Below are 54,618 nucleotides of genomic sequence, written 5' to 3'. Positions count from 1 at the left end.
CGACCGTTGATGCGCAGCGTGGTGCCGGAACCCGGCACCAGGAACAGCAGCCCGACACGCGGATCCCTGATGATGTTCTTCAGCGAATCGGCGCGGTTGTTGCCACGCCGATCCGGCATCATCACCGTTCGCGGATCGACGATCCTGACGAAGCCGGCGAGATCGCCGCGTGGCGAGCAGTCGAGCCCCTCCGGCCCGCTGGTCGCCAGGGCGACGAAGGGCGAGGCCTCGATGAAGGCGGTATATTCAGGGATGAGATGATCGAGTTCCTTGACCAGCGAGGCCTCGCCCGGAATTCCATAGAGCGCCTCGAGCTGCTCGACCGTGGTGATGATGGACATCGTTTTCGCCTCCGAACCTTTGCCGGCGCTACTCCAGATATGTGACGTCCTGACGACGCCAGCATGCGGGGAATCAGCGATCCCGGCTCAAGCCCTTCTCCGCCAATTCCGCGACATAGGCATTCCAGCGCTCGTCCTTCTCGTGTCCGAGCGTGTGCAGGTAGTTCCAGGTGAATATGCCGGTGTCGTGGAAATCGTCGAAGGTGATGCGCACGGCATAATTGCCAATCGGCTCGATCTTCAGGATCGCCACATTCCGCTTGCCGGGAACCGTCACGCGCTGTTCGGGCGAATGGCCCTGCACCTCCGCCGAAGGCGACGCCACGCGCAAGAGCTCCGCCGGCAGCTCGAAAGGCTGGTGACCGGGAAACGTCACGGTGAGCTGCTTGCGGTCCTTCGAGACCCTGAGTTCTTTTGGCGCGGTCATTCTGTTCGATCCGGTGTCATCCACCCTTCCCTACGCTGCTTCGCCAGGGCGGAAAAGGCCGTTTGAGATGAGCCGACATGCAATGTCGGCCTCGAGATGTTACCAGGGATCAACACCTTCTATCTTGAATGGCTAGCCGCTTCGTATCACATAGCGGTATATAACGATGCCACTCACGGCTACCGGAAGCGCTTGAAGCATGGACATGATCGACCCCTTCGGTCGCACGATCAGCTATCTCAGAGTGTCGGTCACCGACCGCTGCGATTTCCGTTGCACCTATTGCATGGCCGAGGACATGGCCTTCCTGCCCAAGAAGGATCTGCTGTCGCTGGAAGAACTCGACCGGCTCTGCACCGTCTTCATCGAAAAGGGTGTCAGAAAGCTGCGCCTCACCGGCGGTGAACCGCTGGTGCGCAAGAACATCATGCATCTGGTGCGCCAGTTGTCGCGGCACCTCGAAAGCGGCGCCCTGGAAGAATTGACGCTGACGACCAACGGCTCGCAGCTTGCGCGCTTCGCCGCCGAACTCGCCGATTGCGGCGTGAAGCGCATCAATGTTTCGCTCGATACGCTCGACGCCGACAAGTTCCACAAGATCACCCGCTGGGGCCATCTCGACAAGGTCATGGCCGGCATCGACGCCGCTCAGGCGGCCGGGCTGAAGGTCAAGCTCAACGCGGTGGCGCTGAAGGATTTCAACGACGCCGAACTGCCCGAGATGATGCGCTGGGCGCATGGCCGCGGCATGGATCTGACGGTCATCGAAACCATGCCGATGGGCGAGATCGACGCCGACCGCACAGACCAGTACCTGCCGCTGTCGCTGCTGCGTGCCTCGCTGGAGCGCCAGTTCACGCTGACCGACATCCCCTTCAAGACCGGCGGCCCGGCGCGCTACGTTCATGTCGCCGAAACGGGCGGAAAACTTGGGTTCATCACGCCGATGACGCACAATTTCTGCGAGAGCTGCAACCGCGTCCGGCTGACCTGCACCGGCACGCTCTATATGTGCCTCGGCCAGGAAGATGCCGCCGATCTGCGTGCGCCCTTGCGTGCGTCAGAAGGCAATGAGTTGCTCGCCGACGCTATCGACGAAGCCATCGGCCGAAAGCCCAAAGGTCATGATTTCATCATCGACCGCCGAACCAGCCGCCCCTCGGTGTCCCGGCATATGAGCGTCACCGGCGGCTGACCTTCCCGCGGATTTGTGCAAGGATTGCCTCGTGGCCTTCGGACTACGGGGTAACGCATGAGGCGGTTCTTTTCGATCGTGACGTCTTTCGCGACGATTTCGGCAAGCGCCGCGATTGCCGCGCCTTTCACCTATGTGAACGAGCGTTTCGGCACGGTCTGCACCTTCCCGGATGAGATATTCAACGATCGCCAGCCTGAGCCGGACAATGGCGACGGACAGGTATGGCTGAGCGCGGACGGCGCCAGCCTGACCTGCTCCGGCATCGCCAACATCGACGACGAAACCCCGAAAGGCTTCGTCGCCGAAGAGAAGGTGAGCAAGGAGCCAGGCTACAAGATCACCTACAGCAAGACCGGCAAGGACTGGGCGGTGTTGTCGGGGGTCAAGACCGACAAGATCTTCTACGAGCGGCGTTTGTTCGGAAAGGACGGCGTCATCCGCACGGTGTGGATCGATTACCCGCCGGCTGTGAGATCGAAATACGACCCGCTGGTCGGTGCGATCGCCGGCAGTCTCAAAGGGCCATGAGCATTCTCGGGCACATCCCAGAAAAAGTCTGATCCGCAAACGGTTGTCGGATTTACCGCCAGCACGTTCCGGCCTAGCTTTCGCTCGGCGGAATCGTCGCTCACAGGGGGTTACATCATGCGCAAACTCATTCTTTCTCTCGCATTGCTCGGCCTTGCGGCCGTGCCCGCGGCAGCCCAGTCGATCGGCGGCACCTACACCGTTGCCGGCACCAATTTCGACGGATCGCCCTATGGCGGCGAAGCCACCATCACGCTGACCAGCGGAACCACCTGCACGATCCATTGGGAAACGGGCGGCTCTTCTTCCGACGGTATCTGCATGCGCAACGACAATGCCTTTTCGGCCGGCTATGTCATGGACAAAGACATCGGCCTCGTCGTCTACAAGGTTCAGGATGATGGCTCGCTGCATGGCCTGTGGACGATCGCCGGCAAGGAAGGCAACGGCACCGAGATCCTGACGCCAAAGAAATAGCCATCGCGGCGGCACGGCTTGTCGGGATGCGAATTCGCTTTCCGGCAGATACGCGACGAATCCGGACATGATTTCCCACCAGGACGATGGACGACCGGGCCCTGGTACAGCCCTTTGCCGTTGCTGTTTCGCGGCGGGCTGTTACAGGCTTGCTTGCCAAAGCAACCGGTAGATGTCTTGCCTCTTTCTCCAAATCTTCGCGGCGCGTTGTTCATGATGGTGGCGATGGTTGGCTTCACGCTCAACGACGCCATCACCAAATACTCGTCGCAATCGATGAACATGGCGCAGGTCATGCTGATCAGGGGAGCGTTTGCCTCGCTCTTCGTCGGCCTGCTGGCCTGGCAGCGTGGCGCGCTTTTCCAGCCGCGCCTGATGCTGCAGCCTTTGGTGGCAATCCGCGTCCTGGCCGAAGCCGGCGCCACGGTGTCATTCCTCGTGGCGCTGGCCCATCTGCCGATCGGCAGTGTCTCGGCCGTTCTGCAGGCGCTGCCGTTGGCGGTGACGATGGGTGCGGCGCTGTTTTTCGGCGAAGCGGTCGGCTGGCGTCGCTGGCTGGCGATCGCCGCTGGTTTCGCCGGCGTTATGATCATCGTGCGGCCGGGCTTTGACGGTTTCAGCCTGTATTCCCTTTGGGCGCTGGCCAGCGTTGCCTGCTGCACCGTGCGCGATCTCGCCACCAGGCGCATCCCTCAGGCCATCCCGACCATGCTCGTCTCGACCGCCACCGCCCTTGCGATGACCGTCGTCGGCGCGGCGTTGCTGGCGCCGATGGGCGGCTGGACGCCGATGAGCGGCAAAAGCACGGCGCTGCTGGCGCTGGCGGCGGTGCTGGTGCTCGTCGGCTATCAGTTCATCATCATGGCGATGCGCTCGGGCGAAATCTCCTTCGTCGCGCCATTCCGCTACACCGCACTCCTTTGGTCCATACTGCTCGGCTTGATCGTCTTCGGCGATTTTCCGGACGCGCCGATGATCGTCGGCGCAACAATAGTCGTCGGCTCCGGTCTCTATACGCTTTATCGCGAACGGGTGGTCGGCCGGCGAAGGATCGTCGCCGAAAGCACCGGGCCGGCCATGGCGCCAGATGGTATCTAGATGGGATCTAGCCGGATGGGATCTGGAAAGACGGGATCCAGGAAGTCGCTTGCGATTTTCCGCGGCAGGCCTACAGGCTGAGTGTCATGAAGCGAGACGTAGCCGGGATCATCCTGGCAGGTGGCCAGTCGAGACGAATGGGCGGTGGCGACAAGAGCCTGTTGCCGCTCGGCGGCGGCTGTGTCCTCGACCAGGTGCTGTCGCGCCTTGGCCCGCAGATCGAGACCCTGGCGCTGAGCGCCAATGGCGATCCGGAACGCTTTTCCCGCTTCGGATTGCCCGTGCTTGCCGACACGGTCCCGGGCTTTGCCGGACCGTTGGCCGGCATCCTGACCGGTCTTGAATGGGCCGTTGCCGGCACGCCTTGCGAGGCGATTGTCACCGCCGCCGGCGATACGCCTTTCCTGCCGCTCGACCTCGTCGACCGCCTGGCAGCGGCGGCAAGCGAGAATCCTGGGTCAATTGCCGTGGCCTCTTCGGCCGGCCGGCGGCATCCGACCTTCGCGCTGTGGCCGGTCGAATGCCGTGATGCGCTGCGGCAGTTCCTGGTCGATGAGGACAACCGGCGGGTTTCGGCCTTCATCGAGCGCCATGGTCATGTCGAGGTGGAATTCCCGGTCCCGCAATCCGCCGGGCTCGACCCGTTCTTCAACATCAACGTGCCCGACGACCTTGCCCAGGCCGCGCGCCTGTTGCAGAGCATGACGCCATGAACAGACGCGTCTTCGGCATCACCGGCTGGAAAAACTCCGGCAAGACCACACTGACCGAAAAGCTGGTCGCCGAGCTCGTGCGGCGCGGCTGGAAGGTCTCGACGGTCAAACATGCCCATCATGATTTCGACATCGACAAGCCGGGCGCCGACAGCTTCCGCCATCGGCAGGCCGGCGCCACCGAGGTTGCGATCGTGTCCGGCAACCGCTGGGCGCTGATGCACGAGTTGCGTGGCGAGGATGAACCGCCGCTGGATGGCATCCTCTCGCGGCTCGCCCCGTGCGACATCGTGCTGGTCGAGGGCTACAAGAGCGAATCCCACCGCAAGATCGAAACCAGGCGGCTGGACGCAAAGGACCGGACGCCGCTTTCGGCAAGTGATCCCAATATTGTCGCTGTCGCCGCGGATTTCGCCATCGCGGACAAGAACCTGCCGGTATTCGCCCTCGACGACGTAAAATCGATAGCCGACTTCATCGAGCGCACGACCGGCCTCGTTGCCTGAGAACTAACGTAACGGCAGAACGCGATTGCCGATCTTGGTGGTTTTGCAGTTGCTTTTTTCTTGGAAAGAGTGGGAGTATCGCCCTCAGCGGGCGGTCAAAAGCACCGCCCCACAGAGCCGTTTCGGAACGACGGCCGGGACCATAAAGAGAGGACTATCATGCGTATTGCACTGCGTATCGCGCTCGCCGCTTCGGCCGCGCTGCTGACGCTCGGCGTAGCCCAGGCCCAGGAGAAAACCCTGAGGATCGGCACCGAGGGCGCCTACCCCCCGTTCAACAACCTGACCTCTGACGGCAAGCTCGTCGGCTTCGACATCGACATCGCCCAGGCGCTTTGCGACCAGATGAAGGTCAAGTGCACCTTCGTCGCCCAGGATTGGGACGGCATCATCCCGGCGCTCCAGGCTGGCAAGTTCGACGCCATCGTCGCTTCGATGTCGATCACGCCGGAGCGGAAGGAGAAGGTCGACTTCTCGCACAAATACTACAACACACCCTCGGCGCTCGCCGTGCCGAAGGACTCGACGCTGAAGGGTGTGACCAAGGAAGATCTCGCCGGCAAGACCATCGGTGTCGCCACCACGACCACCCATTTCAACTATGCCTCGAAGACCTACACCGACAGCACCGTGAAGGGCTATCCGAGCAGCCCCGAGGAGCAGGCGGATCTTGCCAATGGTCGTCTCGACGCCATCGAGGACGATATTGTCGTGCTGCAGCAATGGCTGGATTCGCCTGATGGCGCCTGCTGCAAGATCCTCGGCCAGCCGTCGCCGCAACCCGTCGATATCTTCGGACCGGGCGCAGGCATTGCGGTGCGCAAGGGCGAGACCGACCTGGTCAACAAGCTCAATGAAGCCATCGACGCCATCCGCGCCAATGGAAAATACAAGGAAATCAACGACAAGTACTTCAAGTTCGACGTCTACGGCGCCGAGTCCTGATAGACAGGTTCAAGACGGCGGGGAACTCCCCGCCGTCTTTCTATTCATCTTGGGAACGCCGTGGGGATAAGATCCGTCGATGCCAGCCCAGAGCATATGGACACTTCTCAGTTGGGGACCTGATGGTTGGAGTGACGATATTGCGTATGGCATCGTAGTAACGGTTCTGCTTGCGCTGGCGACGCTGCCCATTGGTTTGACGATTGGCTTTTTCATTGCGCTGGGCAAGCAATCCGAAGAGCCCTCGCTGCGCCTCGCCGCCAATATCTACACCACGGTCTTCCGTGGCCTGCCGGAACTGGTGACGCTCTTCCTGTTCTTCTTCGGCGTGCCGATCCTGCTGCAGCACCTCATCCGCTATTTCCGGCCTGAAGCAACGATCGACGTCAACAGCTTCGTCGCCGGTATGATCGTGCTCTCGCTGATCTTCTCATCCTACGCCAGCGAGGTTTTCCTTTCGGCCTTTCGTGCCATCCCGAAGGGGCAATATGAGGGTGGCTACGCCATCGGACTTTCGTACGGGCAGACAATGCGCAAGGTGATCTTGCCGCAGCTGCTGCGCATCGCCTTCCCCGGTCTCGAGAATTGCTGGCTCAGCCTGTTGAAGGACACCTCGCTGGTGTCGGTCGTCGGTCTGGCGGAGACGTTGCGCAACGCCGGTGTGGCCGCTCGCGTGACAAAACATTCGTTCCTGTTTTATGGCGTGGCGGCCTTGGTCTTTCTCGGTCTGGCCATCGTGTCGTCCTTCGCCACCAGCGCCATCTTGCGCTCGCTCGGCAAACGGGAGGCGCAACGATGAGTGCCACCGCCACCATGGTTGAACGGCCGCCGCCACAGCTGCGCGGCTGGCCACGCAAGCGTATCGTCGGCTATGCGCTGGTTGGCCTGTGGATAGCCTTTGGCCTCGGCATCGTCAGCTATCTCTTCTTTGCCTGGAACGCCGCCTTCTTCGCCAAATATGCGCCCGCCTATATGCGGGGGCTGGGCGTCACCCTGTCGCTGGTGGCCATCTCGATGGTGCTTGGCGCCGTTCTGTCGATGCCTGTTGCCTATGGACGCATGTCCAGGAACCGGATCCTGTCCGGCCTTGCCTATTGCTACGTCTACTTTTTCCGGGGCACGCCACTACTGGTCCAGACATTCCTGGTCTATTACGGGCTGGGTTCGTTCCGGCCGGAGCTCCAGATGATCGGGCTCTGGGATTTTTTCAAGGATGCCTTCAACTGTGGCGTCTTTGCCTTTTCGCTCAACACCGCCGCCTACCAGGCGGAAATCCTGCGCGGCGCCATCGAGAGCGTGCCGAGGGGCCAGTGGGAAGGAGCTGCTTCGCTTGGCCTGCACAAATTGCAGACGCTGCGCAAGATTGTCCTGCCGCAAGCGCTGATCGTCGCCTTGCGGCCTTACGGCAATGAGCTGATCCTGATGGTCAAGGCGTCGGCGATCGTCGCCATCATCACCGTCTACGACCTGATGGGCAATGCAAAACTCGCCTTCGCCAACTCCTTCGACATCCAAGCCTATATCTGGGTCGCACTGGTGTATCTTGTCATGGTCGAGTTGTTGCGCCATGGCATCGAATGGATCGAGCGGCGGATCACCATCCACCTCAAGCGCTGATCATTTTCGAATCGGCTGTACCAGTCGATCCGACCATGCGCGTCTTGACGAATTGAGCGCAGAGCCTAGAGCTTTCGCAACAATTCGATTTTCAGTCTGAAGGGCAAGCTCATGGCATCTGTGGCATTTCTCGGTCTTGGCGTCATGGGCTATCCCATGGCCGGGCACCTGAAGAACAAGGGCGGCCACGACGTCACCGTCTACAACCGCACCCGCGCGAAAGCCGAACAGTGGGTCACCAAACATGGCGGCAGCCTTGCCGCGACGCCGGCACAAGCCGCCGAGGGCAAGGATTTCGTCTTTTCCTGCGTCGGCAATGACGACGATCTGCGCTCGGTGACGACAGGTCCCGAAGGCGCGTTCAAGGCGATGAAGAAAGGTTCGGTCTTCATCGACAACACAACGGCCTCGGCGGAAGTCGCGCGCGAACTGGCGGAAGCCGCGCGGTCGAGCGGGTTTTCATTCCTCGACGCGCCGGTCTCCGGTGGCCAGGCCGGCGCCGAGAACGGCGTGCTGACGGTCATGGTCGGTGGTGATCAGGCTGCTTTCGACAGCGCAAGGCCGATCATCGACGCCTATGCCCGCATGGTTGGACTGATGGGGCCGGTGGGCGCCGGCCAGCTCACCAAGATGATCAACCAGATCTGCATCGCCGGACTGGTGCAGGGATTGTCGGAAGGCATCCATTTCGGCAAGAAGGCCGGGCTCGACATCGAGAAGGTGATCGAGGTCATTTCCAAGGGCGCGGCCGGCTCCTGGCAGATGGAAAACCGGCACAAGACGATGAACGCCGGAAAATATGATTTCGGCTTCGCCGTCGACTGGATGCGCAAGGATCTCGGCATCTGCCTGGCGGAGGCCGATCGCAATGGCGCCAAACTGCCGGTGACCGCGCTTGTCGACCAGTTCTACAAGGACGTGCAGGCAATGGGCGGCAAGCGCTGGGACACGTCCTCGCTGCTGGCGCGGCTGGAGAAGTAGGCGACGATGTCCCCGCCCGTTCCAGGTTGGACCGCGCAGGACATCGTCACGCATCTGCGCTCGATCGGCACCGAGGAGAACCGAGCCGGCATGGCGCGGTTCGGCATCAACACCGCGACCGCGCTCGGCGTCGGCAACACGGATTTGCGGCCTCTGGCGCGCAAGGTGAAGCGCAACCACGAGCGCTCCCTGGCGCTGTGGAACAGCGGCATTCGCGAAGCGCGGCTGATGGCGGCGTTCACCGGCGAGCCGAAGCGGATCACCATCGAAGATTGCCGCCGCTGGGCCGGCGACTTCGATTCCTGGGAGATCGTCGACACTGTCTCCGACCTGTTCGTCGATACGCCGTTCTGGCGCGAGCTGATCGAGGAGTTCGCCGTCGACGAGCGTGAATTCGTCCGCCGCACGGCCTTCGCCATGCTGGCATGGGCGGCCGTGCATCTGAAAAAGGAGCCGGACGCGACGTTCCTGTCCTACCTGCCCTTGATCGAAGCCCATGCCGGCGATGAGCGCAACTTCGTCAGGAAGGCGGTCAACTGGGCGTTGCGGCAAATCGGCAAGCGCTCGACGGACTTGCATGCCCCTGCCCTTGTCCTGGCGCGGAAACTTGCGGCCGCCACGGACAAGACCGCGCGCTGGATCGGCAAGGACGCCGCGAAGGAACTTTCCGATGCCAAGACACTCGAACGCCTCGCCGTCAGAAAAAGTTTGACATCGCCAATATCCGTTTCACCGAGGTGACGCGGGCAACGCGCGGCGGCTTCGAGACCTTGTTCGAACAGCCCGGCGCGCCGAAATATTGCTGGTGCATGGCATGGCGGTACTCCGGCCGCGAACATATCCAGAGCGACGAGAAGAAACGCCTGATGATGGCGCTCATCGATGCCGGCACACCAGTCGGCATCCTCGCCGAGATAGACGGCAAGGCGGTCGGCTGGTGTTCCGTTGCGCCGCGCGAAACCTACCGCAGGCTTTCAAATCGGCAAGATGACAGCGAGACCGGCGTGTGGTCGATCGTCTGCTTTTATGTGCCAAGGGCGCTGCGCGGCGGTGGCCTTGCCTCCGCATTGCTCGACGCAGCCATTGACCATGCCTTCGCCAAGGGGGCGCACATCATCGAGGCCTATCCGGTGGAGGATGCGTCGCCGAGTTATCGTTTTATGGGCTTTCGCGATATGTTTGCGGTTCGCGGCTTCCACGAGATCGGCATGGCCGGTTCTCGCCGACATGTGATGCGGTTGGAGCGTTGACGTCATCGGCGTCGGCGTCTTTACTCGCCCGCAAAGGAAGCGGCCGATGAGCAATCTTCTCAAGTCGATCGTAGCGCTCGCAGCCGCGCCGTTTGCGTCCGTGGCCACTCCCGCCTCGGCCGAAGCCTCACATATCTTCTGGAAGGATCTCCGCCCGGCGACCCAGGCGGTTGCCGAGGACGCAGGGTTGCCGATGATCGCGGCAAAGCTGCCCGATCACGGCGAGACGCTTTCGCTCGATCTCAGGGACAAGACCATAGAATTGGCCGGCTATGCATTGCCGGTCGATCGCGACGGCGACCTCGTCTATCAGTTTCTGCTGGTGCCGTGGACGGGTGCGTGCAGCCACATGCCGACGCCACCGCCCAACCAGATCGTGCTGGTCACGCCAGCCCATCCATACAAGATGTCGCAAGACTACCAGCCGGTGGCCGTCACCGGCGCCCTGAGGCCGGACATGGAGAAGAGCCAGCTGTTCATTCTCGACGGCGTCAGCGTCATTCAGTCCGGATACGCGGTACGCAAGGCGGAGGTGGTCGGCGTCGACACGGTGCCAGACAGCATCACCTTGCCGGTGAATTCGCCCTGGAGTTTCCTCAACAAAAAGAAGAACTGAGCGAGCCGCCTCGTCTTAAATGCATGTCGCACAGAAGTGACCTCGGTTTTGGGAGAACGACATGCATGAAAACAAAGACCTAAAGCGCGGCGCATGAATCCGTTCAGCGCAACGCGCTTTAGGCCGCGTTGGCACCCGATTCCTTGTCCAGCACCATGTAGTCGAGCGGGATTTCGGTGGTGTACTTGATCTGCTCCATGGCGAAGGACGACGACACGTCGCGAATCTCGATCTTGGCGATCAGCCGCTTGTAGAAGGCGTCATAGGCGGCAATATCGGGCACCACGACGCGCAAGAGATAGTCGACGTCACCGCTCATGCGGTAGAACTCGACCACCTCGGGAAATTCCTGGATCACCTCGGAAAACCGCCGCAGCCATTCATGGCTGTGCGAATTGGTGCGGATCGACACGAAGACGGTGACCCGCACATTGACCTTCTCATGATCGAGGATGGCGACGCGCCGCTTGATGACGCCCTCCTCCTCGAGCTTCTGGATCCGGCGCCAGCAAGGTGTGGTCGACAGGCCGACTTTCTTGGCGACATCGGCGACCGCGAGCGTCGCGTCCTCCTGCAGGAGGCGGAGAATTTTTCTGTCGAGGCGGTCCATTGAAGCGCTCCTGGGGAATAGATTGGCTATACTCCCTCTTATTTTGGCCTTTCACAAGAAAGAAATTCTGCCGAACAGCATAAAAGCGAGTGATTTCTTGCTGAATGCCTAGCCGAGGCGATAGCGGATTTCCGACCGCAGGAAAGGCAGCAAATCCATTTCAAACCACGGATTCTGCTTCAACCAGCCGGTATTGCGCCAGGACGGATGCGGCAGCGGCAAGACTTTCGCACCAACGGAATTCTCCCAGATGGCGCGCCAGTCCCTAACCGTTTCCGTCAGCGAGGGGCGGCGCGCGGCGCCCATGTGCCAGGATTGCGCATAGATGCCGATCGTCAGCACCAGGTCTATCCGCGGCATCATGGCCATCAAGGGCGCGCGCCAGGCAGGCGCGCATTCGCGCCTCGGCGGCAGGTCGCCGCCCTTGGCGTCCTGTCCGGGAAAGCAGAAGCCCATCGGCACGATGGCGAATTTCTCCGTGTCGTAGAATTCGTCGCTGGTCACGCCGAGCCAGTTGCGCAGGCGGTCGCCCGAAGCATCGGTGAACGGCATGCCTGACAGGTGCACCTTGGTTCCCGGCGCCTGGCTGGCGACGAGGATGCGGGCGCTGGACGATGGCCGCAGCACCGGCCGCGGCTCATGCGGCAGCGGTTTGCCGATGGGATTTTCGACGCAGATGCGGCAGGCGCGGACCGCTGCCGCGAAGCTGTCGAGTTCCACGCTCAAGCAGCCGCACTCGGCCGGCCGGAGATCGCCTGATGCCAACGCAGCACATTGGTGCATTCCTCCGGCACTTTGATGCGTGCCGGTTTCATGAAGTCGACGGCGATCAGGCCGGTGATATCGGCAATCGAATAATCGTCGCCGGCGGCGAATTCCCGGTTCGCCAACTCGCCGTCGAGAAGTTTGAGAAATTCGACAGCCTTCGGCTTGTTGGCCTCGCCCCATTCGGGGATCTGCGGGATTTCCCAGTCCTTCATCGCCGGATGGATGTGGCGAAAAGCCTGCGTGACGCTGCTGAGCAGGTTGAACTCCATCCGCCTCTGCCACATCTCGACCTGCGCCTTGCCGAGCGCACCGCGTCCGAACAAGGCCGGCTCCGGATGCAACTCCTCGAAATAGCGGCAGATGGCGACTGATTCCGTGATGACGGTGCCGTCATCGAGCTCCAGCACCGGCAGCCTTTGCAGAGGGTTGCGCGAACGTACCGCCTGGCCCTTGTGCTCGAGCGCGCCCATGTCGATGGGCACCAGCGGCACCACGATCCCCTTCTCGGCAAGGAAAACACGAACCCGCCGCGGGTTGGGCGCCCGGCCACCGTCGAAGAGCTTCATTCGATCCTCCTTTTCCTTCAGACAGATACGCTTCACCAGAAGCGAAAAATCTCCCGAGCGGCGTCGCCAATCGACGCCAGCGTACCGTGTTTTCGTTCGACGACCTCGCCGTGATGGCTGTCACGCCAGTCCTGCGGCTGATCGAACGTGCCCGCCCAGATACCAGATTTCGCCGCGCGGGCAGTCGCTTCCTCGCTTTCGAAGCCGCCATAGGCGACGGCCCAGCCGGCCTCGACCTGGGCGCGGTTGATGTCGGTGCCCCCGGCCTTGCAGTCGCCAAGCAGCCGGCCATAGCGGTCACGCTGCCAGCCGCTGCAGGTGACGGGCCTGCCGGCGATCAGGCGTACCAGCGACTGGCGCGCGAGCGTTCCACAGGGATAATCGGCGCCGTTCCTGCGGCAGGTCTGGGTGTATTCAGGGGCGTCGATGCCGCGCATGCGGATGCGTTCGGTGCCAAGCGTGATGGAATCGCCGTCATTGACGATGGCCGCGCCTTGCGTCTTGCGCGTCTCGACCCGGTCGAGGCGCGCCGCGAGCAAGATCAGCAGTCCCAAGATGATGGCAGCCAGGCCGTAGTCCAGCAGCTTGCGCCACAGGCTTCTCGGGCGCGGCGCCGCGTATCGCCGGCGCGGTCTTGGCGACCAGGAACGACTCATATGGCAAACGGTTGGTTAATCATTCGAACGTAGCTTAACACCTTGAAATCGCTGCGCGCATAAATTGAAGTTTCCATGCCTTTGCAACGCTCGAACACAGCGGACAAGTTCATTGTGGACCGCAGGAAACCCCATCGCAACAGCGATGTGGCACGCGCGGTGCGCAAGACGCGCGACCGTCTTTCCCAGCAGGCCGGTAGTCTCGATTTCGACCGTGAACTCCTGAAACTGCACGCCCGCGCGATGACAAGCGGCGCCGTGGTCATCCCGCTGCTCGTCCTGGCGATCGCCGCGGCCGGCTGGCTCGCCGGTGTCGGCAATGAGATTGGGCTCTGGGCGCTGTTCACGCTCACCTGCTACACGGTCGTCGTCTTCATGGCGCGTCGGATCGAGCGCACGGAAGCTTCCGAGCTCAACCCATTGCAAGCGCGCGGGGAATTCCTGGTCGGCCATTTCCTTTGCGGTCTCGGCTGGGCATGGTTCGTCTGGCTGGGCTGCGGCGCCTGCGCGGTCGATCAGTTCCATGTGGTCAAGGCGGTGGTGCTGTTGTTTGCCATGGCAGGAACGGCGGTCATGGCCTCGTCCCTGCGCGGGGCACTGTTGGCGACCTTTGCCGTTCCGGTGGCGCTCTATGCCTATGCCGGCGCCAAGCTGTGGATGCCGCTCGAGGCGATCATGGCCGGACTGCTGGTCTTGTCATTGCCTTTCTTCGCCTATGTCGCCCGCCACCTCAACGATTCATCCCTCATGATGTTGTCGTTCCGCTCGGAGAAAGACGCGCTGATCGCCGAACTGGAGACGGCGAAATCGATGTCGGACGAGGCGCGGCGGCGGGCCGAGGATGCCAATTTGGCAAAATCGCGTTTCCTCGCTTCGATGAGCCATGAATTGCGCACGCCGCTCAACGCCATTCTCGGCTTTTCCGAGGTGATGGCGAACGAGGTGCTGGGACCGATGAGCAATCCGACCTATCGCGACTACGCGCATGACGTGCATGATTCCGGCCAGCATCTGCTCGACCTGATCAACGAGATCCTCGACCTGTCGCGCATCGAAGCCGGCCGCTACCAGCTCAATGAAGAGCCGGTGATGTTGCTCAACATCGTCGAGGATTGCTGCCACATGATGGAGCTGAAGGCACGCAACAAGGATATTCGCGTGATCCAGGATTTCGAACAGACATTGCCACGCCTGTTCGCCGATGAGCGCGCCTTGCGCCAGATCACGCTCAACCTCCTGTCCAACGCCATCAAGTTCACCGCCACCGGCGGCGAGATCCGTGTGCGCGTCGGCTGGACTGCGGGCGGTGGACAATACATTTCGATCAAGGACAATGGCCCGGGCATCCCCGAGGATGAGATCCCGGTGGTGCTCTCGGCGTTCGGCCAGGGCTCTATCGCCATCAAGAGCGCCGAACAAGGCACGGGGCTTGGCCTGCCGATCGTGCAGGGTCTGCTTGCCATGCATGGCGGCGAGTTCGAACTTCATTCCAAGCTGCGCGAAGGCACCGAGGCGATCGCCATCTTCCCGCTGAGCCGGGTGATGGAAGAACTGCCGGCGCTGCCGACCGCGGCGGTGGCGGCACGGCGGCGATAGCGGATTTCATCGAAGCGCGGAGCGTCTAGCCCCGAACCGCCGCCGCCATGCCCGAGCTGGTCAATGCCGCCGCCTTGACCAGGCCTGCGCCAAGCGCTGCCCCTGCCCCTTCGCCGTGGCTTATGCCCCAGTCGAGCAGCGGTCGAAGGCCAAGCCGTTCGGCAGCCTGGGCGTGGCCCGGCTCCGGCGACAGGCTGGCAAGAAGACAATGGTCTATTGCCGAAAGGTTCGCGGCATGCAGCACCGCCGCGGCGGCCGTCGCGGCAAAGCCGTCGAGCAGCACGGGGATATTCTGCATCCGCGCGGCGAGGATGGCGCCGGCCATCGCCGCGAACTCGCGGCCGCCGACCCAGCGCAGCACCTCCAACGGGTCTTCGAGATGGCCGGCGTGAAAGGCCAGCGCCGCATCGACGACGTCCGCCTTGCGGGCCTGCATCGCCGCATCGGCGCCGGACCCCGGGCCGACCCAGTCGGCACCCCTGCCCCCGAACAGCGCGGCGAGCAAGGCCGCGGCGACGGTCGAATTGCCGACGCCCAGATCGCCGAGGCAAAGCAGGTCGGTGCCGCCGGCAATCGCTTCCATGCCGAAGGCCATGGTGGCCGCGCAGCCGCGCTCGTCGAGCGCGGCGTCCTCGGTGATGTCGCCGGTCGGGATGTGCAGAGCAAGATCGAACACTTTCAGCCCGAGGTCGTTGGCGATGCAGATCTGGTTGATCGCCGCGCCGCCGGCCGCGCAAAGCTCGACCGCGTTGGCGGTCGCCGCCACCGGACGCGGCGAAATGCCGTGCCTGACAACCCCATGATTGCCGGCAAAGACCGCCATCAGCGGTCTTGTCACCGCGGGCGGAGCCCGGCCGCTCCAGGCCGCAAGCCACGCGGCGACGTCCTCTATACGGCCAAGCGAATTCCCCGGTTTGTCGGCTTTGGCGAACAGCGTGCGTACGCGTGCCTGGGCTGTCATGTCGGCTGCCGGCAGGTTGGCGAGCAAGTTGCGAAAATCGTCGAAAGGCAGTGCGCTGGTCATGTCGGGAGCAATCGTTCCTGGAGGTTGTGAGCGGCATAGCTGCCTTGCGTGATCGGCACAACCTCTCGATCGTCCTTCCGCCCGGTCGCCCTTCTTGCCCGATCGTCCTTCTTGCTTGATTGCCGCAAAGACGGCGGCGGAGGGCGCGATCGCGAGGGCTTGCATTGGCTTTGCCGTTGCACCATGTGGAGTGGAACGAGGGATTCCGAGCGGAAACCTCAAGAGAAAGTCATGACGGCCATCGAATCCCCGTGCATCCTGGTCTGCTCGATCGACATGAAGACCGGCTTCTGCTTCGGCTGCGGCCGCACGCGCGAGGAAATCGGTGCCTGGATGGGGATGACGCCGGAAACGCGCCGCAGCGTGATGGCCGAACTGCCGGCCCGGCTGGAAACGGTCGAGCGCCGGCCGCGCCGGGAAACGCGCCGCACCCGCATGGCGCGCGAACGCGACGCACTCTAAAGCAGTTGACCATTTCACGGAAACGGCGAACTGCGCTAACTCTTTGGTTTGATGAGGCACGGATGGGCCGGCTGTTCTGGATTCTGATGGCCGTGATCGGCATGGGGGCAGTCCTGCTCATGCTCAACGATTCCGCCGGCAGCACGCTCGGCGTCGACAATGACGATTTCGGCCGGCTGATCTGGCTTGGCGCCTTCGGTGCCCTTATCGGTGCCGGCCTGCTGCGGTCGGGCCGCCCGTTGGGCGACATGGCCCGCAACCTTGGCGCCTGGGCGGCAATCGTGCTCGCGCTGATCGCCGGCTATCAGTATCGCTACGAACTGCAGGACGTTGCCAGCCGGGTGACCGCGGGCCTCATTCCCGGCAGTCCGCTGGCGCTCGGCGTCGAAGACGGCCACGCCACCGTGACCCTCGACAAGGCCGACAATGGCCACTTCGAAGCGCGCATCCTGATCAACGGCAACCCGGTCCGCGCCGTGGTCGACACCGGCGCGACCAGCACCGTGCTGACATCGCAGGACGCGCAAGCCGCTGGCTTCAATCCGGCGGTGCTCAACTACACGATACCGGTTTCGACCGCCAACGGCATGGCGCGCGCCGCAGCCGTCAAGACCGACGAGGTGGCGATCGGCGGGATCGTGCGCAAGGACATGTCGGTGATGGTGGCGGCACCCGGCATGCTCAGCCAGAGCCTGCTCGGCATGAACTTCATCGGCTCGCTGTCGGGCTTCGACGTGCGCGGCGACCGCATGATCCTCCGGGACTGAGGTGCTTCAGGCCGCTTCCGCCGCTCCGCCGAATTCCACAGCCGCGAAAGCCGTCTTCAGCACGTCCGGCCCGGCGCCGGGCCGGGTCGCGTCGGTCGACAGGATCTGGCGGTAGCGGCGCGCGCCGGGCAATCCGTGGAACAGCCCGACCATGTGGCGGGTGACATGGCCAAGCCGCCCGCCCTGTTCGATATGGCGCGCCGCATAGTCCGCCATCGCATCGATCAAGGCGGTGAAATCGAATGCCGCTGGCTCGGTGCCGTAGAACGCGGCATCGACGCCAGCCAAAATACCTGGTGTGTGGTAGGCGGCGCGGCCAAGCATGGCGCCATCGACGTGGTCGAGATGCCCACGCGCTTCGTCAAGCGACTGAATACCGCCATTGATGCCAATGAATTTGTTCGGTTTTCCGGCCTTCAGCCGATAGACCCTGTTGTAGTCGAGCGGCGGGATGTCGCGGTTTTCCTTCGGGCTCAACCCCTCCAGCCAGGCCTTGCGCGCATGCACCCACAAGGCGTCGGCGCCGGCTTCGAAAACCCCGTTCGCCAGCGCATCGAGCGCCGGTTCGGGATCCTGCTCGTCGACGCCGATGCGGCATTTCACGGTGACGGGGATCTTCACCGTCGCTTTCATGGCCGCGACGCAGTCGGCGACCAGGTCGGGCACTTTCATCAAACAGGCGCCGAAAGTACCCGACTGGACGCGGTCCGACGGACAGCCGACATTAAGATTGATCTCGTCATAGCCGAACGCCTCGCCAATGCGCGCCGCCTCGGCAAGTTTCGCCGGATCGGAGCCGCCGAGCTGGAGGGCGACCGGATGTTCCGCCTGATCGAAGCCAAGCAGCCGATCGCGCGCCCCCTGGATGACCGCATCGGCCACCACCATCTCGGTGTAGAGGAGCGCACGGGCCGTCAGCTGGCGATGGAAGAAGCGGCAATGCCGATCCGTCCAATCCATCATCGGGGCCAAAGCGAGTCTATGCTCTTGATATTTCAGCATTTTTTCTTTAACATCAATTTGTTAATCGCCATCGCCGCTACGCCATTTTACGCCAGAATACGACCATTTTCGCCACGTTTCGATTTCTCAGTGCACACGGAGCGCACACGAAAAAATGGCCACCTACACAAAGCTCTCGTCCGGTTCCTGGCGTGTCCAAGTCCGTCGCAAAGGTCGCTACGTCAGCGAGACCTTCCTGCGCCGAGACGATGCACGGCGCTGGGCAACCGAAACCGAGCGCCAAGTTGATCGCGGTGAGACGCCGACCAAGTCCCGTATAGCGCGCCTAAAAACTTTCGGCGAACTCATCGACCTCCATATCGACGACATGTGCGATGTAGGCAAGTCCCCTCGCCGCTCCAAGGCCGCGGCCCTCGCTATGCTCCAAAGACATCTCGGCAAATGCAACATCGCGACTCTCGATCGCGAACGGCTCATTCGATTCGGTCGTGAGCGGGCCGCCCAGGGTGCTGGGCCGATGACGCTCGGAATAGACATCGGCTTTATAAAACTCATCCTGTTTCATGCTGCGGCCGTCCACGGTCTGCCGGTCAAGGTGGAACCCGTCGATCTCGCGCGTATCGCTCTTAAGCGCCTCGGCCTTGTCGGCAAGGGGTGCGAGCGCGACAGGCGGCCCACCCAGGATGAACTGGACAGGCTAGTCGCTCACTTCGATGCAAACCCTCTTCAGATAGCGCCGGTTGGCCGGATTATACGTTTCGCCGTTGCAACCGCGATGCGTCAGGAGGAAATTTGCAAGGCGCGTTGGTCCGACCTGGATTGTCGCACGCGGATGCTTCTCATCCGCGACCGCAAAGACCCACGCAACAAAAAGGGTAACAATCAGCGCATACCACTGTTTGCGGCAACTGGATACGATGCGTGGGCCATTGTTGAGGAGCAGCGCGCAAAGCGAAGCAATGACGACGATCGTATTTTCCCGTTCAACCATAGGTCAGTCGGCACAGCGTTCCGTCGAGGGTGTGCTGACCTGGGCATCCACGACCTTCATTTTCATGATTTGCGGCACGAAGGCACGAGCCGCCTCTTCGAAGCTGGATTCAAGATCGAACAGGTAGCTCTGGTCACGGGTCACAAGGATTGGAAGATGTTGCGGCGGTATACGCATCTCAAGCCGGAAATGCTTCACACTATCCAAGCAGCGAGGACAGCGTAGTTGGCGCAAGTGGCGATATCAGCCCGCACTCTCGGGGAGTCGAACGCCGCCAATGAATGATCGCGGCTACGTTCGTGCAGCTACGCCATTTCGCACCGTTCAGAAACAGGCGGGGTGGAGGGTTGATGCAACCAACACCCTGTTGACCGGTTGGGGCGCTGGTTCAAAGCGGGCCCGGGGAGCCACTTTCCACACGAAAGTCCATATTCCTCAACGTTTTCAAGGCCGAAACTTTCCCAGCGGTCCACATTCCGGTACACCGGAGGTCCACAGAATGTGGCTTGTATTGAAGAACGTTCGTAAGACTGACGCCCGCACTTGGCACTACCGCAGGAGGCTTCCCCGCGACGTAGCGCCGCCACTCGGACGAGGGGAGTTCAAGCGCCTTCTCGGGTCTACAGAGAGAGAGGCTCTGCGCAACTACCCAAAGGTCAACGGTGAGTTTGAGCGGCTTGTCGCCGAGACGCGGCGGCGCAGCGGCGGGGCTGACCTATCTTCGGTCACGCCCATGGAGTTGCACAGGCTGGCAGAGCTGCGGGCGCAAGAGCTAGAGTAGACTAGCGTCTACGATGGTCCACATTGGGGGCCGTACGCATCCCGGAAGCCACCCCGATGCCGCTGACGTGATCCGGGAGAGTTACCTATCGAGGTCCGAACAGGGCGAAGACCCAGTGGAAGGCCGTGCCGTGGCTATCCTTTCTGGCAGGGATAAGCTGTCCCGCCCTGCCCCAACGATAGAGGACGCCCGGAAGCTCTATCTCAAAGAACGCGTGGGAGATGGCGCTAAAAGACGATGGAGTTAGATCGCGTCTTCAAGCTGGTGAGCGAGGCGCTCCAAAGTGATCGGACGTTGGCGAGCCTCAAGCGTCAAGATGCCAAAGAGGTCCGCGACCATATGGCGGACGGCGCAAGGAGTCATCCGTAGTCGCTATTTAAATGTCGTCCGCGCGGTCGTGAACCACGCAATCCGGGAATATGACCTAGCCGGCGTGGCTAACCCCTTCATGAACCTTGAGGCCGCCCGAAAGACAAGGCAGAACCCGACAGGGACAAGCGCCGCCCATTCCAGGCTGACGAGCTGAAGCACACGACGGCCCGCATCCTGTCCCTTGCCAATCCTGCTCTCCAGCGGATTTGGCAGATGCTGGAAGGTACCGGGTGCCGTTGGCAGAGGTGGCGGGTTTGCGGGTGTCGGACGTTCACCTAGACCACGCCATCCCCCACATTATGGTTGAGTGGCACGAAGATAGGCGCATCAAGAACGCCGTTTCCCGACGCGATGTCCCGTTAGTTGGCAGTGCGCTGGGCGCTGCCAAAGCGGCCGTGAAGGCTGCGGGCGGCGCAGCGATGCTGTTTACGGGCGGCTCGGTGGGGCATCCTCGGCTTCCGCTGCCCTCGGTAAGCACGTCCGGGCAGTCGTCACCGATCCCAAGGTCACTACGCACTCCCTCCGCCACCTCATGAAGGACCGTCTCCGGCTGGCCGGGGTCTCTAAGGCGGACCAAGATATCGTGCTTGGTCATTTTCGTCGGGAAGCGTCGGGGAAGATTATGGTGGTACCGATGCTCGCCTCAAGGTGGCCGAGCGTGCGCTCAGGGCGGCGCTGGGCGTCGAGGGGAAGCGCAAATAGAGTCCGTAGAGGCTATCGCATAAACGCGCGGCGCTACATTCGTCTGGACCAAGCGCCCACCTCATATCGGCCGACCACCACGCTTGCGTTTCTAGAAGCCTCGGCGCGAATTCGATCCTGAAGCGTCTCGGGACCGAGCTCTGACGTTGCGATAACGCCCATCTGCTCCATAACTGGAGCCATGATTACTGCGAGATCGGAGATCAAATCAATGCCGCTCAGACTATCTGATCCACCCCCGGCGAGAGCACTTACCGCCATGCTAGGTGCCGGCAGCCCAGCTTTGACGAAGGTCGAATGGAGCCGCAGGCCCATGTTGGGGTTGGTCCCTACCCTACGAAATGTCTCCACGATACACCGAAAGCAGTTTTCGTACGTTGGGGCGGAAGGAAAAGAGGCGGCGCCGGTCCAATCGACTTCGTGGAATACTATCACGCCCCCGGGACCCAGATGCCGGGCAACCCCCCTCAACATTTCGACCGGATCGGGCGAGAACATTAGAACGTATCGGCCCACGATAGCATCGAACGATATATCGAAAGTGAAGGTTGCAGGATCACACTGCTGGAAGATTACATTCTCCAGTCCGCGTTGCGCGGCTCTCGCACGAGCAGCGTTAAGAGCCTCCGCCGACCTGTCAGAGCCGATAACAAGACCCGTGGGTCCCACAATATCAGCCGCGAGAAAGGCGACATCGCCGGCCCCGCTCCCTACGTCAAGAACCTTCATTCCGGTCCGGAGTCCAGCTCGCCGCAGGTAGTCCCGTGTCATCGGGTCAACCAAGGCGGCCTGAGTCGCCAGCCTTTTCAGTTCTCTGTCCGAATGCCCCAGTTCGTATTCGTAGTGACGTTCGCTTGTCATACTGGCGTCTCCCCCCGGAAAAAAGCACAGCAAAATAGCGCGAATACAGGACCTTGGCGGGTCACCCATACTTTAGATATTTCTAACATAGATATTTGAAACGATGCCGTCTAGTCGCATCCTCACTGGGCTTGCCAGAAGTCCTTCAGAGCGGCATGGCGCAGCTTGGCCTCACCCTTCAGAAATCTCACTCGGCCGACGAGCCCAGGTTTCAGCCACTCGGCCTTCTCCTTTGCCAAACCCTTCGGCGGCAGTGCGCCGGCCTTCCCTTGCACGCGGTCCCATAGGGCCTGGCGCTTGTCGGCTTTGAGTGTCACGAAGGCCCCGCCCATGTAGAGGCCCTTATAAGCCATGAGCACCATGGCCGGCTTTCCGGTCTCACGCTTCACGCCGATGATTTCCATTTCCTTCTCGACGTAGCACTTGATCTTGCGCCAGTTCATGGTCGAGCCGCTGCGGTAAGGGCTGTCGAGGCATTTCGAGACGATGCCTTCAAGGCCAGCCTCGCAGGCAAGATGGTAGACGGCTTCACCGGTGCCAGGCAGATCTTCGCTGAACTGGATATGTTTTCCGGCGGGGATGACCGCTTGCAGGATTTCACGTCTATCCTTCAGCGGCATGTCGCGTAGATCATGGCCGTTGAGGTGCAGAAGGTCGAAGGCGACGAGGTATAGATCTTGGGGGCGTCTCGTGATGGCGGAGCGCAGCGCATGGAAGTCCGACAGTCCAGCCTCATTGGTGACGATTGTCTCACCCTCGATGATGAAGCTCTCGGCCTTATCGCCTTCGCCTCGTCGGCAAGCGGCCAGTACTTGGCCGTCCAGTCGAAGCCGTTCTTGGTGTAGAAGCGGATGCCGTCAGCGTCCTTGATGAGTTGGGTTCGGTAGCCGTCGAACTTGACCTCATGGCCCCATTCGCCACCCTTCGGCGATGCCAAGATGACAACGGCGCTCCTCGACCGATTAACCCATCATTGCCACATCCTCGAAACCGGAAACTTTCCGGTTCAAGAACAGCTCAGCCCACGAGCCCAAAAAAGCAAAGTAGAAAGCCAGAACCTTGACCGTCAACACCTAACCGAGACATACATGAGACGGGTCACTTCTCGGTGAAAATCCCGGGTCAGCTCTCGGTGGAAATCAACAGCCGGTCGAGGTGTTCAGCCGGTGTCCCCACTCATCAGCCGGCTGCCCGGTGAACACGTCGAACACCGTCCAGCTCCCATCCGGGTCTCGCCTCAAGTCGTACCTCTGCTGGCTCGTGAGGGTAATTTAGAGTTTCCTGATGAGCCTGTTCAACGGCGTTGAGGAGTGAGGCTAACGTCGGCGGCAACTCAGGTTCGACTTCCAACCCGAAGGCCCTCCGAACCTGAAGACGGTTGTCCTCGTTTCGGATCAGTTCCTGAAGAGAGTCGGCGACGGTCTTGTGGCCGGCTTTGTCGCGCTTCGCCAAGGGAGCCCCCATGAGTCCTGGCGCCTATAACTTATTGTCGGACAAATGGTTCCATTGCGGGTCGGAATTGCGATCCGCTGATATGATAGGTTTAAACAACGGGCGCTGATCTAATCGTGCAGGTCGAAGAGGACGGCTTTCCCAGTCTGCGCAGCGATGTGGACCACCTTTTCACATAGTGGGTTGTCGTGGCCGAGTTCGTCCAGCTCGCCCTTTAGGTCAGGGCGCTTCGTTCGGATGAATGCGATGGCCTTCTTAAGGGAGACGATTTCGCCCTGAATAGCCTGGTCTATGGCTTGTTGTATGACGTCGTCGGACTTCAACAGGCGTTCCATCCGCGTGACCTCCCAATCCCCCTCTCAGTGCATATTGGGAGAACCTGCTGAAAAACCAAATCACATTATGGAGTCGGAATATTTGGTAAAAATTTCTGCGCGGGTGATCGGATAATTGGCCCGCGCGACGGCCCCTTGTGGGGGTGCCTCCCGGCCGTCATTGATCCGCGCCCGCGTGGGACGTGATGCGCGCTCTGGGTTCGCTGCTCGCCATTCTCGACCGTGTATTCATCCCCCCTCTCGGCAATCGGAACCAAAGCTGAAAATGATGGTTTGCTAATGGAAGGGATGAGAACCGAGGAAGCCGAGCTATGACAGTGCTGTTCGAACCGCTCAACTCCGACGGGCACCTGCGCAGCTTGATGTACCATGACGCGCGACTGCAGATGCTCCACGATCGCGTCATCAACCGCATGGAGCGGGTTGATCTCCTGGCAAACGAAGTTGAGCAGGCGGCGGCGACTCTGGTGGATGCAAATCCCAGTTCCGCCGCCGCCCACGCGTTCCCTGACGACCCGCTCAGCAATTCGTCGGTGGCTTTCCTTCATGTGGAAACCGGGCAAACTATCGGGCTGTGAAATCTGCCGCTCTTTCCCGGAGACCCTCAAGGGAAGCGTCGCGGCTCGCCGAGTCGTGCCGGCTAACAATCCAGACAGGAACCAAAGTGTGCAAACGATGTTTATTTACCGAAGGGCATCTTACTTCCTTGGAGAGTTGAACATGAAAACCACCCTGATTCTGGGCGCGCTGGCGCTTTGCTTTGCCGCGCCTTCCATTGCCTCGGCGGATGCGATCGTTCTCACCACGAACCAGCACCGCCATCACCATCGTGCGGACGCTGTCGTCATCAATGAGGACGGAGCTCGCCTCCATCATCGCCGTCATGGCACCGAGGCGTTTTACGACAACGGCAATCGCCATTATTGGCGCAGACATCATCGTCCCGATACCATCATCATTAGACGTTCGGACGACCGCCCGATGCACCGCCGGCATCGTCACGTCGTCATCGAGAACAACGACTACTGATCTTCTTACGCCGGACCCGGCTCTCAGATCGGAGCCGGGTCACGCGGCGCTGCCTCCGGGCCGCTGCCCCTGTCCAGATCGCAGCTAAAGCTCGCGCTGAACGGCGTTGAAACTCGCGAAGTTCGCAGTTGATGATGTCTCGATCGAAGCCGGCGCGCTGCATCTGCCTGCCCAAGGTGGCAACCATCTGCTTCCAGTTCCCGCGGCCCCCCGCTTTGCCGAAAGCACCTTACTAAATTGGGATGCCGCAGCAAGTTGCCGGGGCCTTTGGACTGATCTCTCCAGTCCTCGCGTGACGAGGTTGAAGCCGCGCCGATTCTCCGCTGCCTTCACCACGTAAGTCGACATAACATGAGATCACCAGCCTGCCGTTGCGGAAGACCAAAATGGGAACGCGTCGGGAGCGAGTCAAGCGGTGCCGATCAGTGTCAAGGCGTGCGGCCTCGCGGTGATCCATGGCTTCGGCGATGACGTCGAACACGCTGGGCACTTCGTCAGTGATTTCCGTGGTGGCGATGCCGGCCCCCTCGGCCGCTTTCATCGCACCGTCCGCAAGATCGCTGATCGCAACCGGATCGTCAGTCATTGCGTCGGGCAGGTTTTCTGTCATCCGCCGGCCCCAGCAGGTCTAGTACGGCGCCTCGACCGAGGTCGAACGCATCCTGCAGACGCTCGATGGCATCTATTGCGATCCCTAGGCCAGAACGGCCGGGACAAGGTAACGGCAGCATCCTGCAAACGCCTTGTGAGCAGCCGGATTCGGGGCTAGCCATATCCAAGGCAAGATTAGCGCGGCTTCGTGAACACCGCAGCGCCAATGTCGAACGCGGTCAGGCTTTTAACCAACCTCTCCAGAAATGCTTCAGGAATTCGAGGCAGATCAGCACTGCGGCTCCTGCCGCCAGCGTCACCGACAGGTCGTCAACGTGGAGTGGTCCGAATTGGAACAGACCGCTCGCCAGCGGCCAGAGAAGTGTCCCGCCCAGCGCTGCGGCAACCACCACGATGACAAGAGCCAGCGATCGATTGGGCCGGAACAACGCAATCAGCAGCGAGCCGCTGAACGTTCGGTTGACGAAAATCAGGCCGACGATGGAGAGTACCAGCGAAAAAAACGTCAAGGCGCGAATCTCGTTCTCCGGCATTCCCCAGTGCAAGGCAAAGAGGAAGATGCCCGCGACAAGTGCGAACGCCAGCAGGCCCTGCACGACGCTCCAGGCTATCAACGAGCGCGAAAAGAGCGCTGCTTCCGGATCTCGTGGAGGGCGATTCATAACGTCGTCTTCCTCTGTCTCGGCTTCAAAAACCAAGGAACAGACGGGATCGATTACCATTTCCAGAAAGGCTATGTGAATCGGTCCGAACAGAATGGGCAGGCCAAACAGCAAGGGAAGAAGGGCCAGCCCCGCGATTGGCACATGCACGGCAAGAATGAAGCCCATTGCCTTGCGCAAATTGTCGTAGATGCGGCGGCCTAGCCGTATGGCTTTGACGATCGACCCGAAGTCGTCGTCGAGAAGGATAATGGACGACGCCTCGCGCGCGACATCGGTGCCGCGACCTCCCATGGCAATGCCGATGTTGGCCGCTTTTAGCGACGGAGCGTCGTTGACGCCGTCTCCGGTCATCCCGACGATCTCGCCATTGGCCTTCAAGGCTCTGACGATCGCAAGTTTCTGCTCGGGCATGATCCGCGCGAACACTGTTGCGGTCTTGACGCACGCCGAAAGTTCCGCATCATCCATTGTCTTGAGCTTTTCACCGGTCACGACGTCGCTGAAATCGAGCCCGGCCTGACTGGCTATTGCTCTGGCGGTCGCCGGATAGTCCCCGGTGATCATGACCACCCGGATTCCAGCGGACCGGCAGTTGCTCACGGCATACGGAACCTCCGGGCGCAAGGGGTCAGCCAGCCCGACCAGGCCCATGAACTCGAAGTCGAAACCTGTCTGCCTTTCGGGCAGTTCACCAGCACAATGGCTGGCTCGCGCCACCCCGAGCACCCGCAGTCCTTCGGCGGCCATGGCGTCCACGGAAGCCTTGATCGAAGCGAGACGATCCGTGCTCAGTCGACAAAGTGCCGCGATGGACTCAGGCGAGCCCTTGGCGGCAATCGAATAACCGCTGCCGTCAACCGGCGATTGCCAGGCATTCGACATGGCCAGAAATTCGGGACGCAAACCATAGGCGCGGACGAGTTTGGGATCAGCACTGTCGATATCTTTGCGACTGGGCGATCGCTTCCATGAAAGGGCGTGAAATGCCTGTTCCATCGGATCAAAAGGAATTTCGGCGCTGGCGAGCACACCAAGCTCGACCAGCTCGCCAAAGGCCGCTGGCATCGCGGCGTGCATGTCGTCAGATAGCCGGAGCCGGTTGCCGTCAGGCGTTCTCAGCTCCGCGATTGTCATGCGGTTTTCGGTCAATGTTCCGGTCTTGTCGGTGCAGAGAACTGTGGCCGAGCCGAGCGTTTCGATAGCCGCCGCACGACGGGTGAGCACGCGCGCCTGCGAGATGCGCCAGGCGCCCATCGCCATGAAAATGGTCAACACCATTGGAAACTCTTCCGGCAGCATCGACATACCCAGCGCAATGCCCGCCAGAACCGCGTCGAGCCACCCGCCGCGCAACAAGCCGTAAAGGACGACCGCGAGCACACTGACCGCGCCACCGACCAGTGCGAAGATGCTGACAAGACGTTTCGTCTGTCGCTGCAAGCGGGGTTCCTCTATCTCCATGTTGCTGAGCGATTGGCCGATCGCACCGATTTGGCTCAGCGGCCCGGTTGCAAGAACTTCGCCAATGCCTGAACCGCGTACCACGAGTGATCCGGAGAACCCCAAAGGCAGGTCGTCGCCGCCCGGGCGGCGTTCGGCTGGCGGATCGCCGTCCTTGGCTGCAATCTTGCGCACCGGGACAGACTCGCCGGTCAACAGCGATTCATCGGTCTGGAGATCCAAGCTTTGGATCAGCAAGACGTCGGCCGGCACCCGATCGCCCTCGCCCAGCGCCACCAGATCGCCGCGCACCACCTCGCGCCCTGAAATGCGCCTGCGTTCACCGTCGCGTATCACCAGGGCACGCGGGCTTGTCAGGTCGCGCAACGCCTCCAGGACGCGTTCTGTCCGCGCTTCCTGTACGATTGTTATCGCCACCGACAAGGTGGCAAAAGCAGCTAGGATCAACGCCTCGTGCAGATCGCCAAGAAGCAGGTAAACGGCACCTCCGCCCAACAGAAGGGCCAGCATCGGTTCGCGCACAACTTCGAAGGCGATCCGCAACGGCGTGCGCCGGTTCGATCTGGGCAGTTCGTTGAAGCCATCGACGGCGAGCCTGGCTTGTGCCTCGACCTCGCTGAGACCAGACAAAGCGATAGTGGGTCGGGTAGATTGGGACATTTGGGCATTCCATCGTTCCCAACACCTTTAATCAGGTGAACGCAGCGAGCTTTGACCTACCGCAAAGGCGATCGTTCAAATGCCGAACCGACAGCGGCCCTGGAAGGCGACCCAGGCCAGCCTGCTCTGGCTAGGTAGTTTCCCGTAGGGACATAACCGAATTTCGCGATCTGCGGATTCGCGCGATTGCTGTGTCACGGATCAACCAGGAACACAGCCATGTACGCTCAACAGATCGCCAACATTGAACTGCCGACGCAGAGCGCTGTCCACCTCGATGGCGCTCTGGCACAGCCTGTCAGCTTCTTCCCGGCCGGTACCGAGATCTATGCCCAGGGCGAGAAAGCCGGCCCGCTTTATCAAGTCGAATTCGGCGCGGTGCGTGTCTACCGGCTGCTGGCCGACGGCCGCCGGCAGATCAGCGCCTTTCATATGGCCGGAGAGACGTTCGGCTTCGAGGCCGACGCCACGCATCATTTCTTTGCCGAGGCCATCAATGCGACCGGCATCCGCGTTGTCAGGATCGCTGCGGTCGCGGACATGTCCCGGCAGTTGCTGCCGCTGGCGCTCAAGGGCTTGATCAGAGCCCAGGAACATCTGCTGGTCCTCGGCCGCCAGAATGCCATCGAACGGGTCGCCGCGTTCCTGGTCGACATGACGGAACGCCAGGGCGGCTTGCGCCAGGTCGAGTTGCCGATGTCGCGCCTGGACATTGGCGACTATCTCGGCCTCACTATCGAGACGGTATCGCGGGTCTTCACGCGTCTGAAGGACAAAGGCGTCATTCGCCTGCTCGGCCTGCGCAGCATCGAGATCCTCAAGCAGGACGTGCTTTTGGACATGGGCGAATAACCCGCCCTCGCCGCTGCGACGACGCCAGACCACAGACCAAGGACCAGACGATGAACAAGACCCTCACCACCCACACGGGCTTCTGTTTCCAAGTGCGCGGCGCGCGCGCCGAGGACGAGCCGGCACTGGCTGAGTTTTTCACCCATGTGACGCCTGAAGATCTGCGCTTCCGCTTTCTCGGTGCCGTGCGCGAAGTCTCGCATGAGCGGCTGGTGGCAATGACGCGGTCCGATGATGCGCACATCCATAATTTTCTTGCATTCGCACCAGACGGAATGCTGATCGCGGTGACGACACTGGCCAGCGATCCGGCGGACCGGCGGGGCGAGGTCGCCGTCTGCATTCGCGACGACCGCAAGCATCTGGGAGTCGGCTGGGAATTGCTCGCCCACATTGCCCGCTACGCGGATAAGCACGGTCTCGAAACGATCGAGTCGATCGAAAATCGGGAAAACCGCACAGCAATCGAGCTTGAGCGCGAGATGGGCTTCACCGTCACGACGGATCCGGATGACCCTACGCTCGTGCTGGTCCAGCGCAAGCGCGGCGCCAAGTTGCCGAAATAAGGATGCGGCACGCGGATCAAACAGCGGGTAGACCGCTCACAATGTGAGCAGCTCGCGAGCTACAGCCTGTTCCTCGTCAGCCGGAATGACGAGAATGGCGACGCGGGACTTTCGCGCACTGACACTCTCTGCACTTTTCTGGTTCAAGTCCTCATCGAGCTCGACGCCAAGCCATTCGGCTGCCGCGCAGATCTTGTGCCGGATCAGTGGCGCGTGTTCGCCGATGCCAGCGCTGAACACCAGCGTGTCGAGCCCGCCAAGCGCGGCGGCAAGCGAGCCGATCTCACGCCCGATGCGATAGACGAAGAGGTCGACGGCTTGAACCGCCGAAGGCACTTTTGCGCCAAGCAGGACCTGCATGTCTCCAGAAACGCCGGACACGCCAAGCAGGCCGGAACGTTCGTAGAGAAGGCTGGCCAGGTCTTCGCTCGACAGCCTCCTCTCCTGCAGCAGATACAGGATGACGCCCGGGTCCAGCACGCCGCAGCGGGTGCTCATGACGAGGCCGTCAAGCGTCGAAAACCCCATAGTCGTGGCGACACTGCGTCCAGCCTCCATGGCGCAGAGGCTGGCGCCGCTGCCGAGATGAGCGACGATCGCCCGGCCGCCGGCCGCCGCACCGTAGCGCTCGCGCAGCTTCGCAGCGATATGGCTGTAGGACAGGCCGTGAAAACCATAGGAAACGATGCCCGCCTCGGTCATCGCGCGCGGCAGCCCGTAGATCTTGGCAAGTCCTGGGCGGGTCGCATGAAACGCGGTGTCGAAGCACCCGACTTGACGCGCCCGCGGGAGGAGCTCTGCGGCCAGGGCGACGATCCCGAGATTGATCCTTTGATGGATGGGCGCCAGCGGCTCCAGCAGCTGTAATGCCTCGAGCGCGTCCGCGTCGAGCAGCGTCGCTTCGGTGAAGTCGCGCCCGCCATGGACGATCCGGTGCCCGACCCTGTCGATGCGGGCAAGAAGGTTGCGATCGGCGAGGAGCGAGGCGACCGTCGCGAATGCCTTGGCAACATCGATCGGTGCGTCACCCAGGCTGCTGTCGATCTCGGGGGATCCGGCCGCGGCCGCGACGTGCAGGCGCGGATGCTGTCCGAGCGACGAGACGTTGCCGCGCAGCAGCACGGAAAGCTCGGCGCTTGCGTCGAAGACAGCGAATTTCAGGCTCGATGACCCGCCGTTCAGGACAAGGATCGCATCGCTCATTAAGCTGTCCGAATAGCTTTGCGCCGAAAGCCGCTCATCGGCTTGTTGGGCAAGTCTGGCGCTGCATCCGGCCGCTCCTCCCATTTCCAGCCGAGGATCTCCGGCATATCCTGCCCATGAGCCCGAATATAGGCTCGATGCTCAAGCAGCTTGCCTTCCATGTCCTGCATCAGCCCAATATTGGCGCCCTTGACCTTTGGCAGGCGGTCAAGGACGCTCTGGACGAGATGATATCGATCGAGACCATTCAGCACCGTCATGTCGAATGGCGTTGTGGTCGTGCCTTCCTCGTTGTAGCCACGCACGTGGATGTTGTCGTGATTGGTGCGCCGGTAGGTCAGGCGATGGATGGTCCAGGGATAGCCGTGATAGGCGAAGATCACCGGCTTTTCCGTGGTAAACAGGGCATCGAATTCGCGATCCGACAACCCATGTGGGTGATGCTCCTTGGGCTGCAGGGTCATCAGGTCGACGACATTGACCACCCTGATCCTGAGCTCGGGAATGTGATGCCTAAGGATCTGTACGGCCGCCAGCGTTTCGAGCGTCGGGACGTCGCCGGCGCAAGCCATTACGACGTCAGGCTCCTCGCCATTGTCGGTCGAAGCCCAGTCCCATATGCCGATGCCTGTCCTGCAATGAACAATGGCTTTGTCCATTGAAAGCCACTGCCAGGATGGCGGCTTGCCAGCGACGATGACGTTGATGCGGTTCCATGTCTGCAACACGTGATCGGTTACGCACAGCAAAGTGTTGGCATCCGGTGGCAGGTAGACACGCACGATATCGGCTTTCTTGTTGAGGGCTACATCGATGAAGCCGGGATCCTGATGGCTGAAGCCATTGTGTTCCTGATGCCAGACATGGCTCGACAGCAGATAGTTCAGCGACGCAACGGGCCGCCGCCACGGAATGTCGCGGCACGCGTCCAGCCATTTGGCATGCTGGTTGAACATGGAATCGACGATGTGGATAAACGCCTCGTAGCAGGAGAACAGGCCGTGCCGGCCGGTCAGCAGGTAGCCTTCGAGCCAGCCCTGGCACGTGTGTTCCGAGAGGATTTCCAGGACCCTGCCGTCGCGGCCGAGATGAACGTCCTCAGGCAGGATCGTTTCCATCCACGCGCGCTCTGTGACCTCGAACACATCCTGAAGCCGGTTCGATGCCGTCTCATCAGGACCGACGATGCGGAAGTTCTTCGCCGCCTCGTTCAACTCCATGACGGCGCGCAAGAACTTGCCCATCACCCGCGTCGACTCGGCCTTCACCGCGCCCGGCCGTTCTATCGTAACCGCATGGTCATGCACCGCGGGCAGTTCGAGGGACTTGCGCAGCAGGCCGCCATTGGCATGCGGGTTGGCACCCATGCGCCGTGTGCCCTCAGGTGCGGAAGCGCGGATCGAGGCGACAGGAGCGCCGGCAGCGTCGAACAGCTCCTCGGGCCGGTAGCTTTTCAGCCAGTCCTCGAGCAGCTTGAGATGCGCGGGGTTTTCCGCAAGGCTCGACAGGGGAACCTGATGCGAGCGCCAGAAGCCCTCAGTCTTCAGTCCATCGACCTCCTTCGGCCCGGTCCAGCCCTTGGGGCTGCGCAGCACGATCATCGGCCATCTTGGTCGCGATGTGCCTGTTGCGGAACCGGTCCGCGCACCGTGCTGGATTTCTCGGATGCGGTCGAACGCATCGTCGACCACGCTCGCCATCCGCTCATGCATCAGCGCCGGCTCGTGCCCCTCGACGAACAGCGGTTCATAGCCATAGCCGACGAACAGCGCGCGCAATTCGTCTTCTGGGATACGAGCCAGAATGGTCGGATTGGCGATTTTGTAGCCGTTCAGATGCAGGATCGGCAGAACCGCTCCATCGCGCTCAGGATTCAGAAACTTGTTGGAATGCCATGCGGTGGCCATCGGTCCGGTCTCGGCCTCTCCGTCGCCGACGACGCAGGCGACGACGAGATCGGGATTGTCGAAGGCCGCGCCATAGGCATGAGAAAGCGCGTAGCCCAGTTCGCCGCCCTCGTGGATTGAGCCCGGCACGTCGGGCGCCGCGTGGCTCGGTATGCCGCCCGGAAACGAAAACTGCCGGAAGAGTTTGCGCATCCCCTGCTCATCCATCGACATGTCGGGATTGAGCTCACTGTAGATGCCCTCAAGATAGGTGTTCGCTACAATTGCCGGTCCGCCGTGACCAGGCCCGCAGACATAGATCACATTCGCATCCCTGAGCCTGATCACACGATTGAGGTGGGCATAGATGAAACTCAGCCCCGGCGACGTTCCCCAATGGCCGAGGAGGCGCGGCTTGACGTGTTCCAGCCGCAACGGTTCGCGCAGCAGCGGATTGTCGAGCAGATAGATCTGGCCAATCGTCAGATAGTTGGCAGCGCGCCAATAGGCATCGATGTCGCGCGCCTCAAGGTTGGACAGGACGCCACCGGAAGCTGGGTTTGTCGTGTGCTCGGTCATGTCTGGCTCCGTTGTTGGCAACAGTCTTGCGATTTCGACTTGCGCCTGTATCCGTCGACCCGCAGCGAAACGACACAAACGCGTCGGCGCGTGTTCATTTGATCGCTTCGCAGGCATCAAGCATCGTTGCACTCGAGCGCGCGGCGTATGCGCCTGATGACCGCCGCACGTCCCCGCTCGTCGGCCGCGCCACCGACCGCCTCGTTGATGTCCAGGAGAAGGTTTGACAGGTCGTCGTGCCAGTCGAGGCGGGCAACGCTTTCCGGTCTCAGACGGCGGGGCTGGTTGAGTTCGACCGGGAGACTGCCACTGAGCGTCAATTGGAATGCATCATCCAGCCGCGGCATGATGATGCTGCCGTCAGGCATAGTCGATTGCAGCCGCTCGCTGAATCCACGCAGCCCTTCTTCCTCGCCATGGGTGAGGAACACCGCCTGCCTTACCGGACCTCTGGCCGCGACCCACGCAACCAGTTCGACAGCGTCGGCATGACCGGAATAGAGATCGAACAGGCTGATATGCGCCTTGACCTCGACCTCTTCGCCCTGGATACGCACACGCCGCGCCCCATCGAGCAGGATCCTGCCGAGAGAGCCCTGGGCCTGGTACCCGGCGATCATCACCGTAGCATTCCGGCGCCAGAGATTGGCCTTGAGATGATGGCGGATGCGCCCCGCATCGCACATGCCGCTGGCGGCGATCACCACGAAGAAGCCGGTCAGGCGATTGATCGCCTTGCTCTGTTCCACCGTCTCGGTGAAGCGCAGGTCCTTTGAGCTGAGAGCATGGCGCAGCACCTCGCCCCGTTCGATGTCGTCGGCGTGCCGTTCAAAAATCGCGCTGGCGCGGGTAGCCAGCGGCGAGTCGACAAAGACCGGCGCGCTGGGCACGGCACCGGTTCGCATGAGCAGGTGGAGATCGACCAGCAGTTCCTGCGTCCGCTCCACGGCGAAGGAGGGAATGATCAGCGGACCGCTCGCCGCGGCCGCGGCGCGCACCACATCGCCGAGCATGGATCGCCGTTGCTCCGGAGAGACATCCGGGCGATCCCGATTGCCATAGGTCGATTCGCAGATGAGATAGTCGACACCGGCCGGACCTTCCGGATCGGTCTGCAGCAACTTGTGACCAGGCCCGATATCGCCTGAAAACAGAATGCGCATCGGTCTCTTCTGGTGATCCAGATCGATCTCGAGTTCGACCGAGGCAGAGCCGAGCAGGTGACCGGCGTTCCAGAAGCGGGCTCGAAGGCCTTCGGCGACGGTTGTCCATTCGCCGTATTCCAGGGCCCGGAACAAGGTCATGCAGGCGGCCGCATCTGAAAGAGTGTAGATCGGCTCGACCAGCGGCCGACCGCGCCGCGCGTTGCGGCGGTTCAGCTGTTCGACTTCCATTTCCTGGATATGCGCCGCGTCAGGCAGCATCACCGAGCAGAGATCAATCGTGGCGCGGGTCGAATGGATGGGGCCGGAGAAGCCCTGCTTGACCAGCTTCGCCAAGAGCCCGCTATGGTCGATATGCGCATGCGTCAGGATGATGGCGTCAATCGTAACCGGCGGGAACGGAAACTGGCCATAATTCAGTTCCCGTTCCGACTTCGATCCTTGGAACAGGCCGCAATCGACGAGAACCCGCCAGCGGGAGGTTTCGATCTCGTAGCATGAGCCGGTAACACCATGGGCCGCGCCGTGAAAGCGCAGGATAGGATCCGTGCTGCGACCGCCTTGCATACCGCCACGCCTAATGGGAGAGCAGGACAGGGAGGCGCAGATCCGCAAGCACCCCGTCGGTAGCGCCACCGAGCACGAAATCCCTGACACGCGAATGGCCATATCCGCCCATGACTAGGAGCTTGCCGCCGATCTTGAGGGCATGCTCCTGCAGTGCGGCTGCGACCGAACGATCCCCTGCCTGGATCGAGATCGCCTCGGCCATCAGACCACGCGCCCTCAAGCCCAAGGCGAGGCGATCGCCAATGCCTTGGCCCGGAAGCGGCTTTTCGTCGGTGACGGTCACAACCGTAACCCTTGAGGCACGCTTGAGAAACGCCCGCGCATCTGCAACAGCCCTTGCGGCCACCCGGCTGCCATCCCAGGCGATAACGACATGTTCAAAGGATCCCACCTCCGTGGAATCGGGAAGAAGAACGGTCGGTCGGCCCGAGCCGAACAGTATCGCTACAGCCAGCATCCGCGCCGTCTGGTTGGCCGACGCCCAGCCGACCAGGCAGACGTCGAAATAGCGGGAGTGCTCGGCAGCATGATCGCCCATCAGGGCCAGTGGTGCAGCCAATTCCTGCGTGGTCAGGGTCGCGGCGCCTTGCGCGGCTTCCTGCGCAATTGCCTCAAGCAGAGCTTTGCCGTGCTTGCGGCTTGTCGCCTCAGCTTCCGCTATCTTGTAGGGGAGGTCGAGGAGATAGGTTGAGAGCGCATTCGAAACGTCGGGAATATCGACATTGATGGCAACGGCATGAAGCGCCGCTCCGATCTGCTTGACGAGCGCGACCGAGTTTGCCGCGATCTTCAGGGAGTTCGCCTCTGGATAGGTCGCCAGGTAGACAGCTGCCATGAGCTTCATCAGATTTCGCCTCCATTGGAGCAGACCAAATGGCCATCCTTCGCATTTGTAATCGCGGAGGGTGAGGTCGGCTTTGATCCACCGCAAAGGCGGTGGCACGGGTTGGCGAGTGCCGACGCCCTGCGGGTTGCGGCCTTTGCGATGATGGACTGACGTAACGTGCCGTAGTTCGAAGGTGCCAAATGCCTACCCCCACAATCCTCCAGCCGCAGTCAGGCGAGCCCTGCGCAAACTGGGAGCGGATATCCACGATGCGCGCTAGCGGGGGCGGCTTCCAATGCCAGTGGTGGCCGAGCGCGCTTTCCACCTCGCGCTCCACCTTGCAACGGGTTGAGGGCGGCGACACGAATGTCAGCATCGGCATATATGCCGGCGCCCTCCAGGCGCTCGGCCTGCTCGATGGTTTGGGCTAGTTCGCCGATATCGCCAACGACAGCGTCGGCCAGGCGCTGGCAACCGCCGAACTGCCCAAGCATGGCCACCTCAAGCGGTCACCCAGGACGCTTCGTGATGGCCGACTTCGAGGTGAATATCGAGCTTGACGGATGCACGCGCCCTGTCGGCCTGGCACGAAGCAATCGCCACGATCCTCTTCGAATATGACGCCGCAGGCCATCGACGTACTCCTGAAGATTCGACGCAGGATCGACAGCATTACTGCCGACCATCAGGTATGCCAAGAAAACGTGGCTTCTCCATGTCTCGCAATATGTGCTCATGCGCGAGACGAGGGAATTCGCCAAGATGAGCGCTCGCAGAATGGGATAGTAAGGCGTGCTATCGGACATACCTCGCCCTGATCCGCTACTCTGGCTCAAACCTGTCGTAACGAAAGACGCTGGTTTGCACTAAGTCGCGTCGGTTGAATAAATACGGGACCGAAGGAGTTCTATCCTGAGCTGATCCCAGCGACAGGCACCTCCCCAGAACGCAGATCAGGGGCATGCCTTTCCAGGCCAACCAGATCGGTTGCTATCTCCTGATAAAGCCTGCAGTCCGCGTGAACGACCGATCGATCGGGTCGTTCGAACGGCAGGCGCCCGGCGATTTCCTTCAGGTCGGCAAGGACCGAAGCAATATGCGGCCAGGGAAAGTCGGTTGGATCGTCGATGTCGCGGTCTGCACCAGTGATAATATCGAGCTTGGCGACAACGCCGAGAAGCGATTGCGCCTGTACGTGGGGGATTCTGTCTTGAAGCTTCAAGGCAGCAGTCGTGGCCTCGACCTCCGCTTGGCAGGCAATGTGGTAGCCGACTTTTCCATCCGTCGTTTCCGGACTTGCACGGTCCAGAACGCGCCTCTCTAGGCGCTGTTGAAGTCGACAAAGGACCTGCGAAACATGCTGTGCCCGCAGCCATTCTCGCTGCAGCAGGATGGCAGGGTCTGAATCGTCAAAATGTCCAGACTCGTTTGAGATCTGCCGATCGCGGCAGCTGTGCGTGACGGAAGCCAAAGTCGTGCTATTGTCGGAATCAGTCATGATCCGAGCTCCTCGCAGCTTGGGCGTGGCAAGGCTGCTGAAGGTGGTCACAACACCATCAGCAGCCGCAGTAAGCGACCCCATAATCGTATCAGGGTTACGATATCTCAAGTGACGATGCAGATCAACATAAATCGTATCGATGTTACGAAATGAACATCGTCCAGTGCAAAATGGCGCGTGTCGCCCTCGGTTGGGGGACGAGGGACTTGGCTCGGAATGCTGGAGTTTCACCTGATACCGTCGCCCGGTTTGAGCGGGGAGAACAACTAAAAGGCACTACCGTCGCAGCACTTCGGACCACGTTTGAGGCTGCCGGGATCGAATTCATCCCAGAGAACGGCGGCGGCCCTGGTGTTCGTTTGTCTCGCAATCAGAACTAACTGTTTGCCATGCAACTGGATCGCCGACCCATCGATTGACATCGGATTCCCTCCATCCCGCACCGTTGACACTGATCTTGATCTGAGCTGGGAACGTGCCTTCGGCGATCTTACGATAGATGGTTGAGCGGGATAGGCCGGTTCGGGCAAGGACGGTTTTGAGGCGTATGATACGATCCGGCTCGGACATAACTGCCTGCACCTCACTGGTTGTTGCTGATTTCTACTGGGACAGACAGGACGGACCCATGCCGGAGGCAACAAGGTTTGTCGCCTCAGCCGGCTGCGGAGTGGAAACGGCGGCAAATCGGCATGCCTTAGATCCCAACGCCCCGCCCCTTGCCGATGCCATGGCTGAACGCCAGTTCCGCGCCCAAGCGACGACCCGAATCCACGTTGATGCCAAGATCGCGTTTGCGGTTTGCCAGTAGGGATTCAAGCTGCGGATCTCGTTCGAGGCTCTTGGCCATGTCGGACATGGCTGAGCGGGTTGATTTGTAGCCGGACATGTCGCCGGCCTGATATTGCTCCCGTCCCGTCCGGTCGAGCTTTTGCCAACGTTCCACGAAACGGTCGGCGCGGCGGCCGGGATCGAGGTCCATCCCTGTGCGGATTTCGCTCTCAAGCTGGAGAGCGAGCACGATACGATTGACGCGGCCGGCAGCCGCCTCACGAACCAGCTCGGGACTCTTGACGTAGGCCGCTTCGGCATCGCGCCAGCCATGCGGCCGAACCTTCTCGAAAGCGCTGCGGGCATCGTTCAACTCTCGCATCTGCTCGGGACTGCCCTGCCCGTCGGCATTTCCAGTACTGAGGATCGCGTCGATGGCGCGCGCGTGACGCACTAGCGCCTTAGTGCGAGCGCTGCGCAACGCCGCTTCCGTGTCCATCGGAACATTCGTGTCGCGCGGCACTCCGGTGGCGACATTTCCTCTGTCGGGCGTCCGGCCTGCATCTCCGATGTGCGTCCCAACATTTTCCCTTCCCGGCCCGCTCCCACGGTCCTGCATGGGCTCACCGTCTCCGGGCGAGCGCAACCCGTCCAGCAGCCCGCCGATCCCGTCGCGCAGCTTCTCCGGAACGATCCGACGCACGATCTCGACCAGACGCTCGCGGAACGTGATGCCGCGCCGCTCGGCATAGTGTTGCGCCGGGTCGACCTGCTCGTAATCCGACGCCATGTCCTTGGCTCTGTCCCGTGACAACGTTCGGACGAGGCGTTCGCGCGTCGTGAAGTCGTCTCCGCCATAATGCAGATCCATGCTGTCTCGATGCCGCGACAGTGCGACGTAGCTGCCATGCGCATCCATGCCAGGCGTTGCGAGCACATGCGTGCGGTCGACGGTCATGCCCTGCGCCTTGTGAATGGTCGCGGCATAGCCGTGGTCGATGTGGGCATAGTCTTTCAGGTCAAAGTGCACCGACCTCCCATCGTCAACGCGAACCGTCATGCTTTGTTTGCTGACTTCCTCCACGATACCGAGTGTTCCGTTCTTGACGCCGAGCCCGCGCTCGTTGCGCAGGAACATGACCCGGTCGCCGCTGGCGAAGTTTCTTGGGCCGCGTTCCACATCCACCTGAACATCATCTCCGAGATCGCCGGCAATGCGCATACGCTCGCGCGCTGCCTGGTTCAGCGCGCGCACCTCGTCGTTTGTGTGGGTGAGAATGATCCGGCTTGCCTCTGGATGCGCCTGCCTGTCGCGATCCCAGCGCTCGACGAGTTCACCTCGCGCTTCATCGCGCGTTGCAGCCTGATGCACCATGCCTTGCGCATCGTAGGCGCTGATTGCGGCTCCGATCCTGCCGGTTGCCAGATCGCGCGTGGCATCGCGCTGCCAGTCCTCGCGCTGCCGGCGCACCTGACCGATTTCGACACCGCCGTGTCGCTCGTGGATCGAGCGGAATGCAGCGCCGGCTTCGATGGCCTGCAACTGCTGGGGATCGCCGACGAGGACGATCTTTGCGCCAACGCCGGCCGCATGGGAAAGCACGCGCTCCAACTGGCGCGTGCCGACCATGCCGGCCTCATCGATCACCAGNCAACGCCGGCCGCATGGGAAAGCACGCGCTCCAACTGGCGCGTGCCGACCATGCCGGCCTCATCGATCACCAGGACATCGCGGGCGGTGAGCAGATCCCTGCCCTGTCCCCAGCTATGCTCCATACTGGCGATGGTGCGTGACGGGATTCCTGATCCACCTTCCAGAGTCTCGGCGGCAATGCCGGAGAGTGCAGCGCCTCGAACCTCATAGCCAGCCGCTGCCCATGCCTGGCGCGCAACCCCCAGCATGGCGCTCTTGCCCGTGCCGGCAAAGCCGACAACGACACCAAGACCGTGCCCATCGGTGATATGCGCAAGCGCATCGCTCTGCTCGTCTGACAGGACAAGCCCGCGTTGCGCAGCCCGCGCCAGTGCTGCCTCGCGCTGTGCCTCACTTACCGCGTGTCGCTCGTCCAAATCGATACGCTCTGCCGCGCGGTGAAGGCGCTGTTCGGTGTCGATCATCTGCCGGGTGGTGAAGCGATCCTCTCCGCGCCCGTCCTTGCCGAGTTCGACCAGATCGGGCGCGTTGCTGATAGCTGTCATCACCTTGTTGAACTGCTCCACTCCATCGCTGTGCCGATGCGAGAACTTGGCAATGTCTTTTCGGGTGAAGGTCGATTGCTGATGGGTGATGGCATCGAGCGCCACGGATGGATCGGCAATGATGCGCGCGCCATTGTTGCGCGCGATCTCGCGATGCAGTTCGGCGCGATCTGCATCAATGTCGCCAGCAGCAAGGCCGCTGCCCTCGATGCGTTGGGCTGGCGCACCAATCTGCGTTTGCGGCTCCAGCGCAATGCCCTGTGCTTCCAGACTGCGATGATCGATGCGGGCGTCGATGTCGAGTTCGGCCAGGCGCTCATTGGCCAGTTCCGCCCACCGCTCGCGCCAGCGCTCGACCAGCTGGGTAGCATTCCAGTCTCGAACCTTGCCACCAAAACCGTTCTCATCAACCGACCGCATGGCGAGCATGACATGAGCATGCGGCTTGAGACTGCCATCCTCCGCCCTGTCCCAGTGCACATTGAGATCGGCGACCATGCCCTTGCTGACAAACTCGGTCTGAACNGCCAGTTCGATGCCCTGCGCCTGGCTGAGTTCGCGCGGCAGAGCAAACTCCACCTCGCGGGCAAGCTGGGCATCCTTGCGCACCTCGAACGCCTCGACATCGTTCCACAGCCGTTCGCGGTCGCTCCAGTCTTCCGGTGCATCCTCAGGCAACATCACCTCGGAATGGACGACACCGCGCTTGGCTGAGAAGTCCTGCACACGCTCGATCCGCTCGTCGCGCAATCGCGACGCCGAGCGGTAGGCGGCTGACGCCACAGCACTGCTCCCAGCTTTGCGGCCAATGACCTTGACGTGAAGATGATAGATCGCCATCGCGACCAGATCATTTGCACGGTCTATGCCACGTCGGCACGACGTATAAGCGCGCCCTCCCTCAAAAAATTCTCGGGATGGACCAGCCCGTCCCGGGCTGTCTCGGCAACCCTGAAGCCTTCCGGCAGGCCGTCCCCTATCATCGCCACATCGACAATCGATGGAGACAACCATGCGAAAACCGCGGGACTTTGACGCCGAACTGAAGGCGCTGGAAGACAAAGCCAAAGAGCTGAAAACCCGAAAGGTGCAGCAGCTTGGCGAGCTGGTGATCGCCACCGGCGCCGATCAACTCAGCACCGACGAACTGGCAGGCGCACTGGTCGCAATCACCGAGACGAAAGACACCGCAAAGCGTGAGGCGTGGGCCAAGCGTGGAGTGATGTTTTTCGAAAGCAGGTCACGGCGAACTGCTCCGGCACTTGGAAGCAAGCTGCGTGGCGCTTCGGCGCAACCGGGCGGCATTCAATCGCCGGCAGGCGGCTCTGGCCCGCAATGACATGCGCACGTGGCAGGTCGAGCGCCGCAAGCGCACACGGCAGCTCATCGAACTCGGCGGTCTCGTCGTTAAGGCGGGCATCGTCGATCTGACCAATGATGATCGCGCTACCATCTACGGCGCGCTACTTTGGATCTCTGCCAAACTGCAGAGCGATGAAGGCGAGCATGCGCGAGACCTATGGGGCTCGAAAGGCAGGCAGGCGTTCGATGCTGAACGGCGTGAAGAGCGGATGGGCCGGCGAACCTAGCCACAGTTGGCGCGAACAGCGGCTGGCGCGAGCCCGAACAGCAGACTTCGGCCGGTGCGCCAGCCCGACTCCGCAGCCAAGCGCATGCGCAGGAAGCTTCCGCGATCTTCGTCGCTACCGGCGACAATCTTATCTCGCGAGCCTTGATTCAGATGATGAAGGCGCAAGGCTTGAATAGGCAAAGCCCGTCAAAGCAGGCGTTACCCGATGAGCAAATTTCAAATGCCAGATCGTGTTCCCCTCGAAACCTCCCACGCCCCGCGTATGCGATCGTGCGCACTGCGTGTTGACACTCTACAGCCAGGCCAACGGCATTGCTCTGCACAGCCGGAACTGCCGGAAAAACGACGCAACGCTCCTCGTTTTAGATGAGATTGGCAAGGGCAATCCAGCCGATGGGACGACAGAAGCGAAACTTACTCTTGTCATGTTGCGCAAGAGAGGTGGATTTAACAAAGAAATGTACTATTTGCGTCGTGGGCAGGGCAGAAAAATCAAACGTCGCTCAATTCATCCGATACAAAAGAGGGAAATCATATGACCACTGCTCTCGAGCAAGGCAACAAACTGGATACCGTGTCGATAACGGCTGACATTGTCGCCGCCTATGTATCGAACAATCCAGTACCGGTTGGCGAGTTGCCGAAACTAATCGGCGACATCCATGCCGCCCTGAATGGCATCGGCACGCCGGCGGTAGAACCTGTGGTAAAACAGGACCCGGCAGTTTCGATCAAGAAATCGGTGACACCTGACTTCATCATCTGTCTGGAAGACGGAAAGAAATTCAAATCGCTCAAGCGGCACCTTCAGCACTTCAACCTGACCCCCGACGAATACCGACAGAAATGGAACCTGCCGTCCGACTATCCGATGGTGGCGCCGAACTACGCGGCTACCCGGTCGGCTCTGGCGAAATCAATAGGGCTCGGGCGCAAGGCAGCGACGCCCACGTCTGCCGCGGCGGAAAAACGCAAACCGGCCGTGCGGGCGGCGGCAGCGAGAACCACTGCGGCGGCAATCAAGTCGCCGGTGAAGACGGGGCGCAAGGCGCGGGCCAAAGCGTGACCTGGGACATCTGACGAGAGGTCGGCGCCGGGAACTGAATATACCGAAGCCCCGTCTTTCCGGTGGGGCTTCGTGCTTATTGGATTACTCTGCGGTGCGGCGTGACCAGATGAGCGAGAAGTCGCCCTTGGTTTCGATCTCGACCAGACTCGCATAAGTCGGAACGGGACAGCTGGAATCACCGAGCTTGACGGAATGGTACTCGCGCGAGGTCGTCTTCTATGCCGCGCCCCGAACTCGGTGGCACCAGCAAGCAAGCCCGCATTGGGCCGGCCGGCCGCTACCGGCACAGTGAGGCCGGAACCTGGCAATCAGACGACGTGGTACGTTCTTCCTCTTCTTTGGCTGACGGCCGTGGATGCCAGCCGCACTTATTCGCAAGCTGGGTCGGCGCATTGAGCGAGTTGAAGGGTGGCGCGGTACTTATGGAATCCGAGGGCGTCTATTGCATGCCGCGCAAAGTGAGTGCGCCGGAAGGGGAGGCGAGCGAGGTCCGTCTCACCTGAGGTGCCGGTAAGCCATGCTGTTGCAACAATGAGAGTGTTGTTCTATAATAACCAAACAAATTTGCAGAATGAATCATGATTCACAGCCAAATTCTCAATAAATACTACTATATACTGCTGAAATCGCGTAATCTATCTTATGGAACTTGCTAAGCGATAGAAATCAAACAGATACTGTTGAGCCACAGCCGCTCACTGCCCAACTCGGGATAGCCGAGATCGGCGAGACCGAACATTTCGTCGCCATTGGCATTCAATTCGATCGCGAGCCAAACTCCTTCGCCGAGCGGATTGAAGAACTTCACGACCGGTACGTGATCGGCGTTGCGCTCGCGGCCATTCCCGCGCGCGATTCTTCTCATCGTCAGGGATGAACCGGTCAGCATAGACGACGGTGGTGCCGTGTTCGCCCTTGCGGACATGGCCGCCCAGCGATAGCGCCTGGCGGAAAGTCAGCCAGCTCTGGACGGGAAACCCATGCTCGACGACCGCACCCCACAGGATCAGCACATTGATCCCGGAATAGGCGCGCCCGGTCGCGGCGTTGGCCGGCATAGCCAGAGAAGCTTTCGTCGCCGTCGTGCCCCAGGGCTGCACCCAGGGAAAGCGCCCAGCCCCCAGCTCGGCGATGATCTTGTTGGTGATTTCGTCATAGAGGCTTGCCCGGTCGGCGCCGGCGCGAGCGTAGTGTCTGGACATCGCGGTTCTCCGCGACGGGCGCCGGAGGCCCTCCTCCAGCTCTCAACCCGTCACGGCAAACCGGTCCGTACTCTCACTCTAGACGGCGTTGCGGGGTCCTCTCAGAAGGGAGGACGCTCTCGATTTTGGGCAAAGGCGTCGGGCGCCAAAAAGGCAAATGTCGCTGACCATCTTGCTACCGGACTGCGTGGCGGATGCGGTCGGTAAGCGTTTGTTCGACGTCGAAATAACCCACCCAGGCTTCGGGTAGCTGAGCCCGCGCGGCGGCCGCGAAAACATCGAAACCGTTGGCGTTTTCGCAGGTGGGCAACTCCTCCCAGCTGACCGGCACCGCGCACGACGCCCCCGCGCGTGCCCGAGTCGACCAGGGACAGATTGCAGTGGCGCCTTGGCCGTTGCGCAGGTAATCGAGAAACATCCGGCCCTTGCGCTTCGCCTTGCTCATGTTGGCGACGAAACGCGACGGATCTGTACGGGCCAGTAGTTCGGCGAAGTCTTGGCAGAAGCTCTTGACCTCGTCCCAGTTTGCCTCCGGGACGAGCGGCACGACCACATGAACGCCCTTGCCGCCGGACAGCAACGGCCACGACTGCAGTCCAAGCGCTTCCAGAATGCCCCGAATGTCGAGGGCTGCCTGCTTGACGGCCGTGAATCCAAGGCCCTCGTCCGGATCGATGTCGAAGATCATGCGGTGCGGCAGATCCGGCTGCTGGCGACGGCTTCCCCAGATGTGGAATTCGAGCACGTTCATCTGAACGCCTGCGATCAGCCCAGCCAAGTCATCGACCCACAAGATGCGGCTTTCCTTCCCGGACATCTTCCCCAACTGGCCGTCATGGATGGCCTTGGGCATGCCTGGCAGTCTGTGCTTCTGAAAAAAGGTCTGCTGAAGGTCGCCGTCGGTATCGCGCACCAGCGACAGAGGCCGATCCTGGATGTGCGGCAGCATCTTCTCGGCGACCACGGCGTAGTAGGCGGCGAGCGTGGCCTTGGTCACCTTGGTCCCCGGATACATGACCTTGTCGGGATGCGTCAGTTTGACGCCGACAGCAGCAGCGATCTCCTTGCCGATTCCCGGATCGAGATTGGCGGGGCCAAGAGTTGCCGCCGTCTTTGTCATTTCCATCACGACCTGGTCGGCTGGCTTGTCTTCGCGCATGCCCTCAAAGCTTGGATGTCGCAAGCTGCCGTCCGGTGTCACTTCGGCATAGGTGACTTCGGCGACAAGCTCGGGCCTCACCCACCGAGCACGGCGGGCAATGTCCCTCGGAACAGAAGCGAAAGCCGGTTTCTCAACGCTGCGTCTCTCGAGCTTCGCCAGGATGTCCTTGCGCATCGCCGCGGTGAACCCCGTGCCGACACGGCCGCGATAGATGAGTTTGCCATTGTCGTAAGTGCCGAGGATGAGCGAGGCCATGCCATGTCCTGTGTCACTCGGGCGATAGCCGCCGACAACGAATTCCTGTCGCTTCGTGCACTTGATCTTGAGCCAACTCCTGGTGCGATCGCCGACGTAGGAACTGTCGGCGCGTTTGGCGATGATACCTTCGTGGCCGCCCTCGCACATGGCGTCGAACACCCGTTTGCCCTGGTCGACGATGTGGCTGGAGAATTGCAGGCAGTCGTCTGGCAGGCGAGTGCCCAGCAGGGACTCCAGCCGCTCCTTGCGCGCGAGGAGCGGCTGGTTCGACAGATCTTGGCCATCCAATTCAAGCAGGTCGAAGGCGTAGAATTTGAGCGGCAGACCCGCGGCAATGCCGGTTTTCAGCATGGAGAAGTTCGTGCGGCCCTGGCTGTCGATGGCGACGATCTCACCGTCGATCAGCACCGCGCCCTTTGTCAGTCTCTGAAGCGGCGGCAGGATGACCTTGAACTGTCGGGTCCAGTCGTGGCCATTGCGGGTATAGACGACGACGTCCGAGCCGGAGATGGCGACTTGGGCACGATAGCCGTCGAACTTCATCTCGAAAAGCCAATCCCCGCCCACCGGTATTTGGTCTGTCAATGTGCAGAGCTGGAACGACCGAAACCCCGGCAGCGGATATGCAGGGATAGATTCTGAGTCTCTGCGCCGTGTGCGCCTTTTGCTGATGCTTAGGGTGCCATCTACAGGCGACATGCGGAACTCGGTTACATAGTCCGATTCAATACCCTGCCCCGCAGTTCGGTTCCATCCCCAAGCATCTACGCGCCGGCGACCGTGGCGCTCTAAGGAAGAACGGCGTATAAGCCGCAGTCCTGCGCGCGTCCGCAACAGCGGCATTGTCGCGCGCTGGACGGAGGAAATTCGCCCCCGCCGCGGGCGGTGAACGGGACAGCCGTAGGAGCGTCAGCATAGCGCCGGCCGCAGGACGGGACGCGGGACCGACTGTCCCCGTCCGCGGCGGTCCGTATGGTTTGCGTTCAGGATATGGATGCGACCGGCATCGTTCGCGCGCATCGGCGACGCTAGGATTGGCCGGTACAGTGGCATTGCCTGATGAATCAATCAGGTTGTGCTCCCTTCGGCTCTCCTCAATTGCGTGGCAGCTTGTGAATTTCAAGCCGGACAGGCCCGCCCCTGTCACAACTCGTGCAGAAAAGCGCTCGCTCGACCGAGCTGAACAGAGCGTCTTTTCCATAGCGTTGGATCAGCCCGGCCGGCTTTACCGTGGCATGGTGCGAGCAGGATCTGCACCAGGCCCGCAACACATGCCATTCGCGAAGATCGCCGAGCGCCACATCGAGGCCGGCATGTACGCTGCCATCGATGATGGTCTGCGGCGGGATCTTCACCTCGCCCGGCGTCAGGATTTTCTCCATCACGTGCCGACTGTTGTAGTGGATCAGCAACATGCCCGGGCGGCGCCGGATGGCGGCTTGCCAGGCTGCCTGACTCACAGTTGAATCGGGGGAACGCGAAATGGTCTCCGCCAAAGCCTGCTCCTCGCGATCCCAGACCTCGATCCGAAAATTGTCTTCCGCTGTCTTTGCCATAGCTTCGCCGGCCAGCGCGATTGACGCCGAGCCATGGTCCCTTGCTGCTCCAGATCACGCTGAAATAAGGAACATATTCCTCTCCCGTCAAGGGCACGCTTGACTCTTTGTTCTCACTTTGTTCACATGGCTGGATTAGGTCATACGAGGCGAACGATGGAACTTCGCTTGAACATCGAGGACGCAACACCCCAAGAGCTCGCAAGAGGCATCGCCGCAGGCGAAGCCGTGTTTGCGCGCGCCGGCATCACAGCTTTGCAAGGAGCGGAAGGGCTGTTTGCATTGGAAGGGTGGGATATCAAAGGTTTCCCAGAAGACGACAAGCCTACCGAGGATGAGGACCAGGCTGCTTCAGTCTGGATGGAAGCAGACAAGGCTGCGGCAGCGGCTTGTTGTGCGGGCTGGCCGGAGGAAAAAGTCCCGCACCACCAGGTCATGGAACTGGTCAATGTTCCCCGCACGAAGCTGCAAGCTGAGGCCATTCCAGACACCTGGCCAGAGCGGAAGCAGCTCTATCCTGACGTCGTCAAGCGGCTGGAGATCACGACCGGCCCAGACCGCCAGATCGATTTCGATATTGCCTTCGTTCTCGGTTGGGTTCCCGACCGGCCAACGCTGGATCGCGTTGAGCCTCTATCGGAAGAGGGAGACCGAATCCCCTTCTTCACCAGCGACCTTGCCCAGGTTGAAGAGATGGCGCGCAAGGCGCTCAAGGACTGGACAATCGAGATTGACCGGGGTCCATGTGACGCCCACGTTTTCGACCCGGCGGCCAGCGATGAACGATGATGAATTGCGCATGGCGGCATGGCGTAATTTCGACGGCTCCTTGTATATGGAAAAGCCGCCGGCAAATCCTGCAATCGCGCTGACGCTGGCCATGATGCGCGGCCAGTCCATGCATTTCGAATAGTGGTCAAACGCAGTCGGGGCTTACCAACACCATCGGTCATCGACCGCGACTGGCCACACCAAGTTGCGCTGCTGGACGACCTCTGCACGGATCGGAATTTCACGATGATCGCGAAGTTCTGCCAGGAACGAGGGCTTAAACACCAGACACGCCATGTGCAGGCGGTATGGCCGAACGGCAAATATGAAACCTATCGGCTGCATTGCTTCAGGGACGCCGCATCTGCAGAGGCCTTTCTGGATCACTTTGAGGGGCTGAGGTTTGATCCGAGGCGGGATCGGGAGAATGGAAACGTGCGAGGCGTCTGGCGTCGCGCGGGCGAATACCGGCGGGTTCTCGATCTCGGTCCGCTCAGCGTACCAGAGATTCTGCGCAGCTGAGTCACGAGCTTTCGGGGCGAACTGTTTCGACCGAGAGTGAGCCTGCCGGAAGCGGCCGCAAAAGCTCAGCCTCAGGCTTTGTCAGACTGATCCAGGTCGCCCAATTCTCCGGCTGAAGGACCACGACCTGACGATTGTGATATGGCGCGACATCCGGCCCGGGATCGGTCGTCAGCATGGTGAATGTGGGCGGCTTGTTGCTGACAGCCTCACGCCAAAGCCCCGCGATGGCCATGAACGGAGAGCCGTTGAGCGTGAAGCGATGTTTGGCCTTCGGATATTTTGTGCCCGTGAACTCGAAGAACGCGGACGCAGGAACGAGGCAGCGTTTGCTGTTTCCGAACTGCCGACCTTCGGAGCGGAAGTTGAACACTGGGCCGCCCTTTGGTCCGGTCGGCGGAAACCCGAACGTCATCGATGCCAGTTCGATTGTGTCATCAGCGGCCCGCATTATCGGCGCTGGATCGTTGATGCGGACGTCGTCCGCCTGTGGCAAATCGAGTTCGGTCTGGTGGCTGGGGATTTTGAGCGCCAGCGACGCCATCATCCGGCAATATTCAGCCCAGAGTACATGCTGCTCGTAATCGTTGCACATGGGAGGCTCCGGACTTGGGCGGGCTCTTTATGGTAACGCTATCGAGGGCACGTTGAAAGCGGATCGGCGCTTAACTGAATGGATCCCGCTCAACGGGATGTCCACCTCTTTTGCGGCGCCAATGAAGGCGCTTGCTGGCATCTTGCCGTCGTCAGTAGGCATCCAGACAGTTACACCCGAGTTTGGTGGACGGTCAGAAGGTCGTGTAAAAATGGAGGGCTAATCTCTGTGCGATCACGCGCATTTCCCGAGGCGAGCTATTCGCCCTTGCCTCTGGAAGAATCCGACAGCGGGAACCTAGTTAGTCTGGACCTGAAATCCCCGTCGACTGACAAGCAGCCATCCCAACACGCATGCCAAGGCGACGTTGATCAGCGCCAGGCCGGAAAGTGTCGTCAGCGTGCAGTAAGCGCCGAAGCGCTCCAGAAGCAATGCACCAAGGGATGGCGCCGCTGCCTGAGCAATCAGGCTCGGCATAGCAAGGCGCCCCATCAACTTGGCATAACCATCAGAGCCATACATTGCGAGCGGCAAGGTAGCACGCGCGATGGATTCCAGGCCTATGCCCGCCCTGTAGAACGCGAGCGCCAACGGCACGATTGGCATGCCAGCCCAGAGCACCGAGACGCCGATTGCGACGAAGGTGATCGACGCGAACTTGGTCCAGATCGGGTGATGAAAGCGCGCCTCGATCGTCCGGGCAGCCACCCGAGAGGGGCCGACGAGTGTCCCGAGCCCCACGGCCGCAGCGAGGGTCGTGCCGCTTCTTTGCAGGATCGTCAGCAAGTGCACCGACAGGGTCGAAGAGATGACGGCTGCAATTGTCAGGGTCGCGGCCAGGACAACCATAATCGCGATGTTTCGGCCGATTGGCAGAACAGACGTCGCTGCCGCATTCGGTCCGGCTCGGGCGGCCGGTGAAGGCCCGCCGCTAGGCAGGATCACCAAGTAAAGCGGCAGAGCGACGAACAGCTGCACTGCGGCGTAGACCAAACAGGTGCCGCGCCATCCGATCTCTCCCAGAAGAAGGCCGAGATCGGCCAGCAGATTGTGCTCGCGAAGCCGCCAAACAGGGTGCGCGTGGTGATGGTGGATCGCGCCCCGTGGCCGCAGAGCCGGCCAAGAGTCCCGAACGCGGCATCGTAAAGCCCGCCCCATCCCGAGGCCGATAACCAGCCAGGCGATGATGTACGCCACCAAGGTCGGCGCTACCGCACCGCGGCAAGCGCTGATCAGCTAATATCTCAGTTTGAAATTTGAAATATGCGAAAGCGCCTATCCGGTTTGCCCCCATAGGTGCAAACGCCTATGTGTTTAGCAAAGGATAGGAGGCAGCCGTTGCCATACGTGAAGGTCGAGATCGCAAAGGGGATCGCCAGCGTCGAGCAGAAGCGCGCCGTGATCCGAGGTATGACGGATGTGCTAGTGAAAGAGCTTGGACGCGATCCCGAATACATATTTGTCGTCATCGACGAAGTGGACACCGACAATTGGGGACGCAAGGGGCAGTCGCTTACTGAATTGTGGAGGGAGCGCGATGCCGACCGGACTTAAGGGCCAGAGGCGCCCCCGATGTAACCGGAAACGCGCCGTCCGCGTCATGCGCATTGCCACCGGGAGCAAGCCATGCGCATTGCCACCGGGAGCAAGCCGACGAGCTGATCGATGGCCGCAAAGACCCGGCTGCGAAGACCATCGGCCCCAACGGATCATGTTTGAGGAACCTGGGACAGCCGGCCAGTAGTCCCAGGTGTTCCCACGCCCGGGGGCCCACCACCTTCCCGCGTAGACTAGTTGGCTGCAGGGCCGCTTGGAGCGGTCGCCAGCGCGTTTCCCTCTGGCCTCTGAGATCGTTTGCACATACCACTATTGCGAACGACGGCGTTTGTGCGTGGCTTGCTGAATTCGACTAGGTCACCGTGGGCCGGTCAGTCTTCAGTCTAGGTGGGTCGCTCAATCGCCGCCAACACAGCGAGCGAAACCTCCGTGGTCGAAGACGTGCCGCCCTGATCAGGCGTGCGTCTTTTCTTTTGTGATGTGACGCTCTCTATGGCCGATAGGATCGCAGCCGCAGCTGCCCGCTCACCCAGATGCTCCAGCATCAACGCGCCACTCCATATCGTGGCGATAGGATTTGCGATTCCCTTGCCAGCTATATCGGGGGCAGAACCGTGAACCGGTTCGAACATCGATGGTACGCCGCCGTTTGGATTGATGTTGGCTGACGCGGCAAAGCCCAAGCCACCCTGGATGGCTGCGCCCAGATCGGTCAGGATGTCACCAAAAAGGTTTGAGGCGACGACGACATCAAGGGCCTGCGGGTTCATTACAAAACGGGCAGCGATTGCGTCGACGTGATAGCGGGTTACCTGGACATCAGGATAGCCTGCCGCCAGTTCGTCGGTCACTTCGTCCCAGAACACCATCGAATATTTTTGAGCGTTTGATTTTGTAACCGAGGCAAGCCGACCGCTGCGTTTGCGTGCTTGCTCGAACCCGTATCGCAGAATCCGCTCCACACCCCGACGTGTGAAGATGGATGTCTCCACGGCTACTTCATCTGGGGTCCCGACGTGGATGCGCCCGCCGGCACCGCTGTACTCACCCTCGGTGTTTTCCCGGATGCACAGAATGTCGAAGTTTTCCGATCTTAATGGCCCCATCGTGCCGGCAAGAAGTTTGTGAGGTCGCGCGTTCACATATAGATCGAACGCCTTGCGGATTGGGAGAAGCAGCCCGTGCAGGGAAACCGAATCCGGTACTCGGGATGGCCAGCCGACCGCGCCCAGCAGAATGGAGTCGAACGCTCTCAAAGTCGCTATGCCGTTTTCCGGCATCATTCGGCCATGCTTTAGATAATAGTCACACGACCAGTCGAAGCGCTGCGGCGAGAGGCCGAAGCCGAATTTTCTGGCCGCACCCTCAAGCACGACCCATGCGGCATTAGTCACATCGACGCCGACGCCGTCTCCGGGGATGAGCGCGATTTTATAGTCTTTCATGCTCTTGCCTCCGGCTTACAAACCGAGACCGCCGACGCACACATATTTGACGTCCAGATAGTCATCGAGCCCGTATTTCGATCCTTCTTTGCCGACGCCCGATTCCTTCAGTCCTCCGAACGGCGCGACCTCCGTCGTGATCAATCCCTCGTTGACGCCGACAAGGCCGTATTGCAGGCGCTCGGAAACACGAAAGGCCCTCCCGAGATCCTGCGTGTAAAAATAGGCGGCCAGCCCGTACTGGGTATCGTTAGCCAGGCGAACGGCCTCGTCCTCGGTCTCGAATTTGAAGACCGGCGCTATGGGGCCGAAGATTTCATCGCGCGCAAAGTCCATTGTCGAATTCGCTTCGGCGAGAACCGTCGCCTCATAGAAGCGGCCACCCTTCGAATGTCGTCTGCCGCCCGTGACAACGCTGGCACCCTTGGCAAGGGCGTCACTCATGAACGCCTCGACCTTGGCTACAGCGGCATCGTTGATCAACGGACCCAAAGTCGTACTGCTTTCCAGTCCAGAACCAACGACAAGATTCCGCGTCGCGGCCGCAAAAGCGTCGAGAAAGCGATCATGGATACCAGCCTGCACGTAAAGCCTGTTGGTGCAGACGCAGGTCTGACCCGCATTGCGGAACTTGGCGGCGATGGCGCCCGCGACCGCACGGTCAAGATCGGCATCGTCAAAAATCAGGAACGGGGCGTTGCCGCCGAGTTCCATCGAAACCTTCTTGACGGTTTCGGCAGCCTGCTTGAGCAGGCGTTTTCCAACATCAGTGGAGCCGGTGAAGGTAATCTTGCGCACCAGGGGATTTGACGTCAGTTCGCCGCCGATCTCGGGTGCGCTGCCGGTCAGAATGTTGATGACGCCCGCAGGGATGCCAACCTGTTCCGCGAGCACACCCCAGGCGAGCGCCGAATAGGGCGTCACACTGGCTGGTTTGGCAACGACCGTGCATCCCGCGGCAATGGCAGGACCAATCTTTCGGGCCAGCATCGAAGACGGAAAGTTCCAGGGTGTGATGGCGCCGACGACACCCACCGGGTTCTTCGTCACCAGTATACGACGGTCAGCCCAGGGCGAAGGAACCGTGTCTCCGTAGACGCGCCGAGCCTCCTCGGCAAACCACTGGATGTAGGCAGCACCCGTCGCGATCTCGCCCTTGGCCTCGGCAAGCGGCTTGCCCTGCTCCCGGGTGAGAAGTTCGGCCAATGCATTCTGGTGGTCGAGAAGTGCCGTCGAAAGATCGCGCAGCATTCTCGCCCTGGTCGATGCAGTCGTCTGGCTGAAATTGGCGAACGCCGCCGCGGCGGCGTCGATCGCTCGTTTGGTCTCGGCCGCGCCAGCATTGGGGACAATGCCGATGATTTCGCCACTTGCCGGATCAATGACGTCGAGCGTCCTGCCATCGTCCGCAGATGTCCACTGACCTCCCACCAGGATCTGTTCGCGGCGGAAATCGCTCCATGAACTCATTGATCTAGTCCTCTTTCCGAAAAAAATGTGATCTTGATATTTTGGAGACGTAGGCGACTAATCGACAAAGATATGAGTGCGCCAATGAAGCCGGCGGCGGAACGGCCCTCTACCTTCGGGGCGGGGGTGGTAGAATGTTTCGGCGGTCTTTAGAGTGATCGACGCGGTGGCTTCGTCCGACGTCTAAACCGACGGCTTCTTCAATATTGAGCCGATGGCCAGCGATATGATCCGCCCCGCAGTCAATGCGGAATTGCCGTCCGGATCTTTCGACGGAACAAATTCCACGGCTGCAATGCTGCAGATCGTCGCTTTCGCCGCTACACCCTTTATAAGGTCCACGACCTCCCAGTATAACAGTCCGCCTGGCGCCGGAACAAATACCGCGGGCATGATTGTCGGGTCGAGCCCGTCAAAGTCCAGGTTTATGTGGACATTGGACCCGGAAGGAATGGCATCGACGATGGGCTGAATGCCTTTTTGACGGACGACCTGTGCCGGAAAGAACCTCACGCCCCAAGCTTTTGCATCGGCGATTTCCTGGGGCCCGGCCGAACTTAGGCCGCGTGCGCCAACCTGCACCAGGTTGGCGACATGGGGTTCTTCGGACGCGCGCCGCATGACACTGGACAGGCCATAGCGCTCCCCTGCGACCTCGTTGCGCCAGTCGATGTGGGCGTCGATCTGTAGAATGGTCAGGTTGGCTTTAGCCGACAGCGCCTTGATGACGGGAACCGGAACCGAATCATCGCCGCCCAGCACAACCGGTATGGCGCCCTTTTCGACGATTTTGGCTATGGCGGCGTGGATGAGCTTCCGATTCTCCTCAGGCTTGTCAACGCGGGTTGGCAGATCTCCGTAATCACAGACGCGATCCTCCGCACTGCAAAACGGCAGTCCATCCAGATCCCAGTCATATCGATCTTTCGTTGCCGACCAGATAGCCAGCCCGTCGCGAATTGCGCGCGGTGCATCCAGATTTGCCTGGGTGTATTCGACGGCGCCCGGATAAGGCGTAGCGCATGGGATTCCGAGAACAACAATCTCGGCGTCAAGGTCGTCGAGATTATTGCACGCTGCGACGCCCATGAATGTATCGGAACTGGCGGTCCCCAGCATCGGCATGACGCTTCGGGGCTTCAGTGCGCTTTCCATATCGGCAACCTCGTTGGCCATCTCTGAACGGGCTGCCTGCCTAGTGCGCGCTGTTGAGTTTTGCGGCGACGGTTTTCTGGAAGTTGTGGAGAGCGACCTCCCAGTGCGGAGAGAAGCGG

General features: G+C 61.2%; 55 protein-coding genes and 7 pseudogenes (1 of these 62 only partly in view). 32 read left to right on the top strand and 30 right to left on the bottom strand.

The features are described from left to right. On the bottom strand, window positions 1-341 hold the 5' portion of the coding sequence (locus tag X743_RS146130; protein WP_023767684.1) for a pyridoxamine 5'-phosphate oxidase family protein. The gene continues 271 nt to the left of window position 1, outside the view; only the first 341 of its 612 coding nucleotides appear in the window; the start codon lies at window positions 339-341; its stop codon lies beyond the left edge, outside the window. 73 nt (window positions 342-414) lie between these two features. Then, entirely contained in the window at window positions 415-768 is a 354-nt protein-coding gene (locus tag X743_RS146135) for a DUF971 domain-containing protein (protein WP_023767683.1), read from the bottom strand. 199 nt (window positions 769-967) lie between these two features. Between X743_RS146135 and moaA the strand changes: the two genes are divergently transcribed. The 13 genes from moaA to X743_RS146200 all read left to right on the top strand — a co-directional run bounded on the left by moaA (window position 968) and on the right by X743_RS146200 (window position 10,697). Next, entirely contained in the window at window positions 968-1,963 is a 996-nt protein-coding gene (gene moaA / locus X743_RS146140) for a GTP 3',8-cyclase MoaA (RefSeq protein WP_023767682.1), read from the top strand. 57 nt (window positions 1,964-2,020) lie between these two features. Further along, window positions 2,021-2,494 carry a hypothetical protein gene (locus tag X743_RS146145; protein WP_023767681.1) on the top strand — a complete coding sequence of 158 codons (474 nt, stop codon included), beginning with the start codon at window positions 2,021-2,023 and terminating at the stop codon, window positions 2,492-2,494. A gap of 117 nt (window positions 2,495-2,611) precedes the next feature. After that, window positions 2,612-2,971 carry a hypothetical protein gene (locus tag X743_RS146150; RefSeq protein ID WP_013895561.1) on the top strand — a complete coding sequence of 120 codons (360 nt, stop codon included), beginning with the start codon at window positions 2,612-2,614 and terminating at the stop codon, window positions 2,969-2,971. A 177-nt stretch (window positions 2,972-3,148) separates the two neighbouring features. Beyond that, window positions 3,149-4,069, top strand: coding sequence for a DMT family transporter (locus X743_RS146155; RefSeq protein ID WP_023767680.1), 921 nt, complete (start codon window positions 3,149-3,151; stop codon window positions 4,067-4,069). A gap of 86 nt (window positions 4,070-4,155) precedes the next feature. Further along, complete coding sequence (gene mobA / locus X743_RS146160; RefSeq protein ID WP_023767679.1) at window positions 4,156-4,782, top strand: molybdenum cofactor guanylyltransferase MobA; 627 nt, start codon at window positions 4,156-4,158, stop codon at window positions 4,780-4,782. Beyond that, on the top strand, window positions 4,779-5,288 hold the full coding sequence (mobB, locus tag X743_RS146165; RefSeq protein ID WP_023767678.1) for a molybdopterin-guanine dinucleotide biosynthesis protein B: 510 nt from the start codon (window positions 4,779-4,781) through the stop codon (window positions 5,286-5,288). Before mobA ends, mobB begins: the two co-directional genes overlap by 4 nt. A gap of 159 nt (window positions 5,289-5,447) precedes the next feature. After that, window positions 5,448-6,233: an ABC transporter substrate-binding protein gene (locus X743_RS146170; protein ID WP_013895557.1), complete on the top strand. Its 786-nt coding sequence runs from the start codon at window positions 5,448-5,450 to the stop codon at window positions 6,231-6,233. Between the two features lie 79 nt (window positions 6,234-6,312). Next, the gene (locus tag X743_RS146175; protein ID WP_023767677.1) at window positions 6,313-7,032 is read left to right on the top strand and encodes an ABC transporter permease; all 720 of its coding nucleotides are present in this window, start codon (window positions 6,313-6,315) and stop codon (window positions 7,030-7,032) included. After that, the gene (locus tag X743_RS146180; protein ID WP_023767676.1) at window positions 7,029-7,850 is read left to right on the top strand and encodes an ABC transporter permease; all 822 of its coding nucleotides are present in this window, start codon (window positions 7,029-7,031) and stop codon (window positions 7,848-7,850) included. The genes X743_RS146175 and X743_RS146180 overlap by 4 nt, the downstream gene beginning before the upstream one ends. A 111-nt stretch (window positions 7,851-7,961) precedes the next feature. Further along, window positions 7,962-8,831, top strand: a complete 870-nt coding sequence (locus X743_RS146185; protein WP_023767675.1) for an NAD(P)-dependent oxidoreductase — start codon at window positions 7,962-7,964, stop codon at window positions 8,829-8,831. 6 nt (window positions 8,832-8,837) lie between these two features. After that, window positions 8,838-9,572, top strand: coding sequence for a DNA alkylation repair protein (locus X743_RS146190; RefSeq protein ID WP_023767674.1), 735 nt, complete (start codon window positions 8,838-8,840; stop codon window positions 9,570-9,572). Beyond that, a complete protein-coding gene (locus X743_RS146195) occupies window positions 9,569-10,081 on the top strand; it encodes a GNAT family N-acetyltransferase (protein ID WP_031258169.1) in 513 nt (170 codons plus the stop codon). Before X743_RS146190 ends, X743_RS146195 begins: the two co-directional genes overlap by 4 nt. A 46-nt stretch (window positions 10,082-10,127) precedes the next feature. After that, on the top strand, window positions 10,128-10,697 hold the full coding sequence (locus X743_RS146200) for a DUF3299 domain-containing protein (protein WP_023767672.1): 570 nt from the start codon (window positions 10,128-10,130) through the stop codon (window positions 10,695-10,697). Between the two features lie 118 nt (window positions 10,698-10,815). On the opposite strand, the gene X743_RS146205 is transcribed toward X743_RS146200, so the two are convergent. From X743_RS146205 to X743_RS146220, 4 genes are all read right to left on the bottom strand, one after another. Further along, window positions 10,816-11,307, bottom strand: coding sequence for an Lrp/AsnC family transcriptional regulator (locus X743_RS146205; protein WP_006205209.1), 492 nt, complete (start codon window positions 11,305-11,307; stop codon window positions 10,816-10,818). A gap of 108 nt (window positions 11,308-11,415) precedes the next feature. Then, window positions 11,416-12,090, bottom strand: coding sequence for a uracil-DNA glycosylase family protein (locus tag X743_RS146210; RefSeq protein ID WP_032923333.1), 675 nt, complete (start codon window positions 12,088-12,090; stop codon window positions 11,416-11,418). After that, complete coding sequence (locus X743_RS146215; RefSeq protein WP_023767670.1) at window positions 12,030-12,641, bottom strand: glutathione S-transferase; 612 nt, start codon at window positions 12,639-12,641, stop codon at window positions 12,030-12,032. Before X743_RS146215 ends, X743_RS146210 begins: the two co-directional genes overlap by 61 nt. Before the next feature lie 32 nt (window positions 12,642-12,673). After that, window positions 12,674-13,297: a thermonuclease family protein gene (locus X743_RS146220; protein ID WP_023767669.1), complete on the bottom strand. Its 624-nt coding sequence runs from the start codon at window positions 13,295-13,297 to the stop codon at window positions 12,674-12,676. A 75-nt stretch (window positions 13,298-13,372) separates the two neighbouring features. On the opposite strand from X743_RS146220, the gene X743_RS146225 reads away from it, so the two are divergent. Further along, entirely contained in the window at window positions 13,373-14,893 is a 1,521-nt protein-coding gene (locus X743_RS146225; protein ID WP_023767668.1) for a HAMP domain-containing sensor histidine kinase, read from the top strand. 25 nt (window positions 14,894-14,918) lie between these two features. On the opposite strand, the gene X743_RS146230 is transcribed toward X743_RS146225, so the two are convergent. Continuing rightward, complete coding sequence (locus tag X743_RS146230; RefSeq protein ID WP_023767667.1) at window positions 14,919-15,917, bottom strand: nicotinate-nucleotide--dimethylbenzimidazole phosphoribosyltransferase; 999 nt, start codon at window positions 15,915-15,917, stop codon at window positions 14,919-14,921. 231 nt (window positions 15,918-16,148) lie between these two features. On the opposite strand from X743_RS146230, the gene X743_RS146235 reads away from it, so the two are divergent. Continuing rightward, window positions 16,149-16,379 carry a DUF1289 domain-containing protein gene (locus X743_RS146235; RefSeq protein WP_013895544.1) on the top strand — a complete coding sequence of 77 codons (231 nt, stop codon included), beginning with the start codon at window positions 16,149-16,151 and terminating at the stop codon, window positions 16,377-16,379. Between the two features lie 62 nt (window positions 16,380-16,441). Continuing rightward, on the top strand, window positions 16,442-17,146 hold the full coding sequence (locus X743_RS146240; protein WP_023767665.1) for a TIGR02281 family clan AA aspartic protease: 705 nt from the start codon (window positions 16,442-16,444) through the stop codon (window positions 17,144-17,146). Window positions 17,147-17,152: 6 nt separating this feature from the next. Here X743_RS146240 and dusA read toward each other — a convergent pair whose 3' ends face one another. Continuing rightward, on the bottom strand, window positions 17,153-18,148 hold the full coding sequence (dusA, locus tag X743_RS146245) for a tRNA dihydrouridine(20/20a) synthase DusA (RefSeq protein ID WP_023767664.1): 996 nt from the start codon (window positions 18,146-18,148) through the stop codon (window positions 17,153-17,155). 115 nt (window positions 18,149-18,263) lie between these two features. On the opposite strand from dusA, the gene X743_RS146250 reads away from it, so the two are divergent. Continuing rightward, window positions 18,264-19,325, top strand: coding sequence for a site-specific integrase (locus tag X743_RS146250; RefSeq protein ID WP_023767663.1), 1,062 nt, complete (start codon window positions 18,264-18,266; stop codon window positions 19,323-19,325). 1,663 nt (window positions 19,326-20,988) lie between these two features. On the opposite strand, the gene X743_RS146255 is transcribed toward X743_RS146250, so the two are convergent. Further along, a complete protein-coding gene (locus tag X743_RS146255; protein ID WP_023767660.1) occupies window positions 20,989-21,816 on the bottom strand; it encodes a class I SAM-dependent methyltransferase in 828 nt (275 codons plus the stop codon). Window positions 21,817-21,938: 122 nt separating this feature from the next. Beyond that, window positions 21,939-22,756, bottom strand: a pseudogene (locus X743_RS01000000169325) (ATP-dependent DNA ligase). Here X743_RS01000000169325 and X743_RS1000000172930 point away from each other — a divergent pair. Further along, a pseudogene (locus X743_RS1000000172930) lies at window positions 22,740-22,863 on the top strand (ATP-binding protein); the annotation flags it as partial. The pseudogenes X743_RS01000000169325 and X743_RS1000000172930 overlap by 17 nt on opposite strands. A gap of 515 nt (window positions 22,864-23,378) precedes the next feature. On the opposite strand, the gene X743_RS146265 reads toward X743_RS1000000172930, so the two are convergent. Beyond that, a complete protein-coding gene (locus X743_RS146265) occupies window positions 23,379-23,603 on the bottom strand; it encodes a hypothetical protein (protein WP_023767658.1) in 225 nt (74 codons plus the stop codon). Between the two features lie 311 nt (window positions 23,604-23,914). On the opposite strand from X743_RS146265, the gene X743_RS146270 reads away from it, so the two are divergent. Together X743_RS146270 and X743_RS146275 are read left to right on the top strand one after the other, a co-directional pair. Further along, window positions 23,915-24,181 (top strand): hypothetical protein, encoded by a 267-nt coding sequence (locus tag X743_RS146270; RefSeq protein WP_023767657.1) that lies wholly within the window; start codon window positions 23,915-23,917, stop codon window positions 24,179-24,181. 142 nt (window positions 24,182-24,323) lie between these two features. Beyond that, the gene (locus X743_RS146275) at window positions 24,324-24,632 is read left to right on the top strand and encodes a hypothetical protein (RefSeq protein WP_023767656.1); all 309 of its coding nucleotides are present in this window, start codon (window positions 24,324-24,326) and stop codon (window positions 24,630-24,632) included. A 232-nt stretch (window positions 24,633-24,864) separates the two neighbouring features. On the opposite strand, the gene X743_RS146280 is transcribed toward X743_RS146275, so the two are convergent. Both X743_RS146280 and X743_RS146285 read right to left on the bottom strand, forming a co-directional pair. Beyond that, complete coding sequence (locus tag X743_RS146280; RefSeq protein ID WP_031258167.1) at window positions 24,865-25,242, bottom strand: DUF768 domain-containing protein; 378 nt, start codon at window positions 25,240-25,242, stop codon at window positions 24,865-24,867. A 220-nt stretch (window positions 25,243-25,462) separates the two neighbouring features. Next, window positions 25,463-28,030 carry a cation-translocating P-type ATPase gene (locus X743_RS146285; protein ID WP_023767654.1) on the bottom strand — a complete coding sequence of 856 codons (2,568 nt, stop codon included), beginning with the start codon at window positions 28,028-28,030 and terminating at the stop codon, window positions 25,463-25,465. 219 nt (window positions 28,031-28,249) lie between these two features. On the opposite strand from X743_RS146285, the gene X743_RS146290 reads away from it, so the two are divergent. Beyond that, a complete protein-coding gene (locus X743_RS146290) occupies window positions 28,250-28,882 on the top strand; it encodes a helix-turn-helix domain-containing protein (RefSeq protein ID WP_023767653.1) in 633 nt (210 codons plus the stop codon). Window positions 28,883-28,932: 50 nt separating this feature from the next. Then, the gene (locus X743_RS146295) at window positions 28,933-29,448 is read left to right on the top strand and encodes a GNAT family N-acetyltransferase (RefSeq protein ID WP_023767652.1); all 516 of its coding nucleotides are present in this window, start codon (window positions 28,933-28,935) and stop codon (window positions 29,446-29,448) included. 36 nt (window positions 29,449-29,484) lie between these two features. Here X743_RS146295 and X743_RS146300 read toward each other — a convergent pair whose 3' ends face one another. The 4 genes from X743_RS146300 to X743_RS146315 form a co-directional block, all read right to left on the bottom strand. Then, window positions 29,485-30,651: an acetate/propionate family kinase gene (locus X743_RS146300; protein ID WP_023767651.1), complete on the bottom strand. Its 1,167-nt coding sequence runs from the start codon at window positions 30,649-30,651 to the stop codon at window positions 29,485-29,487. Further along, a complete protein-coding gene (locus X743_RS146305; RefSeq protein WP_023767650.1) occupies window positions 30,651-33,116 on the bottom strand; it encodes a phosphoketolase family protein in 2,466 nt (821 codons plus the stop codon). Before X743_RS146305 ends, X743_RS146300 begins: the two co-directional genes overlap by 1 nt. Before the next feature lie 116 nt (window positions 33,117-33,232). After that, complete coding sequence (locus X743_RS146310; protein ID WP_023767649.1) at window positions 33,233-34,846, bottom strand: MBL fold metallo-hydrolase; 1,614 nt, start codon at window positions 34,844-34,846, stop codon at window positions 33,233-33,235. Window positions 34,847-34,856: 10 nt separating this feature from the next. Next, entirely contained in the window at window positions 34,857-35,693 is an 837-nt protein-coding gene (locus tag X743_RS146315) for a universal stress protein (RefSeq protein WP_023767648.1), read from the bottom strand. Between the two features lie 175 nt (window positions 35,694-35,868). On the opposite strand from X743_RS146315, the pseudogene X743_RS1000000174145 reads away from it, so the two are divergent. Continuing rightward, window positions 35,869-36,235 (top strand): annotated as a pseudogene (locus X743_RS1000000174145) (hypothetical protein). Window positions 36,236-36,582: 347 nt separating this feature from the next. Here X743_RS1000000174145 and X743_RS1000000171095 read toward each other — a convergent pair. Next, window positions 36,583-37,173, bottom strand: coding sequence for a hypothetical protein (locus tag X743_RS1000000171095; RefSeq protein WP_084555596.1), 591 nt, complete (start codon window positions 37,171-37,173; stop codon window positions 36,583-36,585). Window positions 37,174-37,325: 152 nt separating this feature from the next. On the opposite strand from X743_RS1000000171095, the gene X743_RS1000000173565 reads away from it, so the two are divergent. Next, window positions 37,326-37,556 carry a helix-turn-helix domain-containing protein gene (locus X743_RS1000000173565; protein ID WP_245264291.1) on the top strand — a complete coding sequence of 77 codons (231 nt, stop codon included), beginning with the start codon at window positions 37,326-37,328 and terminating at the stop codon, window positions 37,554-37,556. Here the strand turns inward: X743_RS1000000173565 and X743_RS1000000171085 are convergent. Together X743_RS1000000171085 and mobQ are read right to left on the bottom strand one after the other, a co-directional pair. Continuing rightward, window positions 37,501-37,746, bottom strand: coding sequence for an AlpA family phage regulatory protein (locus X743_RS1000000171085; RefSeq protein WP_032923330.1), 246 nt, complete (start codon window positions 37,744-37,746; stop codon window positions 37,501-37,503). The two genes, X743_RS1000000173565 and X743_RS1000000171085, sit on opposite strands and share 56 nt — an antisense overlap. A 127-nt stretch (window positions 37,747-37,873) precedes the next feature. Beyond that, a pseudogene (mobQ, locus tag X743_RS01000000169310) lies at window positions 37,874-40,986 on the bottom strand (MobQ family relaxase). A gap of 160 nt (window positions 40,987-41,146) precedes the next feature. Between mobQ and X743_RS146325 the strand changes: the two are divergent. From X743_RS146325 to X743_RS146335, 4 genes are all read left to right on the top strand, one after another. After that, the gene (locus tag X743_RS146325) at window positions 41,147-41,485 is read left to right on the top strand and encodes a conjugal transfer protein TraD (protein ID WP_031258164.1); all 339 of its coding nucleotides are present in this window, start codon (window positions 41,147-41,149) and stop codon (window positions 41,483-41,485) included. Then, window positions 41,424-41,735 (top strand): conjugal transfer protein TraD, encoded by a 312-nt coding sequence (locus X743_RS146330; protein WP_245264290.1) that lies wholly within the window; start codon window positions 41,424-41,426, stop codon window positions 41,733-41,735. The genes X743_RS146325 and X743_RS146330 overlap by 62 nt, the downstream gene beginning before the upstream one ends. Window positions 41,736-42,018: 283 nt before the next feature. Then, a complete protein-coding gene (locus tag X743_RS1000000172310) occupies window positions 42,019-42,276 on the top strand; it encodes a hypothetical protein (RefSeq protein WP_156934488.1) in 258 nt (85 codons plus the stop codon). Then, the gene (locus X743_RS146335) at window positions 42,273-42,803 is read left to right on the top strand and encodes a MucR family transcriptional regulator (protein ID WP_023767642.1); all 531 of its coding nucleotides are present in this window, start codon (window positions 42,273-42,275) and stop codon (window positions 42,801-42,803) included. The genes X743_RS1000000172310 and X743_RS146335 overlap by 4 nt, the downstream gene beginning before the upstream one ends. Window positions 42,804-42,887: 84 nt before the next feature. Here X743_RS146335 and X743_RS1000000173560 read toward each other — a convergent pair. The 5 genes and pseudogenes from X743_RS1000000173560 to X743_RS146350 all read right to left on the bottom strand — a co-directional run. Continuing rightward, window positions 42,888-42,962: pseudogene (locus X743_RS1000000173560) on the bottom strand (DUF736 domain-containing protein); the annotation flags it as partial. A 541-nt stretch (window positions 42,963-43,503) separates the two neighbouring features. Further along, window positions 43,504-43,695 (bottom strand): annotated as a pseudogene (locus tag X743_RS146340) (DUF2958 domain-containing protein); the annotation flags it as partial. Beyond that, window positions 43,649-44,008: pseudogene (locus X743_RS1000000171080) on the bottom strand (ArdC-like ssDNA-binding domain-containing protein); the annotation flags it as partial. The pseudogenes X743_RS1000000171080 and X743_RS146340, both read right to left, overlap by 47 nt. A gap of 175 nt (window positions 44,009-44,183) precedes the next feature. Further along, window positions 44,184-46,271: a DNA ligase D gene (gene ligD / locus X743_RS146345; protein WP_245264289.1), complete on the bottom strand. Its 2,088-nt coding sequence runs from the start codon at window positions 46,269-46,271 to the stop codon at window positions 44,184-44,186. A gap of 251 nt (window positions 46,272-46,522) precedes the next feature. Beyond that, complete coding sequence (locus X743_RS146350) at window positions 46,523-46,924, bottom strand: hypothetical protein (RefSeq protein ID WP_084555594.1); 402 nt, start codon at window positions 46,922-46,924, stop codon at window positions 46,523-46,525. A gap of 228 nt (window positions 46,925-47,152) precedes the next feature. On the opposite strand from X743_RS146350, the gene X743_RS08740 reads away from it, so the two are divergent. The 3 genes from X743_RS08740 (at window position 47,153) to X743_RS0136680 (ending at window position 48,277) form a co-directional block, all read left to right on the top strand. After that, window positions 47,153-47,773 (top strand): hypothetical protein, encoded by a 621-nt coding sequence (locus X743_RS08740; protein ID WP_245264288.1) that lies wholly within the window; start codon window positions 47,153-47,155, stop codon window positions 47,771-47,773. After that, complete coding sequence (locus tag X743_RS1000000174000) at window positions 47,763-47,897, top strand: hypothetical protein (RefSeq protein WP_023767637.1); 135 nt, start codon at window positions 47,763-47,765, stop codon at window positions 47,895-47,897. Before X743_RS08740 ends, X743_RS1000000174000 begins: the two co-directional genes overlap by 11 nt. A 104-nt stretch (window positions 47,898-48,001) precedes the next feature. Continuing rightward, the gene (locus X743_RS0136680) at window positions 48,002-48,277 is read left to right on the top strand and encodes a hypothetical protein (protein ID WP_031258156.1); all 276 of its coding nucleotides are present in this window, start codon (window positions 48,002-48,004) and stop codon (window positions 48,275-48,277) included. 1 nt (window position 48,278) lies between these two features. On the opposite strand, the gene X743_RS146355 is transcribed toward X743_RS0136680, so the two are convergent. Together X743_RS146355 and X743_RS01000000169305 are read right to left on the bottom strand one after the other, a co-directional pair. Continuing rightward, on the bottom strand, window positions 48,279-48,872 hold the full coding sequence (locus X743_RS146355) for an SOS response-associated peptidase (protein ID WP_023767635.1): 594 nt from the start codon (window positions 48,870-48,872) through the stop codon (window positions 48,279-48,281). Window positions 48,873-49,169: 297 nt separating this feature from the next. After that, window positions 49,170-50,069: an MFS transporter gene (locus X743_RS01000000169305; RefSeq protein ID WP_245264287.1), complete on the bottom strand. Its 900-nt coding sequence runs from the start codon at window positions 50,067-50,069 to the stop codon at window positions 49,170-49,172. A 111-nt stretch (window positions 50,070-50,180) separates the two neighbouring features. Between X743_RS01000000169305 and X743_RS146360 the strand changes: the two genes are divergently transcribed. Continuing rightward, on the top strand, window positions 50,181-50,426 hold the full coding sequence (locus tag X743_RS146360; RefSeq protein WP_156934486.1) for a 4-oxalocrotonate tautomerase family protein: 246 nt from the start codon (window positions 50,181-50,183) through the stop codon (window positions 50,424-50,426). Window positions 50,427-50,812: 386 nt separating this feature from the next. Here X743_RS146360 and X743_RS146365 read toward each other — a convergent pair whose 3' ends face one another. The 3 genes from X743_RS146365 to X743_RS146375 form a co-directional block, all read right to left on the bottom strand. Further along, entirely contained in the window at window positions 50,813-51,874 is a 1,062-nt protein-coding gene (locus X743_RS146365; protein ID WP_023767633.1) for a tartrate dehydrogenase, read from the bottom strand. A gap of 15 nt (window positions 51,875-51,889) precedes the next feature. Next, window positions 51,890-53,344 (bottom strand): NAD-dependent succinate-semialdehyde dehydrogenase, encoded by a 1,455-nt coding sequence (locus X743_RS146370; protein ID WP_023767632.1) that lies wholly within the window; start codon window positions 53,342-53,344, stop codon window positions 51,890-51,892. A gap of 183 nt (window positions 53,345-53,527) precedes the next feature. Beyond that, the gene (locus tag X743_RS146375; protein WP_023767631.1) at window positions 53,528-54,520 is read right to left on the bottom strand and encodes an arginase family protein; all 993 of its coding nucleotides are present in this window, start codon (window positions 54,518-54,520) and stop codon (window positions 53,528-53,530) included. Window positions 54,521-54,618 lie beyond the last annotated feature (98 nt).

This window comes from Mesorhizobium sp. LNHC232B00 (assembly GCF_000502435.1).
GTDB lineage: Bacteria > Pseudomonadota > Alphaproteobacteria > Rhizobiales > Rhizobiaceae > Mesorhizobium > Mesorhizobium opportunistum.
The sequence above is the reverse complement of the archived record's forward strand: the minus strand, read 5'-3'. Positions and strand labels throughout refer to the sequence as shown.

What these genes read in the sequence shown, in the direction of transcription:
- X743_RS146285 (WP_023767654.1), bottom strand. Translation starts at nt 28,030, where the DNA reads ATGTCCCAATCTACCCGACCCACTATCGCTTTGTCTGGTCTCAGCGAG.
- X743_RS146365 (WP_023767633.1), bottom strand. Translation starts at nt 51,874, where the DNA reads ATGAAAGACTATAAAATCGCGCTCATCCCCGGAGACGGCGTCGGCGTC.
- X743_RS146185 (WP_023767675.1), top strand. Translation starts at nt 7,962, where the DNA reads ATGGCATCTGTGGCATTTCTCGGTCTTGGCGTCATGGGCTATCCCATG.
- X743_RS146135 (WP_023767683.1), bottom strand. Translation starts at nt 768, where the DNA reads ATGACCGCGCCAAAAGAACTCAGGGTCTCGAAGGACCGCAAGCAGCTC.
- X743_RS1000000171085 (WP_032923330.1), bottom strand. Translation starts at nt 37,746, where the DNA reads ATGTCCGAGCCGGATCGTATCATACGCCTCAAAACCGTCCTTGCCCGA.
- X743_RS146270 (WP_023767657.1), top strand. Translation starts at nt 23,915, where the DNA reads ATGACAGTGCTGTTCGAACCGCTCAACTCCGACGGGCACCTGCGCAGC.
- dusA (WP_023767664.1), bottom strand. Translation starts at nt 18,148, where the DNA reads ATGCTGAAATATCAAGAGCATAGACTCGCTTTGGCCCCGATGATGGAT.
- X743_RS146335 (WP_023767642.1), top strand. Translation starts at nt 42,273, where the DNA reads ATGACCACTGCTCTCGAGCAAGGCAACAAACTGGATACCGTGTCGATA.
- X743_RS146290 (WP_023767653.1), top strand. Translation starts at nt 28,250, where the DNA reads ATGTACGCTCAACAGATCGCCAACATTGAACTGCCGACGCAGAGCGCT.
- X743_RS146255 (WP_023767660.1), bottom strand. Translation starts at nt 21,816, where the DNA reads ATGACAAGCGAACGTCACTACGAATACGAACTGGGGCATTCGGACAGA.
- X743_RS146175 (WP_023767677.1), top strand. Translation starts at nt 6,313, where the DNA reads ATGCCAGCCCAGAGCATATGGACACTTCTCAGTTGGGGACCTGATGGT.
- X743_RS146180 (WP_023767676.1), top strand. Translation starts at nt 7,029, where the DNA reads ATGAGTGCCACCGCCACCATGGTTGAACGGCCGCCGCCACAGCTGCGC.
- X743_RS146190 (WP_023767674.1), top strand. Translation starts at nt 8,838, where the DNA reads ATGTCCCCGCCCGTTCCAGGTTGGACCGCGCAGGACATCGTCACGCAT.
- X743_RS146225 (WP_023767668.1), top strand. Translation starts at nt 13,373, where the DNA reads ATGCCTTTGCAACGCTCGAACACAGCGGACAAGTTCATTGTGGACCGC.
- X743_RS146325 (WP_031258164.1), top strand. Translation starts at nt 41,147, where the DNA reads ATGGAGACAACCATGCGAAAACCGCGGGACTTTGACGCCGAACTGAAG.
- X743_RS146220 (WP_023767669.1), bottom strand. Translation starts at nt 13,297, where the DNA reads ATGAGTCGTTCCTGGTCGCCAAGACCGCGCCGGCGATACGCGGCGCCG.
- X743_RS146280 (WP_031258167.1), bottom strand. Translation starts at nt 25,242, where the DNA reads ATGACAGAAAACCTGCCCGACGCAATGACTGACGATCCGGTTGCGATC.
- X743_RS146250 (WP_023767663.1), top strand. Translation starts at nt 18,264, where the DNA reads ATGGCCACCTACACAAAGCTCTCGTCCGGTTCCTGGCGTGTCCAAGTC.
- mobB (WP_023767678.1), top strand. Translation starts at nt 4,779, where the DNA reads ATGAACAGACGCGTCTTCGGCATCACCGGCTGGAAAAACTCCGGCAAG.
- X743_RS146360 (WP_156934486.1), top strand. Translation starts at nt 50,181, where the DNA reads ATGTGTTTAGCAAAGGATAGGAGGCAGCCGTTGCCATACGTGAAGGTC.
- X743_RS146275 (WP_023767656.1), top strand. Translation starts at nt 24,324, where the DNA reads ATGAAAACCACCCTGATTCTGGGCGCGCTGGCGCTTTGCTTTGCCGCG.
- X743_RS146150 (WP_013895561.1), top strand. Translation starts at nt 2,612, where the DNA reads ATGCGCAAACTCATTCTTTCTCTCGCATTGCTCGGCCTTGCGGCCGTG.
- X743_RS1000000173565 (WP_245264291.1), top strand. Translation starts at nt 37,326, where the DNA reads ATGAACATCGTCCAGTGCAAAATGGCGCGTGTCGCCCTCGGTTGGGGG.
- moaA (WP_023767682.1), top strand. Translation starts at nt 968, where the DNA reads ATGGACATGATCGACCCCTTCGGTCGCACGATCAGCTATCTCAGAGTG.
- X743_RS146300 (WP_023767651.1), bottom strand. Translation starts at nt 30,651, where the DNA reads ATGAGCGATGCGATCCTTGTCCTGAACGGCGGGTCATCGAGCCTGAAA.
- X743_RS146240 (WP_023767665.1), top strand. Translation starts at nt 16,442, where the DNA reads ATGGGCCGGCTGTTCTGGATTCTGATGGCCGTGATCGGCATGGGGGCA.
- X743_RS1000000174000 (WP_023767637.1), top strand. Translation starts at nt 47,763, where the DNA reads ATGAACGATGATGAATTGCGCATGGCGGCATGGCGTAATTTCGACGGC.
- X743_RS146235 (WP_013895544.1), top strand. Translation starts at nt 16,149, where the DNA reads ATGACGGCCATCGAATCCCCGTGCATCCTGGTCTGCTCGATCGACATG.
- X743_RS146315 (WP_023767648.1), bottom strand. Translation starts at nt 35,693, where the DNA reads ATGAAGCTCATGGCAGCTGTCTACCTGGCGACCTATCCAGAGGCGAAC.
- X743_RS146210 (WP_032923333.1), bottom strand. Translation starts at nt 12,090, where the DNA reads ATGCACCAATGTGCTGCGTTGGCATCAGGCGATCTCCGGCCGGCCGAG.
- X743_RS146265 (WP_023767658.1), bottom strand. Translation starts at nt 23,603, where the DNA reads ATGGAACGCCTGTTGAAGTCCGACGACGTCATACAACAAGCCATAGAC.
- X743_RS146370 (WP_023767632.1), bottom strand. Translation starts at nt 53,344, where the DNA reads ATGAGTTCATGGAGCGATTTCCGCCGCGAACAGATCCTGGTGGGAGGT.
- X743_RS146310 (WP_023767649.1), bottom strand. Translation starts at nt 34,846, where the DNA reads ATGCAAGGCGGTCGCAGCACGGATCCTATCCTGCGCTTTCACGGCGCG.
- X743_RS146215 (WP_023767670.1), bottom strand. Translation starts at nt 12,641, where the DNA reads ATGAAGCTCTTCGACGGTGGCCGGGCGCCCAACCCGCGGCGGGTTCGT.
- X743_RS1000000171095 (WP_084555596.1), bottom strand. Translation starts at nt 37,173, where the DNA reads ATGACTGATTCCGACAATAGCACGACTTTGGCTTCCGTCACGCACAGC.
- X743_RS146305 (WP_023767650.1), bottom strand. Translation starts at nt 33,116, where the DNA reads ATGACCGAGCACACGACAAACCCAGCTTCCGGTGGCGTCCTGTCCAAC.
- X743_RS0136680 (WP_031258156.1), top strand. Translation starts at nt 48,002, where the DNA reads ATGATCGCGAAGTTCTGCCAGGAACGAGGGCTTAAACACCAGACACGC.
- X743_RS146205 (WP_006205209.1), bottom strand. Translation starts at nt 11,307, where the DNA reads ATGGACCGCCTCGACAGAAAAATTCTCCGCCTCCTGCAGGAGGACGCG.
- X743_RS146375 (WP_023767631.1), bottom strand. Translation starts at nt 54,520, where the DNA reads ATGGCCAACGAGGTTGCCGATATGGAAAGCGCACTGAAGCCCCGAAGC.
- X743_RS146230 (WP_023767667.1), bottom strand. Translation starts at nt 15,917, where the DNA reads ATGACCAGCGCACTGCCTTTCGACGATTTTCGCAACTTGCTCGCCAAC.
- X743_RS146170 (WP_013895557.1), top strand. Translation starts at nt 5,448, where the DNA reads ATGCGTATTGCACTGCGTATCGCGCTCGCCGCTTCGGCCGCGCTGCTG.
- X743_RS146355 (WP_023767635.1), bottom strand. Translation starts at nt 48,872, where the DNA reads ATGTGCAACGATTACGAGCAGCATGTACTCTGGGCTGAATATTGCCGG.
- X743_RS146200 (WP_023767672.1), top strand. Translation starts at nt 10,128, where the DNA reads ATGAGCAATCTTCTCAAGTCGATCGTAGCGCTCGCAGCCGCGCCGTTT.
- ligD (WP_245264289.1), bottom strand. Translation starts at nt 46,271, where the DNA reads ATGCCGCTGTTGCGGACGCGCGCAGGACTGCGGCTTATACGCCGTTCT.
- X743_RS146145 (WP_023767681.1), top strand. Translation starts at nt 2,021, where the DNA reads ATGAGGCGGTTCTTTTCGATCGTGACGTCTTTCGCGACGATTTCGGCA.
- X743_RS146295 (WP_023767652.1), top strand. Translation starts at nt 28,933, where the DNA reads ATGAACAAGACCCTCACCACCCACACGGGCTTCTGTTTCCAAGTGCGC.
- mobA (WP_023767679.1), top strand. Translation starts at nt 4,156, where the DNA reads ATGAAGCGAGACGTAGCCGGGATCATCCTGGCAGGTGGCCAGTCGAGA.